Annotated in this window: 58 protein-coding genes and 2 pseudogenes (1 of these 60 running past the window's edge); 33 read left to right on the top strand and 27 right to left on the bottom strand. The window is 71.1% G+C overall.

Annotated features, from left to right (window positions below; genetic code table 11):
• The 3 genes in view from fdxA to DP939_RS18600 are tightly spaced (at most 34 nt apart) and all read left to right on the top strand, a layout consistent with a single transcriptional unit that may run on beyond the window.
• On the top strand, positions 1–51 hold the 3' end of the coding sequence (fdxA, locus tag DP939_RS18610) for a ferredoxin (RefSeq protein ID WP_113981992.1). Its footprint begins 273 nt before the window's first position; 51 of the gene's 324 nt are visible here — the last part of the coding sequence; its start codon lies beyond the left edge, outside the window; its stop codon occupies positions 49–51.
• Between the two features lie 34 nt (positions 52–85).
• The gene (gene dapC, locus DP939_RS18605) at positions 86–1,165 is read left to right on the top strand and encodes a succinyldiaminopimelate transaminase (RefSeq protein ID WP_113981991.1); all 1,080 of its coding nucleotides are present in this window, start codon (positions 86–88) and stop codon (positions 1,163–1,165) included.
• Between the two features lie 11 nt (positions 1,166–1,176).
• Positions 1,177–1,857 carry a DUF4178 domain-containing protein gene (locus DP939_RS18600; protein WP_113981990.1) on the top strand — a complete coding sequence of 227 codons (681 nt, stop codon included), beginning with the start codon at positions 1,177–1,179 and terminating at the stop codon, positions 1,855–1,857.
• A gap of 22 nt (positions 1,858–1,879) precedes the next feature.
• Here the strand turns inward: DP939_RS18600 and DP939_RS18595 are convergent, their stop codons facing one another.
• Complete coding sequence (locus tag DP939_RS18595) at positions 1,880–2,695, bottom strand: hypothetical protein (RefSeq protein ID WP_225878343.1); 816 nt, start codon at positions 2,693–2,695, stop codon at positions 1,880–1,882.
• Between the two features lie 139 nt (positions 2,696–2,834).
• On the opposite strand from DP939_RS18595, the gene DP939_RS18590 reads away from it, so the two are divergent.
• From DP939_RS18590 to DP939_RS18565, 6 genes are all read left to right on the top strand, one after another.
• Positions 2,835–3,671 carry a 2,3,4,5-tetrahydropyridine-2,6-dicarboxylate N-succinyltransferase gene (locus tag DP939_RS18590; protein ID WP_113981988.1) on the top strand — a complete coding sequence of 279 codons (837 nt, stop codon included), beginning with the start codon at positions 2,835–2,837 and terminating at the stop codon, positions 3,669–3,671.
• A 17-nt stretch (positions 3,672–3,688) separates the two neighbouring features.
• Positions 3,689–4,747, top strand: coding sequence for a succinyl-diaminopimelate desuccinylase (dapE, locus tag DP939_RS18585; RefSeq protein ID WP_113981987.1), 1,059 nt, complete (start codon positions 3,689–3,691; stop codon positions 4,745–4,747).
• A 241-nt stretch (positions 4,748–4,988) separates the two neighbouring features.
• Positions 4,989–5,783 (top strand): LOG family protein, encoded by a 795-nt coding sequence (locus DP939_RS18580; RefSeq protein ID WP_113981986.1) that lies wholly within the window; start codon positions 4,989–4,991, stop codon positions 5,781–5,783.
• Positions 5,784–5,802: 19 nt separating this feature from the next.
• Positions 5,803–6,390: an LOG family protein gene (locus DP939_RS18575; RefSeq protein ID WP_113981985.1), complete on the top strand. Its 588-nt coding sequence runs from the start codon at positions 5,803–5,805 to the stop codon at positions 6,388–6,390.
• A 48-nt stretch (positions 6,391–6,438) separates the two neighbouring features.
• Positions 6,439–6,948 (top strand): hypothetical protein, encoded by a 510-nt coding sequence (locus DP939_RS18570; RefSeq protein WP_113981984.1) that lies wholly within the window; start codon positions 6,439–6,441, stop codon positions 6,946–6,948.
• Entirely contained in the window at positions 6,945–7,508 is a 564-nt protein-coding gene (locus DP939_RS18565; protein WP_113981983.1) for a DNA-3-methyladenine glycosylase I, read from the top strand. Before DP939_RS18570 ends, DP939_RS18565 begins: the two co-directional genes overlap by 4 nt.
• A 7-nt stretch (positions 7,509–7,515) precedes the next feature.
• On the opposite strand, the gene DP939_RS18560 is transcribed toward DP939_RS18565, so the two are convergent.
• Both DP939_RS18560 and DP939_RS18555 read right to left on the bottom strand, forming a co-directional pair.
• Positions 7,516–8,295: an enoyl-CoA hydratase-related protein gene (locus tag DP939_RS18560; protein ID WP_113981982.1), complete on the bottom strand. Its 780-nt coding sequence runs from the start codon at positions 8,293–8,295 to the stop codon at positions 7,516–7,518.
• A complete protein-coding gene (locus tag DP939_RS18555; protein ID WP_113981981.1) occupies positions 8,292–9,086 on the bottom strand; it encodes a PaaX family transcriptional regulator in 795 nt (264 codons plus the stop codon). The genes DP939_RS18560 and DP939_RS18555 overlap by 4 nt, the downstream gene beginning before the upstream one ends.
• Positions 9,087–9,266: 180 nt before the next feature.
• Here DP939_RS18555 and DP939_RS18550 point away from each other — a divergent pair, with 180 nt between their 5' ends.
• Together DP939_RS18550 and DP939_RS18545 are read left to right on the top strand one after the other, a co-directional pair.
• On the top strand, positions 9,267–9,434 hold the full coding sequence (locus DP939_RS18550) for a DUF3117 domain-containing protein (protein ID WP_083502187.1): 168 nt from the start codon (positions 9,267–9,269) through the stop codon (positions 9,432–9,434).
• 165 nt (positions 9,435–9,599) lie between these two features.
• Positions 9,600–11,033, top strand: coding sequence for a leucyl aminopeptidase (locus DP939_RS18545; protein ID WP_113981980.1), 1,434 nt, complete (start codon positions 9,600–9,602; stop codon positions 11,031–11,033).
• Between the two features lie 19 nt (positions 11,034–11,052).
• Here the strand turns inward: DP939_RS18545 and DP939_RS18540 are convergent, their stop codons facing one another.
• A complete protein-coding gene (locus DP939_RS18540; protein ID WP_113981979.1) occupies positions 11,053–11,703 on the bottom strand; it encodes an O-methyltransferase in 651 nt (216 codons plus the stop codon).
• Between the two features lie 170 nt (positions 11,704–11,873).
• On the opposite strand from DP939_RS18540, the gene sigE reads away from it, so the two are divergent.
• The 5 genes from sigE (at position 11,874) to DP939_RS18515 (ending at position 16,513) form a co-directional block, all read left to right on the top strand.
• Positions 11,874–12,503, top strand: coding sequence for an RNA polymerase sigma factor SigE (gene sigE / locus DP939_RS18535; RefSeq protein WP_113981978.1), 630 nt, complete (start codon positions 11,874–11,876; stop codon positions 12,501–12,503).
• Positions 12,500–13,111: an anti-sigma factor family protein gene (locus DP939_RS18530; RefSeq protein WP_113981977.1), complete on the top strand. Its 612-nt coding sequence runs from the start codon at positions 12,500–12,502 to the stop codon at positions 13,109–13,111. Before sigE ends, DP939_RS18530 begins: the two co-directional genes overlap by 4 nt.
• A complete protein-coding gene (locus DP939_RS18525) occupies positions 13,108–14,172 on the top strand; it encodes a hypothetical protein (RefSeq protein ID WP_113981976.1) in 1,065 nt (354 codons plus the stop codon). The genes DP939_RS18530 and DP939_RS18525 overlap by 4 nt, the downstream gene beginning before the upstream one ends.
• Positions 14,173–14,300: 128 nt before the next feature.
• Positions 14,301–16,061, top strand: coding sequence for a S1C family serine protease (locus DP939_RS48720; protein WP_113981975.1), 1,761 nt, complete (start codon positions 14,301–14,303; stop codon positions 16,059–16,061).
• An 86-nt stretch (positions 16,062–16,147) separates the two neighbouring features.
• A complete protein-coding gene (locus tag DP939_RS18515; protein ID WP_113981974.1) occupies positions 16,148–16,513 on the top strand; it encodes a sec-independent translocase in 366 nt (121 codons plus the stop codon).
• Between the two features lie 196 nt (positions 16,514–16,709).
• Here DP939_RS18515 and DP939_RS18510 read toward each other — a convergent pair whose 3' ends face one another.
• Positions 16,710–17,213: a GNAT family N-acetyltransferase gene (locus tag DP939_RS18510; protein ID WP_113981973.1), complete on the bottom strand. Its 504-nt coding sequence runs from the start codon at positions 17,211–17,213 to the stop codon at positions 16,710–16,712.
• Positions 17,214–17,219: 6 nt separating this feature from the next.
• The gene (locus tag DP939_RS18505) at positions 17,220–18,353 is read right to left on the bottom strand and encodes an Mrp/NBP35 family ATP-binding protein (protein ID WP_113981972.1); all 1,134 of its coding nucleotides are present in this window, start codon (positions 18,351–18,353) and stop codon (positions 17,220–17,222) included.
• An 80-nt stretch (positions 18,354–18,433) separates the two neighbouring features.
• Between DP939_RS18505 and DP939_RS18500 the strand changes: the two genes are divergently transcribed.
• Positions 18,434–18,913, top strand: a complete 480-nt coding sequence (locus DP939_RS18500; RefSeq protein WP_225878341.1) for a MarR family winged helix-turn-helix transcriptional regulator — start codon at positions 18,434–18,436, stop codon at positions 18,911–18,913.
• Positions 18,914–18,926: 13 nt separating this feature from the next.
• Here the strand turns inward: DP939_RS18500 and DP939_RS18495 are convergent, their stop codons facing one another.
• Positions 18,927–19,442 (bottom strand): DUF1003 domain-containing protein, encoded by a 516-nt coding sequence (locus DP939_RS18495; RefSeq protein WP_113981970.1) that lies wholly within the window; start codon positions 19,440–19,442, stop codon positions 18,927–18,929.
• Entirely contained in the window at positions 19,432–20,679 is a 1,248-nt protein-coding gene (locus DP939_RS18490) for a magnesium transporter MgtE N-terminal domain-containing protein (RefSeq protein ID WP_225878340.1), read from the bottom strand. The genes DP939_RS18495 and DP939_RS18490 overlap by 11 nt, the downstream gene beginning before the upstream one ends.
• A 108-nt stretch (positions 20,680–20,787) precedes the next feature.
• Between DP939_RS18490 and DP939_RS18485 the strand changes: the two genes are divergently transcribed.
• Complete coding sequence (locus DP939_RS18485; protein WP_225878339.1) at positions 20,788–21,666, top strand: RNA polymerase sigma-70 factor; 879 nt, start codon at positions 20,788–20,790, stop codon at positions 21,664–21,666.
• A 76-nt stretch (positions 21,667–21,742) separates the two neighbouring features.
• Positions 21,743–22,687, top strand: a complete 945-nt coding sequence (locus tag DP939_RS18480; protein ID WP_113981969.1) for an EamA family transporter — start codon at positions 21,743–21,745, stop codon at positions 22,685–22,687.
• Here the strand turns inward: DP939_RS18480 and DP939_RS18475 are convergent.
• The 3 genes from DP939_RS18475 to DP939_RS18465 form a co-directional block, all read right to left on the bottom strand.
• Complete coding sequence (locus DP939_RS18475; protein ID WP_113981968.1) at positions 22,684–23,091, bottom strand: hypothetical protein; 408 nt, start codon at positions 23,089–23,091, stop codon at positions 22,684–22,686. The two genes, DP939_RS18480 and DP939_RS18475, sit on opposite strands and share 4 nt — an antisense overlap.
• The gene (locus DP939_RS18470; protein ID WP_113981967.1) at positions 23,088–23,459 is read right to left on the bottom strand and encodes a response regulator; all 372 of its coding nucleotides are present in this window, start codon (positions 23,457–23,459) and stop codon (positions 23,088–23,090) included. The genes DP939_RS18475 and DP939_RS18470 overlap by 4 nt, the downstream gene beginning before the upstream one ends.
• A gap of 185 nt (positions 23,460–23,644) precedes the next feature.
• Positions 23,645–24,229, bottom strand: coding sequence for a biotin transporter BioY (locus tag DP939_RS18465; RefSeq protein ID WP_113981966.1), 585 nt, complete (start codon positions 24,227–24,229; stop codon positions 23,645–23,647).
• Positions 24,230–24,361: 132 nt separating this feature from the next.
• Between DP939_RS18465 and DP939_RS18460 the strand changes: the two genes are divergently transcribed.
• Positions 24,362–25,303, top strand: a complete 942-nt coding sequence (locus DP939_RS18460) for an HpcH/HpaI aldolase/citrate lyase family protein (protein ID WP_113981965.1) — start codon at positions 24,362–24,364, stop codon at positions 25,301–25,303.
• Here the strand turns inward: DP939_RS18460 and DP939_RS18455 are convergent.
• Positions 25,298–25,891, bottom strand: coding sequence for a DUF6529 family protein (locus DP939_RS18455; RefSeq protein WP_225878338.1), 594 nt, complete (start codon positions 25,889–25,891; stop codon positions 25,298–25,300). The genes DP939_RS18460 and DP939_RS18455 overlap by 6 nt on opposite strands.
• Positions 25,888–26,553: a hypothetical protein gene (locus DP939_RS18450; RefSeq protein WP_147268038.1), complete on the bottom strand. Its 666-nt coding sequence runs from the start codon at positions 26,551–26,553 to the stop codon at positions 25,888–25,890. Before DP939_RS18450 ends, DP939_RS18455 begins: the two co-directional genes overlap by 4 nt.
• Before the next feature lie 368 nt (positions 26,554–26,921).
• Here DP939_RS18450 and DP939_RS18445 point away from each other — a divergent pair, with 368 nt between their 5' ends.
• Together DP939_RS18445 and DP939_RS18440 are read left to right on the top strand one after the other, a co-directional pair.
• Complete coding sequence (locus DP939_RS18445; protein WP_113981963.1) at positions 26,922–27,836, top strand: CPBP family intramembrane glutamic endopeptidase; 915 nt, start codon at positions 26,922–26,924, stop codon at positions 27,834–27,836.
• A 1,495-nt stretch (positions 27,837–29,331) separates the two neighbouring features.
• Positions 29,332–31,689: a hypothetical protein gene (locus tag DP939_RS18440; protein WP_113981962.1), complete on the top strand. Its 2,358-nt coding sequence runs from the start codon at positions 29,332–29,334 to the stop codon at positions 31,687–31,689.
• On the opposite strand, the gene DP939_RS18435 is transcribed toward DP939_RS18440, so the two are convergent.
• The gene (locus DP939_RS18435; protein WP_113981961.1) at positions 31,658–32,077 is read right to left on the bottom strand and encodes an NUDIX hydrolase; all 420 of its coding nucleotides are present in this window, start codon (positions 32,075–32,077) and stop codon (positions 31,658–31,660) included. The two genes, DP939_RS18440 and DP939_RS18435, sit on opposite strands and share 32 nt — an antisense overlap.
• A 74-nt stretch (positions 32,078–32,151) precedes the next feature.
• On the opposite strand from DP939_RS18435, the gene DP939_RS18430 reads away from it, so the two are divergent.
• Positions 32,152–32,796 (top strand): DUF6758 family protein, encoded by a 645-nt coding sequence (locus tag DP939_RS18430; RefSeq protein ID WP_113981960.1) that lies wholly within the window; start codon positions 32,152–32,154, stop codon positions 32,794–32,796.
• A gap of 80 nt (positions 32,797–32,876) precedes the next feature.
• Positions 32,877–33,593, top strand: a complete 717-nt coding sequence (locus DP939_RS18425) for an MBL fold metallo-hydrolase (RefSeq protein ID WP_113981959.1) — start codon at positions 32,877–32,879, stop codon at positions 33,591–33,593.
• A gap of 20 nt (positions 33,594–33,613) precedes the next feature.
• On the opposite strand, the gene DP939_RS18420 is transcribed toward DP939_RS18425, so the two are convergent.
• Positions 33,614–33,787 carry a type 2 periplasmic-binding domain-containing protein gene (locus DP939_RS18420; RefSeq protein WP_199565251.1) on the bottom strand — a complete coding sequence of 58 codons (174 nt, stop codon included), beginning with the start codon at positions 33,785–33,787 and terminating at the stop codon, positions 33,614–33,616.
• Here DP939_RS18420 and DP939_RS18415 point away from each other — a divergent pair.
• On the top strand, positions 33,717–34,124 hold the full coding sequence (locus DP939_RS18415) for a cytochrome d ubiquinol oxidase subunit II (protein WP_113981958.1): 408 nt from the start codon (positions 33,717–33,719) through the stop codon (positions 34,122–34,124). The genes DP939_RS18420 and DP939_RS18415 overlap by 71 nt on opposite strands.
• A gap of 6 nt (positions 34,125–34,130) precedes the next feature.
• Here DP939_RS18415 and DP939_RS18410 read toward each other — a convergent pair whose 3' ends face one another.
• Positions 34,131–34,688, bottom strand: a complete 558-nt coding sequence (locus tag DP939_RS18410; protein ID WP_199565250.1) for a redoxin domain-containing protein — start codon at positions 34,686–34,688, stop codon at positions 34,131–34,133.
• Between the two features lie 360 nt (positions 34,689–35,048).
• Here DP939_RS18410 and DP939_RS18405 point away from each other — a divergent pair, with 360 nt between their 5' ends.
• On the top strand, positions 35,049–36,515 hold the full coding sequence (locus DP939_RS18405) for a catalase (protein ID WP_113982194.1): 1,467 nt from the start codon (positions 35,049–35,051) through the stop codon (positions 36,513–36,515).
• A gap of 68 nt (positions 36,516–36,583) precedes the next feature.
• Here DP939_RS18405 and DP939_RS18400 read toward each other — a convergent pair whose 3' ends face one another.
• Entirely contained in the window at positions 36,584–37,207 is a 624-nt protein-coding gene (locus DP939_RS18400) for a MarR family winged helix-turn-helix transcriptional regulator (RefSeq protein WP_113981957.1), read from the bottom strand.
• Positions 37,208–37,394: 187 nt separating this feature from the next.
• Here DP939_RS18400 and DP939_RS18395 point away from each other — a divergent pair, with 187 nt between their 5' ends.
• From DP939_RS18395 to DP939_RS47870, 3 genes and pseudogenes are all read left to right on the top strand, one after another.
• Positions 37,395–38,297 carry a RecB family exonuclease gene (locus DP939_RS18395; protein WP_318656291.1) on the top strand — a complete coding sequence of 301 codons (903 nt, stop codon included), beginning with the start codon at positions 37,395–37,397 and terminating at the stop codon, positions 38,295–38,297.
• 925 nt (positions 38,298–39,222) lie between these two features.
• The gene (locus DP939_RS45465) at positions 39,223–40,299 is read left to right on the top strand and encodes a hypothetical protein (RefSeq protein ID WP_147268037.1); all 1,077 of its coding nucleotides are present in this window, start codon (positions 39,223–39,225) and stop codon (positions 40,297–40,299) included.
• Between the two features lie 936 nt (positions 40,300–41,235).
• Positions 41,236–41,886: pseudogene (locus DP939_RS47870) on the top strand (recombinase family protein).
• Positions 41,887–42,403: 517 nt separating this feature from the next.
• Here the strand turns inward: DP939_RS47870 and DP939_RS18385 are convergent.
• Positions 42,404–43,663, bottom strand: coding sequence for an MFS transporter (locus DP939_RS18385; protein ID WP_113981956.1), 1,260 nt, complete (start codon positions 43,661–43,663; stop codon positions 42,404–42,406).
• A gap of 78 nt (positions 43,664–43,741) precedes the next feature.
• Here DP939_RS18385 and DP939_RS18380 point away from each other — a divergent pair, with 78 nt between their 5' ends.
• Entirely contained in the window at positions 43,742–44,113 is a 372-nt protein-coding gene (locus tag DP939_RS18380) for a MerR family transcriptional regulator (RefSeq protein ID WP_113981955.1), read from the top strand.
• Here DP939_RS18380 and DP939_RS49305 read toward each other — a convergent pair.
• Entirely contained in the window at positions 44,067–44,207 is a 141-nt protein-coding gene (locus tag DP939_RS49305; RefSeq protein WP_404828598.1) for an NUDIX hydrolase, read from the bottom strand. The genes DP939_RS18380 and DP939_RS49305 overlap by 47 nt on opposite strands.
• Here DP939_RS49305 and DP939_RS18375 point away from each other — a divergent pair.
• Positions 44,191–44,415 (top strand): hypothetical protein, encoded by a 225-nt coding sequence (locus tag DP939_RS18375; protein ID WP_147268036.1) that lies wholly within the window; start codon positions 44,191–44,193, stop codon positions 44,413–44,415. The two genes, DP939_RS49305 and DP939_RS18375, sit on opposite strands and share 17 nt — an antisense overlap.
• A 38-nt stretch (positions 44,416–44,453) precedes the next feature.
• On the opposite strand, the pseudogene DP939_RS18365 reads toward DP939_RS18375, so the two are convergent.
• The 3 genes and pseudogenes from DP939_RS18365 to DP939_RS18355 form a co-directional block, all read right to left on the bottom strand.
• A pseudogene (locus tag DP939_RS18365) lies at positions 44,454–45,643 on the bottom strand (Tn3 family transposase).
• Between the two features lie 98 nt (positions 45,644–45,741).
• Complete coding sequence (locus tag DP939_RS18360) at positions 45,742–46,764, bottom strand: DUF4158 domain-containing protein (protein ID WP_113981951.1); 1,023 nt, start codon at positions 46,762–46,764, stop codon at positions 45,742–45,744.
• Between the two features lie 86 nt (positions 46,765–46,850).
• On the bottom strand, positions 46,851–47,801 hold the full coding sequence (locus DP939_RS18355) for an AraC family transcriptional regulator (protein WP_113981950.1): 951 nt from the start codon (positions 47,799–47,801) through the stop codon (positions 46,851–46,853).
• A 149-nt stretch (positions 47,802–47,950) separates the two neighbouring features.
• Here DP939_RS18355 and DP939_RS18350 point away from each other — a divergent pair, with 149 nt between their 5' ends.
• The gene (locus tag DP939_RS18350; protein WP_113981949.1) at positions 47,951–48,811 is read left to right on the top strand and encodes an enoyl-CoA hydratase/isomerase family protein; all 861 of its coding nucleotides are present in this window, start codon (positions 47,951–47,953) and stop codon (positions 48,809–48,811) included.
• 23 nt (positions 48,812–48,834) lie between these two features.
• Here DP939_RS18350 and DP939_RS18345 read toward each other — a convergent pair whose 3' ends face one another.
• From DP939_RS18345 to DP939_RS18335, 3 genes are all read right to left on the bottom strand, one after another.
• Complete coding sequence (locus tag DP939_RS18345) at positions 48,835–49,668, bottom strand: oxygenase MpaB family protein (protein ID WP_113981948.1); 834 nt, start codon at positions 49,666–49,668, stop codon at positions 48,835–48,837.
• A 118-nt stretch (positions 49,669–49,786) separates the two neighbouring features.
• Positions 49,787–50,665, bottom strand: coding sequence for an alpha/beta fold hydrolase (locus DP939_RS18340; protein WP_113981947.1), 879 nt, complete (start codon positions 50,663–50,665; stop codon positions 49,787–49,789).
• Between the two features lie 196 nt (positions 50,666–50,861).
• Positions 50,862–52,739 carry a DEAD/DEAH box helicase gene (locus DP939_RS18335; RefSeq protein ID WP_199565246.1) on the bottom strand — a complete coding sequence of 626 codons (1,878 nt, stop codon included), beginning with the start codon at positions 52,737–52,739 and terminating at the stop codon, positions 50,862–50,864.
• 371 nt (positions 52,740–53,110) lie between these two features.
• Here DP939_RS18335 and DP939_RS18330 point away from each other — a divergent pair, with 371 nt between their 5' ends.
• Entirely contained in the window at positions 53,111–53,785 is a 675-nt protein-coding gene (locus DP939_RS18330; protein ID WP_113981945.1) for a ferritin-like fold-containing protein, read from the top strand.
• Between the two features lie 50 nt (positions 53,786–53,835).
• On the opposite strand, the gene DP939_RS18325 is transcribed toward DP939_RS18330, so the two are convergent.
• Positions 53,836–54,066 carry a DUF3107 domain-containing protein gene (locus DP939_RS18325; RefSeq protein ID WP_113981944.1) on the bottom strand — a complete coding sequence of 77 codons (231 nt, stop codon included), beginning with the start codon at positions 54,064–54,066 and terminating at the stop codon, positions 53,836–53,838.
• 106 nt (positions 54,067–54,172) lie between these two features.
• The gene (locus tag DP939_RS18320; RefSeq protein ID WP_113981943.1) at positions 54,173–54,793 is read right to left on the bottom strand and encodes a TetR/AcrR family transcriptional regulator; all 621 of its coding nucleotides are present in this window, start codon (positions 54,791–54,793) and stop codon (positions 54,173–54,175) included.
• Positions 54,794–54,883: the final 90 nt, after the last annotated feature.

Here is a 54,883-nt window from a genome sequence, read left to right as displayed (position 1 = left end):
GATAAGGACCACCCCATCGTGGCCGCCCTTCCGCCGCAGGCCGAGGACTGACCACCTGCGGTAGAGAGCTTTGGGGGAACACGCTGTGAAGGCGCTGCCGGACTTCCCGTGGGATCGTCTCGCACCGTACAAAGAGCGCGCTTCGGCGCACCCCGGCGGGATCGCGGACCTCTCGGTGGGCACGCCCGTCGATCCGGTTCCCGAGTCGGTACGGCAGGCGCTCGCCGCCGCCTCTGACAGTCCGGGCTATCCGCTGACCTATGGGACCGCCCGGCTCCGCGAGGCGGCGGCGAACTGGCTGCGGCGCAACCACGGCGTCGCCGCCGATCCCGCAGCCGTGCTGCCGGCGATCGGTTCCAAGGAACTGGTCGCCTGGCTGCCCACCCTGCTCGGGGTGCGCCCCGGGCAGCGCGTGATCTTCCCTGAGCTGGCCTATCCGACCTACGACGTCGGGGCCAGGCTGGCGGGGGCCGAGCCGTACGCCACGGACGGCCTGCTCGCGCTCGGACCCGAGCCGGTGCCGCTGGTCTGGGTCAACTCCCCGTCCAACCCCACCGGCCGGGTGCTGCCCGCCGAGCACCTGCGCAAGGTCGTCTCGTGGGCGCGTGAGCGCGGCGCGGTGGTCGCCTCCGACGAGTGCTACATCGACCTGGGCTGGGAAGAGTCGCCGATCTCCATCCTGCACCCCGACGTCTGCGGCGGCTCGCACGAGGGGCTGCTGGCGGTCCACTCGCTGTCCAAGCGATCCAACCTGGCCGGCTACCGGGCGGCGTTCGTGGCGGGCGATCCGGCGCTGATCAAGGCGCTGCTGGAGGTGCGCAAGCACGCCGGGATGATCGTGCCCGCGCCGATCCAGGCCGCCATGACCGCGGCCTTGGACGACGACGCCCATGTGGCCGTGCAGCGCGAGCGGTACGCGGCCCGGCGGGCGGCGCTGCGCCCGGCGCTGAACGCGGCGGGCTGGGAGATCGAGCACTCCGAGGCGGGGCTGTACCTCTGGGCGTCCAACGGCGCCGACTGCTGGGACCAGGTGGGCGAACTCGCGGCGAAGGGGATTTTGGTGGCGCCGGGTGACATCTACGGACCTAGCGGTAGCCGTCACATCCGTGTTGCCATCACCGCCTCGGATGAGCGTATCGATGCGGCGGTGAGCCGCCTCCAGTAAGATCCCGCGGCATGACCTCTGCGGTCGTACTCGGATTGAGCATCGCCATGCTCGCCCTTCTGCTTGTCGCGTACCTCGCCACGACGCGGCAGGACAAAAAGGGCAAGTCCATGCGTTCCGCCGGGTCACCCCCCCAGCCGCAGCCCGCTCCCGTCCAGGAGCCGGCCGCGCTGCCGATCGTGTCCGGTACCGGCCGCGCTGGCAGCGACTACCCTGACCCCCGCACCATCAGGGTTGGCGACACCGTCGGATACCAGGGCGTGCGGGCCCGTGTGCACGGTGCGCTGTACCTGTCTTCGCAGGGCAAGGAATGGACGCACTACCTGCTCGACGACGGCACCCGCCGCACCCAGTGGCTCTCGGTGGTGGAACAGAGCGGTACGCCCGGCGGCGATCCCGGCCACCTTGAGGTCGAGCTGTGGACGAGCGTGCCGACCCAGGGCATGGTCCCGGCCAAGAGCATGCTGATCATGGAGGGCGTCGAGTTCTTCCCGATCGAGCGCGGCACGGCCGCCTTCCGCTCGGAGGGCGAGACCGGGCGTCCGGAGCGCGGGCTGCTCGACTTCGCCGGCTACCGGGCGGACGACGGGCGGCTGCTGGCCTTCGAGCGGGTCCAGGGGCAGGCGTGGACCGCCTCCTACGCCAGCCCGCTGCCGCCGGGGTCCATCGAGATCGATCGCCAGAGGACCTGACCCTCAAGGCCGGGCCGGGCCCTCAGGTCAGCTCGACGTGGCGGGCGGGGGCCTTGGTGTCGTCCCGCCAGCCGTTCTGGCCGTCGTCGGCCGACCAGGCCAGCCGGTCGTACCTGATCTTGCGCAGGCCGTACCGCTGGGCGTGCGCGACCGACCAGGCGGCGATCAGCCAGCCGCGCCGCGTGCTGGGCGCGCTGATCCGGGTGCCCTGCGCGTCGAGCGTGGCCGAGGCCGCCGCCGTGCCCAGCGCCCTGACCAGTTCCTTGCGCGCGGCGTCGGGCTTGGCCTTCGGCTCGGGGCCCTTGGTGGGCTTGGGGAACCAGCAGTTCAGTGCCTTGGGGACGCGTCCGGTGAAGGCGGCGGCGAGGATCTTGGCGTCCTCCTCGTGCTGGGCGTAGGCGGTGCCGTCGGCCGAGCGCTGCACCTCCTGGGCCGCCTCGTACAGCGGCTTCTTGCGGTAGTCGCGCACCTTGACCAGCGCCGAGAAGAACCGCGCCGCGGCGTAGACCGGGTCCTGGAGCTGGGCGGCGGTGCCCCAGCCCTGCGAGGGGCGCTGCTGGAAGACGCCGACGGAGTCGCGGTCGCCGAAGGGCAGGTTGTACAGCTTGGACTCCTGCAGGCCGGTCGCGTACGCGATCACCACGGCCCGCTCGGGCAGCCTGCGCCGCGCGGCCACCGCCGCGATCGTGGAGGCCACCGACGCCTGCTCGATGTCCAGGTCGAGCTGGCCACGCGGTGTGGTGATGTGGCATCGCTCGGTGAGCACCAGCGGTTCGGTGCGGTTGAGCATCCAGAGCACGCCGCCGGTGATCGCGACGGCGAGCACGACGACGATCACGCCGATCGCGATAACCCCATGAGAGAAGCCTTTCCGCACGTTAAGAACCTATACGGAGCGGGGTGCAGACGGTGCGCGGTCGCGCACGGTCGGAGCGTATTCACAGTGTCGGCGAGGCGACCCACTAAGCTCCCCTCTCATGACGCAGAGCTTTTCCAGTCCGCTGCCGCCCGCCGTAGACGAGCTGTGGGAGCGCAGGGCGGAACTGAGCCCCGACGACGCCGAGGCGCGCGGCATCGTCGTCGGCGCCGTTGACCTCCTCGACACCGGCAAGGCCCGGGTCGCCTTCGTGGACGACGCGAGCGGCGAGGTCGTGGTGGACGAGCGCGCCAAGCGCGCGATCCTGCTGAGTTTCCGGGTGCTCGGCATGTCGCGCTCGCAGGTGGGTGACTTCCAGCACAATGACCGCATCCCGCTGAAGACCACTTTCGACGGTGTCCGTGTGGTGCCCGGCGGGATCGCCCGGTGGGGGGCGTTCCTGGCGCCCGGCGTGGTGATGATGCCGTCGTTCGTCAACATCGGCGCGTACGTCGACGCCGGCACGATGGTCGACACGTGGGCCACGGTCGGTTCCTGCGCCCAGATCGGCGCGAACGTCCACCTGTCCGGCGGCGTGGGCATCGGCGGCGTCCTTGAGCCGCCCAACGCCGTCCCGGTGATCGTCGAGGACGAGGCGTTCATCGGCTCGCGCTGCATGGTCGTGGACGGCGCGCGGGTGCGCAGGGGCGCCAAGCTGGGCGCGGGCACCGTGCTCACCGCCACCACCCGCGTGTACGACGTGGAGACCGGCGAGGAGCTGCCCCAGGGCGAGGCCCCCGCCTGGTCCGTCTGCGTCGAGGGCACCCGAGTCAAGAGCTTCCCCGGCGGCGACTTCGGCATGCGCTGCATGCTGGTGCTCAAGCGCCTGGCCGAGGGCGAGCAGCACGACAAGCTCAAGCTCAACGAGATCCTGCGCGAGCACGGCGCCAACGCCTGAGCGGCCGGAGCCCCGACATGCGTTTGGACCTCACCCAGGAGGCGTGGCGGCTCGCCGCGCGGATCGTGGACATCGAGTCGGTCAGCGGCGGCGAGCGCGCCCTCGCCGACGCCATCGAACAGGCCCTGCTGCCGCTGCCGCACCTCACGGTGCTGCGCGACGGCAACGCCGTGGTGGCCCGCACCGACCTCGGACGCGCCGAGCGGGTCGTCATCGCCGGGCACATCGACACCGTGCCGGTCGCCGACAACCTGCCGAGCAAGGTAGACGGCGACCGCCTGTACGGCTGCGGCACCTCCGACATGAAGAGCTCGGTGGCGGTGGCGCTGCGGATGGCCGCGCTGCTCACCCGCCCCAACCGGGACATCACCTACATCTTCTACGACTGCGAGGAGATCGAGGCCGAGCGCAACGGCCTGCGCCGGCTCAGCCTGGCCCACCCCGACTGGCTCACCGCCGACTTCGCCGTGCTCATGGAGCCGACCGACGGGCTGATCGAGGGCGGCTGCCAGGGCACCCTGCGCGCGGAGGTGGTGGCCCGGGGCACCCGGGCGCACAGCGCGCGGTCGTGGTTCGGGGTCAACGCCATCCACGGCATCCTGCCGATCCTCACCACCCTGGACTCCTACGAGGCCAGGCGGCCGGTGGTGGACGGGCTGGAGTACCACGAAGGGCTCAACGCGGTCCGTGTGCGCGGCGGCGTGGCGGGCAACGTGATCCCGGACGAGTGCGTGGTCACGGTCAACTACCGCTTCGCCCCCGACCTGGACCTCGCGCGGGCCAGGGAGCACGTCACGGACGTCTTCGCCGGGTTCGACGTGCTGTTCACCGACGGCGCCCCGGGCGCGCGGCCGGGGCTCACGCATCCGGCGGCGGCGGCGTTCGCCTCGGCGGTGGGCGGCGCCCCGCGGGCCAAGCTGGGCTGGACGGACGTCGCGCTGTTCTCCACGCTGGGCGTGCCCGCGGTCAACTACGGGCCGGGCGATCCGAATCTGGCGCACCAGCGCGAGGAGTGGGTGTCGCTGCCGAAGATCGAGGAGTGCGAGCAGGCGATGCTCGCGTGGTTGTCGGACTAAGGGGCCCGAGAGGCGGCCTGCGGCGTGATCGCCGCGGCGGGCGGAACCTGCCCGTACATATGAAAGTGGCTTTCCTCGCCGGCCATTTGACGGGGAAAGCCACTTTCGGTCCCGAGCAGCACCCTCGACTGTTAGACGCGCCCTCGGCGAATTCCGGTTCCGCCCTTCCGCGGACTTTTTTCAAGATTCTTTTCGACCCGCAGGGGACGCGCGCGCGAGTGGTTGCGGCTAGCGTGACCGCATGAGACAGCAGCGTCCGGAACGCCGGCACGGGGCCTCGCTCGTGCGTGGCGCCCTCGTCCCCGACTCCACCCACGACCAGCGGCTCCTCGACCGGAGGGGCCCGGCGGAATGGCTGCACATGGACCCGTGGCGGGTGATGCGCATCCAGGCGGAGTTCGTCGAGGGCTTCGGGCAGCTCGCCGAGCTGCCGCCCGCGGTGACCGTCTTCGGTTCGGCCCGCACTCCGGAAGACTCCCCCGAATACCAGATGAGCGTGCAGCTGGGCCGCGCGCTCGCCGAGGCGGGTTACGCCGTGATCACCGGCGGCGGCCCCGGATGCATGGAAGGCGCCAACCGCGGGGCCAGGGAGGCCGGCGGCATCTCGGTGGGCCTCGGCATCGAACTTCCCTTCGAGCAGCGGATGAACGACTATGTGGACCTCGGCATCGAGTTCCGCTATTTCTTCGTCCGCAAGACCATGTTCGTCAAGTACGCCAACGGCTTCATCACGCTGCCCGGCGGCTTCGGCACCCTGGACGAGCTGTTCGAGGCGCTGACCCTCGTCCAGACCGGCAAGGTCACCTCGTTCCCGGTGATCCTGCTGGGCAGCCGCTACTGGGGCGGGCTGATCGACTGGATCCGCGGCACGCTGGAGTCCACCGGCAAGATCTCCCCCAAGGACCTCGACCTGGTGCAGGTCACCGACGACGTGGACGAGGCGGTGGCGGCCATCGCCGAGTCGGACGAGCGGCGGCTGGCCCGGCTGCGCGAGGAGCGCGAGGCGGTGGAGAGCAACGTCGCGGCGGGCGAGTGAGGGCCGTTAAGGTCGTCGGGTGTTCGTCTGTGTGTACTGCGCGTCCAGCCAGAAGATAGCCCAGCGCTATGTGGATCTCGCCCACGACGTCGGCGTACGACTGGCCGAACGCGGGCACACGCTGGTCAGCGGAGGGGCCACGGTCTCCTGTATGGGCGCGGTGGCACGCGGTCACCGCGCCGCCGGGGGCCGGACGATCGGGGTCATCCCGCAGGTCCTGGTGGACATCGAGATCGCCGACGAGGAGTCCGACGAGCTGGTCGTCACCCCCGGCATGCGCGAGCGCAAGGCGGTCATGGACGAGCGCTCCGACGCCTTCCTGGTGCTGCCCGGCGGCATCGGCACCATGGAGGAGCTGTTCGAGATCTGGACCGCGCGGGTGATCGGGATCCACGACCGCCCGCTGGTCGTGCTCGACCCCTGGGGCCTGTACGACCCGCTGCGCGCCCTGGTCGGCGGCATGTACGAACAGGGCTTCACCCGCCCCGACGTGTTCGACGCGATCTCCTTCACGACCACCGTGGACGAGGCGATGCAGCGGATCGAGGCCCGCACCCAGCCGATCACCCCCACCGCGGGCGAACTCGCCGAGGCCAACGAGGAGTGATCAGGCGGAGAGATGAGGCGGGCGTGACAAGGCCCGACCATCGGGGAATTGTGGCACGATTCGTATGTGCTGGTCGTACTCGCCCTCGCCGCCCTGGCGATCCTGGGCGGCGTGGTAATGGTCGCCACGGGCCGCGGCGGTGAGATGCAGGACTTCCCGCCCGACGTCCCGCCGCTGGACCTGCCCGCCGCCGGACAGCTCGCCGCCGTCGATTTCGTCGCCCTGCAGCTCCCGGTCAGCCTGGTGGGTTATCACACCCAGACCGTCGATGAGACGCTGCACCGCGCGGCCGGGGCCATCAGCGCGAGGGACACCCGGATCGCGGTCCTGGAGCAGCGGGTCACCGAGCTGCTGGCGCACCGGCTGCACGCCCGCCAGGAGGCCCAGGCGGGCCGCGCGGGAGGCGAGCCGCACCCGCGCGTCGAGCACCGGCCCGAGGGCCCCGAGGTGCCGCCCGAGCTGCCCCGGGAAGAGAACGCGGTAGAGCCGCCCCACGAGGAGCCCCGGAAGGAGCCCCAGGACTCCCGCGAAGGCGAGCAGGTGGAGGAGGCCAAGTGACGGCGTCCCCCGCCGATCCGGTCCGCTGCGGGTGGGCCACCTCCGCCCCCGACTACATCGCCTACCACGACCAGGAGTGGGGCCGCCCGGTCCGCGGCGATGACAAGGTCTTCGAGCGGGTGACCCTGGAGGCGTTCCAGTCGGGGCTGTCCTGGCTGCTCATCCTGCGCAAGCGGGAGGGCTTCCGGGAGGCGTTCGCCGGGTTCTCCATCCCGCGGGTCGCGGCGTTCACCGAGAGCGACGTGGAGCGGCTGCTCGGCGACGCGCGCATCGTGCGCAACCGGGCCAAGATCGAGGCCGCGGTGGCCAACGCCCGCGCCGCCCTCGACGTGCCGGGCGGCCTGTCCGACCTGGTGTGGCGGTACGCCGACCCCGACTCGCCCGCCCCGAAGACCGCCGCCGACGTGCCCGCCCAGACCCCCGGCTCCAAGGCCCTGGCCAAGGAGCTGAGGGCCCATGGGTTCAGGTTCGTCGGGCCGACCACCGCGTACGCGCTGATGCAGGCGATCGGCCTGGTCAACGACCACCTGACCGACTGCTGGGCGCGAGACCAGACCTGAGCCGCGCTCAGCGCCCGTGGAAGACCGGGCGTTCCTTGGCGACGAACGCCGTGGTGGCGGCCTGGTGGTCGGCGGTCGCGGCGCAGGCGTCCTGGAGGTCGGCCTCCAGGTCCAGCGTCTGCGACAGGGTGTGCGCGGCGCCGAAGGCCAGGGCGCGCTTGGTGGCCGCGTACGCCCGGGTCGGGCCCTCCGCCAGGCGTACGGCCAGCTCGCGGGCCGCCGCGGCCAGCTCCTCTGCGGGCACCACGCGCGAGACCAGCCCCAGCTCCCTGGCCCGCTCGGCGGACACCGCCTCGCCGAGCATCAGCAGCTCGGCGGCGGCCGCGGGACCGACCAGCCGCGGCAGCGTCCACGACGCGCCGGAGTCGGGGGCCAGGCCGATGGCCGAGAACGCCATCGCGAACTTCGCGTTCTCCGACGCGATCCGCAGGTCGCAGGCGAAGGCCAGGGACGCGCCCGCGCCCGCCGCCACGCCGTTGACCGCGGCGATGACCGGCTTGTCCATCTCGGTGATGGTCCGCACGATCGGGTTGTAGTGCCGCCGCACGGTGCCCGCCAGGCCCTTGCCCGCCGCCAGGTTGCCGGCGTGCTCGCGGAGGTCCTGGCCGGCGCTGAACGCCTTGCCCGCGCCGGTCACCAGCACCGCGCGGACCGCGTCGTCCTCCGCGGCCTTGGTCAGCGCGGCGAGCAGATCGGCCTTCATCGAGGCGATCAGGGCGTTGAGCGCTTCGGGGCGGTCGAGGGTGACGGTGGCGACGCCGGACCCGACGTCGTAGCGGATGGTCACTGGTTCTCCTGCGGATCGGCGAGGTTGCGGTCGACGAAGGCGGCGGCGGCCGGGAGCAGCCGGGCCGCCTCCTGCTCGAAGAAGCTACGGGCCTTCTCCCCGGGCCAGGCGGGCGGGAGCAGCTCGGCGGGCAGGCCGGGGTCGCGGAACAGGAAGTTGCGCCAGCCGTGGACCAGCTTGCTGCGCACCGCGAAGACCAGGTCGTCGGGGGCCTCGCCGGGGACCGCGCCGACCAGCTCGGCGGCCCCGGACAGCCACAGCTCGTACGCGCCCGCGATGCTCGCCAGGTCCCACGCGCGGGCGACCAGCTCGCGCGGGTCGCCGTCCAGCGCGGCCTCGAACAGGTCGGCGTGGACCTGCTCGGCGGTCAGCAGCGTGGCCAGCTCGGGGGAGGGACGGGGACCGATCCAGGTGGTCTCCGACAGCGGAGCGTAACCGAGAAAGGCGAGGTCGGCCCGCAGGCGTTCGCGTTTGGGCCGGTCGCGCACCTGCTCGACCACCACGACGTGCCACTTTCCCGGCCAGGAGATCGTTCCGGGCCGGTAAATTCTGAGTGCGGCTTCGTCCAGGCGGCGCACGCACTTGGGGGTCACCGCGTAGCCGGGCCCCTGGGGCACCCGCATCGGCGCCAGCCACCCCTGGCGCACCATGCGCGAGATGGCCGTCCGCACGGCGGGAGCGGCGATCTCAAGCGGCGCGAGCAGGCGTACCAGAGCGGCGACCGAGGCACGGCCGCCCCGGGAACGCAGGTGGTCCCCGTACAGATCGAATAGCGCGGCGCGGGCGTTCACGAGGACCAGTTTGGTCCTCCGGAGGGGGCCCGACAACGCATTCTGGGAGGAGATCGTTACCCGGTAGCCACCGAGAGGCGGGATAATAGGACATCCAGAAGACGTGAATGCGCCGGCCGTCCCTATCGGGAAGACCGGATATCGCGACCGCGGAGTCCAAAGGCAGGAAGGGATGCACGCATGGCGGCGATGAAGCCGCGGACCGGCGATGGTCCGCTGGAGGTCACCAAGGAAGGGCGGGGCATTGTCATGCGGGTCCCTCTGGAGGGTGGCGGCCGGCTGGTCGTCGAACTCTCCGCGGACGAGGCCAGCGCACTAGGCGACGCGCTGAAGAACGTCGTCGGCTGACACCGGCACCCAGACCTGATCGACGGCCCTGGCCGCAGGACCATCCCCGCCGCTCGGGTGGTCGGCGCCGGGGCCGTTGATGTTGGGGCGGGCCCTCCCTTCCGGCCCGCCCGCCGCACCTCCGCGACGCACGCCGCCGCCCACGACCGTAGGAGTAGAGGCAAGGTGCCCATCCAGACCACGATCTCCATCGCCGGCCGCCCGGCGGCGGACGCGCCCCTGCTGGCCGTCCCCTACACCGCGGATCTCGACCCTGACGTGCCCGGCCTCCCGGTGCCCGCGCGCGATCTGCTCGCCCACCACAAGGCCAAGGGGGAGCCGGGGGAGATCGTGGAGGCCCCGGTGGCGCGCGGTGACGGGGTGGGCCGCGTCCTGCTGTACGGCACGGGCGACGCCGGTCCCGACGCCCTGCGCAAGGCGGGCGCGACCGTGGTCCGCCGGGCCAAGGGCCATGAGTCGGTGAGCGTGACGCTGCCCGCGGCCGGGCCGGTGTCGGCGTTCACGGAGGGCGCGCTGCTCGGCGCGTACACCTTCCGGATCGGCGAGCAGCGCGGCAAGGCCGTCGGGCGGGTCGAGTTCGTCGCCGCCGAGCCCGGTGCGGTGGCCGACGACGTACGCGCGGGCGAGCTGGTCGCGCGGTCCGTCGCCATCGCCAGAGACCTGGCCAACACCCCCGCCTCGGTCAAGACGCCCGCCTGGCTCGCTGAGAGGGCCGTGGAGCACACGGCCGACCAAGGGGTCACCGTGCGCGTGTGGAGCCCGCAGGAGCTGCGTGAGGGCGGTTTCGGGGGCATTCTGGCGGTGGGGCAGGGTTCGGCGAGCCCGCCGCGGCTGATCGAGCTGTCCTACCGCCCCGAGGGCGGCGACGACGGCCGCCACGTGGTGCTGGTCGGCAAGGGCATCACCTTCGACAGCGGCGGCCTGTCCCTCAAGCCGACCGCGAACATGAAGTCCCAGAAGACCGACATGGCGGGCGGCGCGGCGGTGATCGCGGTGCTGTCGGCGCTGCGCCGCCGCGGCGTGCGGGCCCGGGTGACCGGCCTGGTCGCCGCCGCCGAGAACATGCCGTCCGGCACCGCCCAGCGGCCCAGCGACGTCATCACCCAGTACGGCGGGCGCACCGTCGAGGTGCTCAACACCGACGCCGAGGGCCGCCTGGTGCTGGCCGACGCCCTCGCGTACGCCGACGCCGTGCTCGAGCCCGACGCCGTCATCGACGTCGCGACCCTCACCGGGGCCATCAACGTGGCCCTCGGCCCGAGCCACGCCGGTCTCTACGCCTCCGACGAGGAGCTGGCGCGCTCGCTGACCGCGGCGGGCGAGGAGAGCGGCGACCGGATGTGGCGGATGCCACTGATCGACGACTACCGGCCCGCCCTGGAGTCCCCGATCGCCGACCTGGCCAACGTGGAGTCCGGCACGACGTACGGCGCGGGGTCGGTCACCGCGGCGCTGTTCCTGCGGGAGTTCACCGGCGGGCGGCCCTGGGCGCACCTGGACATCGCGGGCACCGGCCGCAGCGTCGTGGACGACGGCCTGTTCACCAAGGGCGCGACCGGCTTCGGGGTCCGCGCGCTGCTGCGCTGGCTCGACTCCTGAGCCCGGCCCTCGAAGCCCTCTAGCCGGCGATCTTCACCGCGGCCAGAAGGCCGTCGCCGAGCGGGATGAGCAGCGGGCGCAGCCGGTCGTCGCCGCGCACCAGCTTGCCCAGCTCGCGGATCACGACCGTGTCCGGGTCGCGCTGGGCGGGGTCGGCCACCCGGTCCTGCCACAGCGCGTGGTCGAAGACCACGATGCCGCCCACGCGCAGGACGCGGACCGACTCGGCCAGGTAGTCGGGGTATTCGTGCCTGGCGGCGTCGGCGAACACCATGTCGTACCCGCCGTCGGCCAGCCTGGGCAGCACGTCGAGCGCCCGCCCGGCGATCAGCCGGGTGCGCCCCCCGGCGAACCCCGCCTGCGAGAACGCCTCACGGGCCAGCCGCTGGTGCTCCGGCTCGACGTCCACGCTGGTCAGCGTGCCGTCCGGACGCATGCCGCGAAGCAGCCAGAGCCCGGACACCCCGCAGCCGGTGCCGATCTCCACGACGGCCTTGGCGTTGATCGCGGAGGCCAGGAAGCACAGCGCGGCCCCGCCGCCCGGCATGATCGGCGCCGCCCCCACCTCCTCGCCGCGGCGGCGTGCGGCACGCAGGATGTCGTCCTCGGGATGGAACTCCTGGGCATAGGCCAGAGTGGCCTCCACCGGACTTTTCGGCGTCCCGCCCATTGGCCTCTCCTCCCTGCTTTCGCCGTACGCACTGTTTGGTGGCTGGTCGCAGCCTAGGGGAGGGAAGCGCGAACGGGAACTCATGTGACCCCCGGTGCGTTGCACGGTTTAAGCGGCCTTTGCCGGTCGGCAAGGCATTCAGTGCGCATGAAGGGACGAAACCAGGCACTATGGCGATAGCGGTGGTCCCGGAGAGAGGAGTGCCGGTGGACGACGCCCACCAGGCGGAGACTCCCGTGTCGGGATGGACTCCCCCGACCTGGGAGGAGGTCGTCCGGACGCACTCGGCGCGGGTGTACCGGCTCGCCTACCGGCTGACCGGCAACGTGCACGACGCCGAAGACCTCACTCAGGAGGTCTTCGTCAGGGTCTTCCGGTCCCTGTCGAGCTACACCCCCGGCACGTTCGAGGGGTGGCTGCACCGGATCACGACCAACCTGTTCCTCGACATGGCGCGGCGCAGGCAGCGCATCAGGTTCGAGGGCCTGGGCGACGACGCCGCCGAGCGGCTGACCGGGCGCGAGCCCTCGCCCGCGCAGGCCTACCACGACGCCCACCTGGAGCCCGACATCCAGGCGGCGCTCGACGCGCTGGCCCCCGAGTTCCGCGCGGCCGTCGTGCTGTGCGACATCGAAGGGCTGTCCTACGAGGAGATCGCGGCCACGCTCGGCGTCAAGCTGGGCACGGTCCGCAGCAGGATTCACCGGGGCCGCTCACAGTTGCGCGAGGCGCTGGAGCACCGCGCCCCGCGCGCCGAACAAGTCCCCCCGACCGCCACCTCTGGGGAGGATTTGGCATGAGCCACTTGGGAGAACGCGTCTCCGCGCTGGTGGACGGCGAGCTCGGGCACAGCGAGCGCGACCGCGCCCTCGCCCATCTCACCTTCTGCGCCGACTGCCGCGCCGAGGTCGAGGCGCTGCGCGCGCTGAAGTCCAGGCTGCGCGCGCTCGACGGGCCCGCCATGCCGGCGGACCTCACCATGTCGCTGCTGCGCATGTCCGAGCCGGGAGGGCCGCTGCCGCCGCGCATCCGGCCCTTCCCCGACGCCTCGCACACCTTCGGCGGCGTGCCGATCCCCGGCATGCACTCCATCTCGCCGCCCGACAACCGCCCGCGGGGCCGCGGCCGGGCCAGACCCGACAACCGCGCCGACAGCACGGCCAGGGGCGGCCGGGCCAGGCGCGCCGGATACGTCGCGGTCGGCATGGCCTCGGCCGCCGTCGCCTTCGGCACGATGTTCGTGGTCGGCGGGCTCGGCTCGGCGCCGCCGGTGGTCCCGCAGATGGAGCGGTTCGCCAACCAGCACAAGACCACCGCGCCCTACGTCCAGCCGGGCTTCTCCGAGCCCGTGCACCCGACTCCGCACGCCACCCCCACACCGACCCGGACACCACGGCCCGTCAAGTGAGGCGCCTGCCCGCCGCCGTGGTCGTGGCGGCCGTGGTGCTGCTCGTCCTGGTGGCGGCGCACCCGGTCGGCGGCCCGGTGAGCGGGCCGCCGCGCGAGGCGGCGGAGGGCGACGACACCGGCATCGGGCTGTTGCGCGACGCGGCGTACGCGGGCCGGGCCCGGTCCTACGCCGGCACCCGCCTGATCACGACCTGGGGCGCGAGCGGGCCTTCTTCGGCGCTCACGCACGTCAGGAACGTTCCAGGGGAGGGCCTGACGGTCCGCGCCGAGACCGGCACGCTCGCGGCCGAGGTCGATCCCGGCTCCCCGGCGGCGGGGCTGGTGTCGCCGTTCGACGGCATGCTCGACGTGCTGGCCCGCAACTACCGGGTGGAGACCGTCGGCACCGGCACCGCCTGCGGGCGTACCGGCCGCGTGGTGCAGGCCACCCGCGCCGACGGCTCGCCCGCGGCCCGCTACCTGGTGGACGAGGCCAGCGGCGTGCTGCTGCGCCGCGAGGTCTTCGACGGCCGGGGCACGCTGACCAGGGCCGACGCCTTCATCGAGCTGAGCGTGCCGCAGGAGCGGCCGGCGCCGTGGATGTCCGGCCGCGCGTGGTACGGCGGGTCGCTCACCGACGGCGGGCCCTCTCCCGGCCAGGTCGGATATCTCCGGCAACGCGGCTGGGACGTGCCGCCCGCGTTGCCCGGCCGCCTGGAACTGTTCACCGCGGGCGAGACCGCCGAAGGTTACCTTCATCTCGGCTACTCTGATGGGCTGTCGGTAGTGTCCATATTCGTCCAGCGTGGAACCCTGGACGAGTCCCGCCTCGCGGGTTGGCGTGCGCGATCGCGCGGCGGGCATACGATCTGGATCCGTGGCCTCGCGGGTTTCGAGGCCGCGGCACAGCAAGTGGTCTGGGCGAGTGGGGAGCATGTTTACACGGTCGTCGCTGACGCCCCGGCGGACCTGGTCGACGCCGCCGTGGGGGCGCTGCCGCACGAGGAGGGCATCGGCGCCTGGGAGCAGGTCTGCCGTGGCGCCGACCGCCTGCTCTCCTGGATCAGCCCGTTCGCCTGAGGACCAGCCGGGCAAAAGGCCTCTTCCGGGGCGCATCCCGGCAGGTCCCTTTTACGTCTCCCGTATGCGGCCGTGGGAACAATTGCGCCAAGAGCCGAGGAGTAGTGAGGCGGAGTAGTGAGGCATCGATGACCGACGAGCAGCGGAACGAGGCCGCCGCCCGCGAAGGTGAGGGCCGCGCGCCGTCGGACCAGCAGCCGGACCATCTGGAGCAGGGCCCCGGGGAGGCGCCGGCCGATGTGACCGATCACACACCGGAACGCGCCCGGCCGGACTTCCTGCCCGCCGGAGCCTCCGGTCCCGGGCCCTCCGGCTCTGCGGGGCCCGGCTCTGCGGGTCCGGGCCCTGGCTCTGGGGGGTACGACGACGGGCCGCCTTCGCCGGGCTGGGGGGACCTGGGGGCGGCGGGCCTCGGCACGCCCGGGGCGGGCGCGCCCGACTTCGCCGCGCCGGGGTCCGCGCCGGAGGGCGTACGCGAGCACCGCGACACCGACACCGGCAGCGGCACCGGCTCCTGGGGCAACCCCTCCGGCGACACCTCGGCGTTCCCGAACATCGCACCGATGACCGGGCCCACGCCGTACCCAGGCCGCGAGCCCGGCCCGGCGCAGGGCCAGGGCTACGATTCCGGCCGCTACGGCGGCCGGCCGCAGCCACCGCCGCCCACCCGGGCCTTCGGCATGGGGCCGGGCTGGGCCCCGCCGCCCCCGCCGCCGGGACCGCCCGGCGGCCCTCCGGGCGGCGGCCCCGCCCCCGGCAGGCGTACGCCAGGCGTGGCCGCGCTGGCCGCCATCGCCGTGGTGATCGCCCTGGTCGCCGGGGCCGCGGGCAGCATCGGCACCTACCTGGTCACCCGTGGCGGGAGCGACGGCACCGACCCCGACTACAGCCTCGGGGCCTCGCCGACCGGCCGGGTCGAGCGCGCCCCCGAGTCGGTCGCCGGAGTGGCCTCCCGGGTGCTGCCGAGCGTCGTCTCCATCGAGATCAGCGGCGGCGCGGAGGGCGGCACCAGCGGCTCGGGCTTCCTGGTCAAGGGCGGCTACGTCGTCACCAACAACCACGTCGCCGCCCCGGCCTCGCAGGGCGCGACCATCACCCTGCAGTTCAGCAACCGCAAGACCACCTCGGGGCGGATCGTGGGCCGCGACCCCGGCTCCGACCTCGCGGTGCTCAAGCCGGACCAGACCTTCGGCCTGGCCGAGGTCGCGCTGGGCGACTCCGACAGCATGGTGGTGGGCGACGAGGTGATCGCGATCGGCTCGCCGCTCGGCCTGTCCGGCACGGTCACGCTGGGCATCGTCAGCTCGCTCAACCGCCCGGTGGTCGCCGGTGGCGAGAGCGGCGTGATGGACACCAGCTACATCAACGCCATCCAGACCGACGCCGCGATCAACCCCGGCAACTCCGGTGGCCCGCTGGTCAACGGCAAGGGCGAGGTGATCGGGGTCAACTCCGCCATCGCCACGCTCGGCCGTTCGCCGACCAGCGGCCAGGGCGGCAGCATCGGCCTCGGCTTCGCGATCCCGATGAACCACGCCCGCCGGGTCATCGAGGACCTGGTCACCACCGGCACCGCCAAGACCTCCCGGATCGGGATCAGCATCGACACCTCGTACCAGGGGCAGGGCGTGCGCATCGCGTCCCAGGCCGACCGCGGCCAGCTCCCGGTGGAGAAGGGCGGCCCCGCCGACAAGGCCGGGCTGCGCCCCGGTGACGTGATCACCGAGCTGGACGGCAGCCCGGTGCAGAACGCCGAGGAGCTGATGGTGCAGATCCGCAGCAAGGCCCCGGGAGAGAAGATCACGGTCAAATTCCAGCGCGGCGGTAAGGAGCAGAGCACCACGGTCACCGTGGCCGCAGGGGCTGTGCCCTCGCCACAGCCGTCCTGACCGTACCGCGCATCAAGCCGGGCCATTACTCTGGAGAACGGGGCCGGGTCAAACCCGGTCCCGTCGGCTGGCGGTAGGAGATCGCGATGTTCGGACTCGGCCCTTTCGAGGTCGTGGTGCTCGTGGTGATCGCGTTGCTAGTCTTCGGCCCGGAGAAGCTGCCGCAGGCCGCCTCCCAGGCCGGGCGCACGCTGCGTAACCTGCGGCGGATGGCCAACAACGCCAAGCACGACATCAGGTCGGGGCTGGGCCCCGAGTTCGCCGACTTCGACCCGACCGACCTCAATCCCAGAAACTTCGTCAGGAAGCACCTGTTCGAAGACGACGACGACTGGTCCCGCAAGCCCGGCGACACGCCGGTCGACGTCCTCGACCCGGTCGGCGCCTCCAACGGCGCGCTCGACGAGCTGGGCTACGGCGAGATCCCGCCCTACGACCACGAGGCGACCTGAGACCTCACACGAAGTGACCGGCCACCAGCAGGCCGCCCAACGCCGACCACGGTGGCGTCCGGCCTGCCCCTGAGGCGCTGTAGGCGAGTCGGCCGCACTCGAACTTCCAGGCCCGGGTGGCGGAGGTCGTACAGGCCCAGTGGCCGTACGGCGGCCCCGCATGTCGTGGCGGACCGGCCGCTGCCCACGTAGGGCCTCAGGCCGGGGGCGCCTGCTGGCCGTACAGGTGGACGCGCCGCCCCCGGTAGGTCAGGTCGCGCAGGTGCCGGTGGCCGATGCGCTCGGCGACGGCGACGGAACGCCGGTTGCCCGGCAGGATCACCGAGACGACCTCGCTCGCCCCCAGCACCGTGAAACAGTGCCGTACGGCCGCGCGGGCCGCCTCGGTCGCGTAGCCCTTGCCCCAGTGCGGACGGGCCAGGCACCAGCCGACGCCGAGGCCGGGGAAGCCGTGCGGCTGCCACGGCCCCGCCCGGCCGACGAACCGGCCGGTGGACTTCTCGATCAGCGCCCAGTGCGAGAAGCCCCGGATCTGCCGGTGGCCGATGAACATCGCCAGGCTGCGCCAGGCGTCGGCGGGTGAACCGCCGACGCTCTCGGCGAGCCCTCCGGCGACCTCGGGATCGGCCAGCATGGCGGCGTAGTCGGCGAAGTCGTCTCCGGTCAGCGGGCGCAGGATGAGACGCTCGGTCTCCGGCATCGCCGATCAGGCGGGGGACAGGTTGAGCTGGCGTCCCTTCAGGCTGGAGCCCTTGCGGCTGAGGCCCGTGGCGATGCGCCGCAGCTCGGCCGCGGCCGGGGAGTCGGGGTCGGTGAGCACCAGCGGCTTGCCCTCGTCGCCGCCCTCGCGCAGCCGCAGGTCGATCGGGACCTGGCCGAGCAGCGGCACGCGCGCGCCCAGCGTGCGGGTGAGCCCGTCGGCCACCGCCTGGCCGCCGCCCTCGCCGAACACCGCGATCCGCTCGTCGCAGTGCGGGCAGGGCAGCCACGCCATGTTCTCGATGACGCCGGCGATCTGCTGGTGGGTCTGGCTCGCGATGGACCCGGCCCGCTCGGCCACCTCGGCGGCGGCCTGCTGCGGGGTGGTGACCACCAGGATCTCCGCGGACGGCAGGCGCTGCGCGACCGAGATGGCGATGTCGCCGGTGCCCGGCGGCAGGTCCATCAGCAGGACGTCGAGGTCGCCCCAGTAGACGTCGGAAAGGAACTGGTAGAGGGCGCGGTCGAGCATCGGGCCACGCCACACGACGGGGGTGTTGCCCGGCGGCTTGAACATGCCGACCGAGATCACCTTGATGTCGTGCGCGACCGGCGGCATGATCATGTCTTCGACCTTGGTCGGCCGCTCGCTCACGCCGAGCATGCGGGGGACCGAGTGGCCGTAGATGTCGGCGTCCACGACGCCGACCTTGAGGCCGCTCGCGGCCATGGACGCGGCCAGGTTGACCGTCACCGAGGACTTGCCGACGCCGCCCTTGCCGCTCGCCACCGCGAAGACCCGCGTCAGCGAGCCCGCCTTGGCGAACGGGATCTCCTTCTCCGGGCCACGGTCGCCCCGGAGTTTGGTCTGGAGCGACTTGCGTTGCTCGGTGCTCATCACGTCGAGCTCCACCGTCACCCCGCGGACGCCTTCGATCCTGCCGACGGCCGCGGTGACGTCGCGGGTGATCGTGTCCTTCATGGGACAGCCGGCGACGGTGAGGTAGACGCCGACGCGGACCGCGCCCTCGGGGGAGATGTCAACGCTCTTGACCATGTCGAGCTCGGTGATCGGTCGCCGGATCTCTGGGTCGTTGACCGTGGCCAGCGCGGCTGTCACCTGCTCCGGGGTTGGTGCCATGAGTCCATGGTATGCGACCTCATGCCGCGGGAATTCGTCCACATCCGCCTGGAAGGGGGGGAACGTCCTAGGATTGACGGGTGACTGTGACGGCAGAAGACGCACAGCCGGGGGAAGGCGCGGCCTCCCCTGAGGATCTGGCGGTCTGGCGCATGCTCCAGCGTGTCCAGGTGCGAGTCACCCGGCTCCTGGAGATCGATCTCATGGTGGCCCACGATCTTCCGCTGGCCTCCTACGACGTCCTCAACCAGCTCGCGGAGACCGCCGAGCGGCGGCTGAGGATGAACGACCTCGCCGACCGGGTGCTGCTGTCCCGCAGCGGCCTGACCCGGCTGATCGACCGGCTGCAGCGCGAGGGCCTGGTCGAGCGCGAGGCGTGCGCGAGCGACGCCAGGGGCCTGTACGCCGTGCTGACCGACGCGGGCGAGGCCCGGCTGGCCGAGGCCGCGCCCACGTACCTGCGCGGCATCCGGACCCGCTTCCTGGACGTGCTGGAACCGCAGGAACTGCGGCAGTGCGCCTCGCTGCTGGGCAAGCTGCTGCCCGCAGAGGTCTGCTGAGCGCTCCCCGTCCTCACCGGGGTCTGGCCCGTACGTCCTCCACCAGGCGCTGTAGTTCGGCGCGCAGGAAGTCGCGCGTGGCGACGTCGGCCAGCGCGACGCGCAGCCCGGCCAGCTCGCGGGTCAGGTACTCGGTGTCGGCCTGGTTCCGCTCGGCGACCATGCGGTCCTGCTCGTACTGCACACGGTCGCGGTCGTCCTGGCGGTTCTGGGCCAGCAGGATCAGCGGCGCGGCGTAGGACGCCTGGAGCGACAGGATCAGAGTCAGGAAGATGAACGGGTACTCGTCGAACCGCCATGTGTCCGGGGCGAGCGTGTTCCACAGCACCCACACGACGATGAACCCGGTCATGTAGACCAGGAACCGCGCCGTGCCGAGGAACCGCGCGATGCGCTCCGACAGCTTGCCGAAGGTCTCGGGGTCGTAGTGCAGGCGCACCGTACGCCGCAGCGCGCGCGGCTGGTCCAGCCGGTCGGCGTGCCGGATCCGCTCGGCGCGGTCGGGCCGGTCGGGCCGGTCAGTCGTCATGGACCGGCTCCTGACGCTCCCGCCAGTCCTCCGGCAGCAGGTGGTCCAGTACGTCGTCCACCGTGACCGCGCCCACCAGGCGGCCCAGCTCGTCCACCACGGGGGCCGCCACGAGGTTGTAGGTCGCCAGGTAGGAGGTCACCTCGGGCACGCTCAGCTCGGGCTTGATGGGGTCCAGCGAGCCGTCCAGCACGCCGCCCAGCAGCGTGCCCGGAGGGTCGCGGAGCATCCGCTGGAAGTGGGCCACGCCCAGGTACCGGCCGGTGGGCGTCTCGGTGGGCGGGCGGGTCACAAAGACCTGGGCGGCCACGGCGGGGCTCAGGTCGCTCTGGCGGATGTGGGCCAGCGCCTCGGCGACGGTGGCGGTGGGCGGCAGCACGATCGGCTCGCTGGTCATCAGGCCGCCCGCGGTGTCCTCGGCGTACGTGAGCAGCCTGCGCACCGGCTCGGCCTCGCCCGGCTCCATCATCGACAGCAGTACCTCGGCCTGCTCCGGCGGGAGGTCCTGCAGCAGGTCCGTGGCGTCGTCGGGGTTCATCGCCTCCAGTACGTCGGCGGCGCGCTCGGTGTCCAGCCGCCCCAGGATGCCCACCTGGTCCGGGCCGGGCAGCTCTTCGAGCACGTCGGCGAGCCGGTCGTCGTCCAGGGCGGTGGCCACCTCGATCCGCCGCTTGCCGGGAAGTTCCTGCAGGGCGTGGGCGAGGTCGGCGGCGCGCAGCGACTCGAAGGCCGCGATCAGGTTGGCCGCGCCTTGGTCCCGCTGGACCGCCCCGAACCCCTGGACCTCCTCCCAGTCCACGACCGACGTCACCCCGCGCCTGCGCAGGCCGAGCCCGCCCGCGCTGCGCAGTCCGGCGGTCAGCACCGCGACCTTCGTGATCATCCACTCCGACCCGCGGGACTCCTCCATCGCGACGTCCAGCACGGTGACCCGCTCGCCCTTGACGGTCACCGTGAGGTCGAGCAGTTCGCCGATCACCAGCGTCTCGGCGGCGCGCTTGGCGAACCTGCGGGTGTTGATCCGCCCGCTGAAGATCACCGAGCCGGGCTCGATGCTTCTGACCCGCGTGATCGGCAGGAAGACCCGCCGTCGGGGCTGCATCTCGATCACCATGCCGTGCACGCGCGGCGGGGCGGCGGCGCGCAGCCCGGCGACCACGTCGCGCACCCGCCCGATCTGATCTCCGGCCGGGTCGAAGACCGCTGTCCCCGCCAGCCTGGCGATGAAGACCCGCACATCGGCAGCCTAGAAGCCGGGGCGGTTCACGCGCTGGACCGCGGGCTCAAAGGATTCTTTGCCCGCCCCGGCCGGGTGTCCCCGGGGGCGTGTCGTAGCCTCGCGAAGGTGACGGACAGGCTCGGGGTCTTCGAGGAGCACCGCCCGATGCTCCTCGGCATCGCCTACCGGATGCTGGGCAGCGTCGCCGACGCGGAGGACATCGTTCAGGACGCGTGGCTGCGCTGGAACGAGGTGACCGGCCCGGTCGGCGACCCACGGGCCTACCTGGCCAGGACCGTGACCAATCTCTCGATCAACCGGCTGGGCTCTGCGGCGGTGCGGCGGGAGTCCTACGTCGGTTCGTGGCTGCCGGAGCCGCTGCTGACCTCGCCGGACATCGCCGAGGACGTCGCGGCGGCCGAGTCGCTGGCCGACTCGCTGTCGATGGCCGTGCTGGTCCTGCTGGAGAGCCTGTCGCCGCTGGAGCGGGCGGTGTTCGTGCTGAGGGAGGCGTTCGGGTTCTCCTATCCGGACATCGCCGAGGCGCTGGAGCGCAGTGAGGCCGCGGTACGTCAGGTCGGCCACCGGGCGCGGGCCCACGTGCACGCGCGGCGTCCCAGGTTCGAGGCGTCGGAGGAGGTCGGCAAGCGGGTCACCGCGCGGTTCGTGGCCGCGAGCATGGGCGGCGACATCAACGCGGTGATGGAACTCCTGGCCCCGGACGTGACCATGTGGAGCGACGGCGGCGGCAAGGTGCGGGCCGCGCTGCGGCCGATCTCCGGCGCGGACAAGATCGCCAGGTTCCTGGTGAGCGTGCGGGACGTGGTCGGCCGGCTCGATGTGCGGTACGAGCACGTCAACGGCAGCCCTGCGGTGGTCATGTCCAGGGAGGGCGTGCCCGACTCTGTGACCGTTCTGGACATCGCGGACGGGCGGATCACCGCGATCTGGCTGATCCGAAACCCGGACAAAATCCGGGGATTGCCGCAGGTTGACCTCGTGTGACAGTATCAAACAGCTAGTTCACTGGTTACCGGTCCGTCGTCGCGCGGCCGCCGGGGGAGCATGGGGTGCGCGGCTGATGAAGAAGGTGAGCCTGGGCATAGCGGTCTTAGCGTCCTGCTGCTTCGGCTTCTCCGGTCCGATGTCGAAGTTCCTGGGCGCGGTGGGGCTGACGCCGACCGAGGCGGTCTGGGTGCGGATGGCGGGCGCGGGAGTGGTGATGCTCGCCGTGCTGGCGATCGTCCGCCCGCGCGCGTTGCGCATCCCGCTGGGCAGGCTGCCGATGGTGGCCACGTACGCGATCGTCGCGGTCGCGGGCGCGCAGGCGTTCTACTTCCAGGCCATCACCCGCCTGCCGGTGGGAGTGGCGCTGCTCATGGAGTTCACCGCGCCGGTACTGGTCGCCCTGTGGGTCCGCTTCGTGCGCCGGGTACGGCTGCCGCGGACCGCGTACGTCGGGGCCGTGGTCGCGTTCGGCGGGCTGTGCGTCGTGGTCGAGGTGTGGCAGGGCATGCGCCTGGACGGCGTCGGCCTGCTGCTCGGCGCCGGGGCGGCGGCCTGTGCCGCCGGATACTTCCTGCTCAGCGACAGCATGGGCGACGACGTGGACCCGCTCGGCGTGATCGCCTGGGGTCTCGCGGGCGCGGCCGTCGCACTCGTCCCGCTGGCCCGTCCGTGGGGCATCGACTGGACCGCCTTCGGTCGCGCGGCCACCGTCGGCGGCCACACGCTGCCCGCCCTCGCGGCGGCGGCCTGGATGGTCGTGGTGGCCACGGTGTTCGCCTACATCGCGAGCGTGACGGCGGTCCGGCGGCTGTCGGCCGCGGTCGGCTCCACGGTGTCCACACTGGAGGTCATCGCGGGGGCCGTGGTCGCCTGGCTGCTGATCGGCGAGGCCCTGGGGCCGTTCCAGATCATCGGCGGCCTGATCGTGATCGGCGGCGCCCTGCTGGCCCAGTCGGTCACCGCCGCGGCGCCCGTGGCGCCTGCGGCCGAGCCCGCGGTGGCCCGTCAGTACGGCTAGGCGGCCTCAGGAACGAGCCGGACGACCTGCGACTCGGCGGCCCAGCGGGCGGTCATCGCGGGCCCGTCAGGGGCGTTGAGGCGCTCCTTGGCGAGGGCCGCGACGGCGGGCGCGGCGTCGGCCGCCGACTGGTCCACGACCTCCACGGCGGCCTCGAAGACGGCCAGCTCGCCGCCCTTGTCCTTGCTGCGCAGGGTGACCCGCACCCGGCCGGACTCGGCCAGGCCGGGCAGCGACTGCTCCGCGCCGCCGGTGACCACGTAGATCGCGCCGTCGTGCCAGGCGTGCCAGGCCAGCCTCGGCCGGTCGTCCAGCGTGATCCACAGCACACCGGACTTCTTGGCCCCCTCCTCGATCAGCGCGAGCGGCGGGGGCTGCGGGGGGAGATCGGGTGAAGTGCTCACGTCGCGACTTTATGCCCTCCGGCCACGCCGAGGGCGAGCACCTGCGTGAGCAGTTCGGGATAGGTGTACGGCTTGGACAGGCGCGCGTCGGCGCGGACCGGGGACTGGTGACACCCGGCGGCCTCGATGAGCAGGATCCGCGCCGGCGACTCGGCCAGCAGGTCGCGCGTACGGCTCGCGGCGAGCGCGGGCGCGTCGCGCTCGATGATCAGCACGTCGTACTCGCGCACCGTCTTGAGCAGTAGATCCGCGTCGTCGCTCGCCCCGTGGGCGACGTCGGCGGCCATGCCCTCCTCCCTCAGCCCCTCGGCGACCATGTCGGCCAGTTCGGTCTCCGTGTCGGTGATGGGCACGATGAGGACGCGCATAGTCGGCTCCCCCCGTTGTGCGCGAAGCGGGATCTCCCGCCCCCTAGAACTATGCCAGCACATCTGTTAAGCGCCGGTAAGAAGTGCTTTGCAGCTACTTTAGGGGCTTTGGAGCGATGCATCGGGTCGCGCGGAACGGCGCTCCCAGGTGGGAGCGCCGTTCGGTGGTACTCGGCGGGGGCGGCTCAGTCGCGCTCGCCGCGGACCTTCCCCACCAGCTTCCACGCGCCCGGCAGCAGACCGGCCGCGGCCACCACCTTCAGCGCGTCGCCCAGCAGGAACGGCACCACGCCGGCCGCGAGCGCCTTCGGCAGGTCCATCCCGGTGGCGACCATCAGCCACGGCACGCCCACCATGTAGATCAGCAGCGTGCCGGCGGTGATCGTGCCCACCGTGCGCACCGGCGTACGGTCGCCGCCGCGCCGCGCCAGCGCGCCCGTCACCGCCGCGGCCAGCACGAAACCGGCCACATAGCCCAGCGTCGCGTTGCCGCCGTCGGGGGCGAACCACGGCACGCCCACCTGACCGAGGACCAGGTACAGCGCCATCCCGAGCGCGGCCCGCACCGGCCCAAGCGCGGCGGCCGACAGCAGCACGGCGAACGTCTGCAGCGTCGCCGGGACCGGGGTGCCTGGCAGCGGGAAGCTCACCTGGGCGGCGACGCCGGTCAGCAGCGCCGCGCCGACGACCAGCGCGCCGTCACGCACCCGCGCCCCGGGGAGGAGATCCGTGAGTACGGCGGGCCGCTGTACGCCCGAGAGGACAGCCATGTGTTAACTCCTCTAGATCGGTGGTTGACCTCCAATATCGGACATAACGCTTGAAGCTCGGTAGAGCGGGGTGGCCAAGAAAGCCGACCCGGCTTTGTGGCAAGCCCACTGCCGCCCGTTACGGTTGTCCGCATGCGATCGCGACGTTCTTGCCTGTCCGTACCTGGAAGCAATCCAAGGTTCCTGGAGAAGGCCCAGGGCCTCGATGTGGACGAGGCCATGCTGGACCTTGAGGACTCGGTGGCGCCCGCCGCCAAGGACGCCGCCCGGCGCAACATCGTGGCCGCGCTGCGCGAGGGCGACTGGTCGGGCAAGGTACGCGCGGTCCGGGTCAACGACCTGGCCACGCCGTGGACGTACCGCGACGTGATCGACGTCGTGGAGGGCGCGGGCGACTCGGTGGACGCCCTGATCCTGCCCAAGGTCCAAGACCCCTCGCAGGTGCGCTGGCTGGACACCCTGCTCACCCAGATCGAGCTGGCCAACGGCCTTGAGACGGGCCGGATCGGCATCGAGGCGCAGATCGAGGACGCCAGGGCGCTGGTCAACGTCAACGCCATCGCGGGCGCCTCGCCCCGGCTGGAGGCGCTGGTGTTCGGCCCGGCCGACTTCATGGCGTCCATCAACATGCGGACCCTCGTGGTCGGCGAGCAGCCGCCCGGGTACACCGAGGGCGACGCCTATCACTACACGCTGATGCGGATCCTGATGGCCGCCAGGACGTACGACCTCCAGGCCATCGACGGCCCCTACCTCCAGATCAAGGACGTGGACGGCTTCCGCCGCGTCGCGGGCCGGGCCGCCGCGCTCGGGTTCGACGGCAAGTGGGTGCTGCACCCCGCGCAGGTGGACGCGGCCAACGAGGTCTTCGCGCCCACCCAGGAGGACTACGACCACGCCGAGCTGATCCTGGACGCCTACGAGCACGCCACGACCGTCGACCGGCGGGGCGCGATCATGCTCGGCGACGAGATGGTGGACGAGGCGTCGCGCAAGATGGCCCTGGTGGTGGCCGCCAAGGGCCGCGCGGCCGGACTGCGGCGGACCTCCACCTTCACGCCGCCCTCCTCATAGGCGTACGCCGATCGCGGTGAAGAACCACAGCGACGACGTCAGCCAGAGCCCCACCAGCGCGGTGAACGCCAGGCCGCCCAGCACGGGCAGGCCCCAGGCGGGCAGGCCGCGCCGGGGCAGGGCGAGCATCTTGGCCACGAACACGCCGTAGAAGAAGCAGCCGAGGAGTGAGTGGACCAGGACGCGGGCGACGTCGTACTGGAGGCCGAGGGCGTACAGGCAGTGGAAGGCCACGGGGATGGTGAGCAGGAACGCCGCCCTGCCCGACCACCGGTGCAGGCCGCCGATCCAGGCGGGCGGGCGGGGGACGGGGATCCTGCCGTACATCACCAGCGCGGACCCCACCTGCACGAACGCCAGCAGGAACGCCCCGGTGGTCAGCCACGCCTTCATCGCCAGCGGCCCGGAGAACCCGGCGGGGCCCACCGCGAACCCGGTCGGCGTGTGCACCCGCCCGTAGACCCCGAGCGCGACCGCCACCAGCCCTCCGGCCAGCAGCGGGACCATCAGCTTGCCCAGGCTCGGCGGGCGGGTGAGGAGGACGGTGTGCGGGCTGGTCGGCTCTTCGGGACGGTGGCCGGTGGTCATGGCATCTCTCCGATGAACTCGTCCACGTCCTTGGCGTCCACCCGGGTGCCGTCGATCGTGGGGTCGGTGCCGGGGGCGAGGACCGGTACGGCGACCGGGCGTTCGTCGCGCTTGGCGAAGCCGGTCTGGGTGCCGTCGGCGAGTACGATCCAGCCCGCCTTGATGCGGGCACCGCGCACGATCGCGCTAGCCCGGTAGAGGCCGGAGGGCTTCTTGGCGGTGGGCGCGGTGAAGTCCCAGCTCTCGCGGCCGATGTTCAGGTCGCCCACGGCCCGCTTCCCGTCCAGCCGGGCGGTCACCGAGGAGCCGCCGAAGCCCTTCAGCCTCACCTGGCCGTCCTTGGCCCTGCCCGCGAACCACGCCTCCGTCCGGCCGTCGCAGAAGTAGCCGATCGCCTTGCCGTTCCTTACGGAGATCGCGATCAGCCCCCCTTGCCCCTTGACCCGCCCGGCGTAGTCGGCGCGCACCGGCGCCGGCCTGGCGGTTTTGACCGCCGCGGGCGGGGGAGGGCTCACCTGAGTGGTGGCCGCGGCGCCGGCCTGTGCCGCGCCTCCGGCCTCGGTCAGGTTCGCCGAGGACGCGGCGGAGACGCTGAGGACGCCGAGCGCGACGGTGACGATCCCCCCGGCCGCCAGCGTCAATGCTGGTCCCAGCCTTGCCATGACTCTTCTCCCCGAGGAGTTGTGGATGTTCCGGCTACGAGGGTCGGCGTTTTCCACAGGCGCGTCTATGAAGAAATGCGCACAGCGACCGGCGAGGAAGAATGGAAGACATGCGCGAAGAAGATCGTCCCGACGCTCGCCACCCCGCCTCGCCCCCTGAGCCCCCGGACGCCCCTTCGCCTTCCGCGCCTGGCTCCGGCTCACCGGCGGAGGGGGGAGACCGGCCCTCGCCGGGGGCGGGGGTCTATCCGGGGGCGGGGCCGTACGGGCCTCCTGGCGGGCCGTACGCGGGGTATGAGGGTCCGCCGGCCTACCCGTATGGGGCGCCACCGGTGCCACAGGCGTGGACGCGGGGGCCTGAGCCCGGTGTGACCTACGACCGGATGGCGCGCACCTCCATGCACCGGTGGTGGCGGCCGGTGCTCGGCACCGTCGTGCTGGCGGCCGGTTATCTCCTGGTCAGTCTCATCGTGCTGCTCGGAGGCATGCTCTTCGCCGTCCTGGCGGGCGTGGAGATCGTGATGACCGGCGCCATCCCGTTCGCCGACCCGGTGCTCGGCCTCACGGTGATGCTGCTGTCCATCGCCGCGGCCCTGCCCCTGGTGTTCGGTACGGCCTGGCTGATCCAGCGGCGCCCGCCGGGCACGCTGTCCTCGGTGCTGGGCCGGTTGCGCTGGCGCTGGATGCTGCTGTGCGTGCCCGTCGCGCTCGGGGCCGGTGTGCTCGGGCACCTCACCGCGTCCCTTGTCTTCGGCCTGACCGGCGGGGAGATGTCCGCGGGCATCGGCTGGGCCGGGTGGGAGACCTTCATCTCCGGGCTGGCCGTGACGCTGCTCCTGGTGCCGATCCAGGCCGCCAGCGAGGAATACCTGTTCCGCGGGTGGGTGATCCAGGCGTTCGGCGCCTTCCTGCGCACCCCCTGGCCGGGCATCCTGCTCGGTTCGGCCGGGTTCGCGGCGCTGCACAACTACACCGGCTGGGGCATCATCGACGTCTTCGCCTTCGGGGCCGTCGCGGGGTGGCTGGCCGTGCGCACGGGCGGGCTGGAGGCCCCCATCGCGCTGCACGTGGTCAACAACGTGCTCGGGCTGGGGCTCAGTGCCGCCTCCGGCGACCTGGAGGAGGCGCTGAAGCAGGGGGCGGTGGCCTGGCAGGCGCTCGCGTCCAGCGCGGTGCAGCTCACCGTCTTCGCCGTCGTGGTGCTGATCCTCGCGCGCCGGCGGGGGATCGAGACGACGACCCCGGCCCGGGAGGTGTCCCCGCCGCTGCCGATTAATACCTGACAAAGAACTACAAACCACATTAAAAGCCACGGTCCATAAAAAAATCTGACTAGAGAGGTCTCGCCAGAGCGGGCCTGTCGTGTTGCCCTGGTGTGTGCGAGGCACCGCGTACGGCGGGCCGGGACCGGGAGGTGATCGTCAAGGCGGACCGTGGTTCAGCCGAGGGCGCCGGACACCCCGTGCCGCCCGAGATTTCGGGAGCGGACCGGTGGAACGGTCCGTGTGTGATACTCCGGCCTGGGAAGGGATTGGCGACGTCGCCAGGTTTGGGAGAGACGAACGTGCGAGCCCCGACGAGGAGGTGCTGAGCGTGGCTTCGGGCCCCCACGACCCGCGCTCACCGAAGGACGACGACGGCGCGCCGGAAGAGGCGATTCCGGGCCGCCCGGATCCCGGGCCGCACCCGCCGCCCGCCCTCCGGCACTCGCCTCCGGGGCCGCCCGAAGAGAAGTCCACGGGCGTGCCGCTCGCCTCGCCGTGGGTGATGCCACCCTTCTCCGCGCCGACCCCCGAGGACTCCCCGTCCATCGAGCCCCGGCCGCCCCGCCGCCGCCCTTACGCGCCGCCGTACGGCCGCCGCCCCCGCCATGCGAGCGGAGACGCCCCGGACGCCCCCCAGAACGCCCCTGCGGGAGCGGAAGAGCCCTCCCCGCCACCAAGCCACGACGCGCCCCCTCAGAGCCCCCACGGCCCCGCAGAGCCCCCCGCCCCCACCGGCTTACCCCACCGCCCAGATCCCCCCGACCTCCTTCAGCGCCTGGATGCCGGCGGGCTTGGTGCGGAGCCCGGCGGTGTCCCACGTCCCCCGTGGAGCGAGAGCCCCTTCGGACCGGACGACAGGTCCGGTGGACTGCGGCCGGCGTGGGGTGAGTCGGATGGGCCGCGGCGGCTGGACGCCGAGCGGCCGGAGGACGGTGGCGGTTCGTCCTCGGCCGACGCCGAGGCGCCTCCTTGGGGGGCCGGTGCGGAGGAAGGGCCGCCGAGGCGGGAGGTCAGGCCGGACAAACTGGTTGCGACCGGGCCGCCGCGTAAGCCGTCCAAGCGGCCTGAGAAGGATCCTTCCGCCCGGCCGCACGCGGGTCGTTCGCCGTACGGGCCTGCTCCGTCCGCCGACACCGGCGGGCGTCCACAGGAGAGCGCGGACACGAAGCCGTACCCGCGACCGGCGGGATTGCCCCTGACGTCCAGGCATGAGCCGAACGAAACCGAGCAGCCGCCCCTGAGCCGGGGCGAACCCCCGCCCGCCCTGACGCCTCCGGCAGCGGCGGCGGAACAGAGCGACCCGCAGTCCCCGCCCACGGATCCGGACGAGACGGTGCACCACCTGGGGGGTCCTCCGGGCGGCAGACCGGCGCGCCCCGACCGTCTGGTGGCCCGTGGTCCTGCCCGCGAGCAGACCCCGAGCCCCGCCCAGCAGCCCCCGCGCCCCGCCGAGGAAGTACAGAAGCCCCGCTCTCCTGACCCGGAAGGCGGCCGAGGGTTGGCGCCCGCGGCGATGCGGCGGTCGACTCCCGTACGGCGGCGGCGTGGTGGGCGGCTGCTGGCGCCCCTGCTGGTGGTCGTCGTGCTGGTGGCCGCCGCGGGCGGTGGCCTGGTGGTGTGGCGGTGGGCGACGAGCCCGATGGGCGGCGGGCTGTTGCTCGCCGACGGAGACGGCGGGCCGGGTGACGACGCGTTCGCCGTACCCGCCGGAGGGACCGGCGCCAGTCAGGTGCTCAACGCCGTGACCTCGGTCGGCGACATCATCGTGGCGGCGGGCAGCGACACCACCAGCCCCGTGCCGCGCCCCCTGTTCCTGATGTCCCGCGACGGCGGCAAGAGCTGGCAGCTCGGCAACGTCACCGGCCAGGGCGGCAAGGAGGCCGGTCCGACGACCGTGGGCAGTGTGGCGGGCGGCGAGGGGCTGTGGCTGGCGGTCGGCGACACGCAGGGCTACCCGGCGGGCGGCGGCGACGCGACCGGCAGGGGTGTGTGGACCAGCACCGACGGCTACTCCTGGGAGGCGGTGGAGGCGGCGGGGCTGGCCGAGTTCCGGGGCGGTGACCGGATCGCCGACATCGCGCGTACCGGCTCCGGGTTCGTGGCGGTCGGCTCGGCCGTGCTCGACGACGGCACGGCGGGCCCGGCCGCCTGGCTGTCCGCCGATGGCCGGGCCTGGGACCGGGTGCCGGGCGGCGAGCTGGGCGGACCGAAGGACGTACGCGGCGTCAAGGCCGTGGTCGCCAGGGGCGACGACGTCGTGGCGCTGGCCGACGCGCCCTCCGGAGGCACGAGTTCCGTGGTACTGCGCTCCGCGGACGGCGGGCGCACCTGGCAGCGCGCCGGATCGGCGCTGTCCGGGGTGACCCCGCGCCCGGGGGCGCTCGCGGCGGTCGGCGACGGGTTCGTGGCGGTGCCCACCAGGCATGTGGACGACGACGGCGACGTACGGGTCCACTGCTCCGCCGACGGCGCGAGCTGGGAGCGCTGCGGGTCCATCGGCGGCCTGCCCCGCGACAGCACCGGCGTGACCGGCCTGGCCGCCTCTGCGGCGGGCGTGGCGGCGGTCGCGCAGGCGGGCTGGGACCGCTACGCCGTCTACACCAGCAAGGACGGCCGGAGCTGGGCCAAGGGCACCGACCTCGGCGAGGTGCCGGGCACGCTGCGGGCGCTCAGCATCTCCGACGCGGGCACGCTGGTGGTCGGCGGCGACCGGCGCACCCCGGCCGACGTGGGCAACCAGCTCGTGCTGATGACCGCCGCCAAGGGCCAGGCGGCCCAGCCGGTCGCGCTCGGCGACATCGCGGGCCTGACCCGCGTGGCCAGGGAGACCAGCGGCATGGCCGCCGCCAAGGGCGTGTTCGTGACGGTCGGCGCGGCGGCGGGCGACGCCGCCATCTGGACCAGCGGCGACGGCCGGGCCTGGACCCGCGCGGGCCCGCCGGAGATCCTGGGCGGGGCGCAGCGCCAGGCGCTGAGCGACGTGGCGTACGGCCGCAAGGGCTGGATCGCGGTCGGCCGCGCGATGAGCGACGCGTCCTCCACCGAGCCGCTGGTGGTGACCTCGGCCGACGGAGGTTCCTGGCGCAGGGTCCCGATGACCGAAGGGCTCACGCCCGCCCAGGGCCACTACTTCACCGCCCCGCACGCCGTCGCCGCCTCATCGGCCACGTCGGGCAAGGGCGCGGGATACGTCCTGGCGGGGGAGGATCGCGGCCCCGCGGGCGTGACGCCCGTGCTGTGGTTCAGTTCCGACCTGCGCGGGTACACCCGTTCGGCCAAACTGCCCGCGGGCGGCGCGGGCGTGCGCATCCACGACGTCGCGGCCACGGCCGAGGGCTACGTGGCGGTGGGCGGCGCGGGCGTGGCGCGGCACGAGAGCGGCGTCGTGTGGGTGTCCTCCGACGGACTCAACTGGACCGCGCTCAAGCGGCTGACCCCGCCGGAGGCGTCTTCGGCCGGGCTGCGGCACGTGGTGGTGGCGGGCGGGCGGATCGTGGCCGTCGGCGAGGCCAGGGTGAACGGCTCGCCCCGCGTGTTCGCCGCCGTTTCGGCCGACAACGGCTCGTCCTGGGAGTACGGCTGGCTGCCCGCCGACCAGGCCGCCGCCGTGACGGACCTCGCCGAGACCGACGGCGGCATCGTCGCGGTCGGCAGCCACGGGCCTTCGGCGGAGAGCGACAGCGCCGCCTGGACCTCCCAGAACGGCCTGACCTGGCAGCGCCAGACCCTCACCCAGGAGGGCCTGGGCGGGTCGGGCGCGCAGTGGCTGACGGCGGTGGCGGTCTCGGGCGGCGACGTGGTCGCGGTCGGCCGTTCGACCACCTACAGCGCCGACCACCTCAGCCTGTGGCGGACGAACGTCCACCAATGAGCCCCCATTCGCGCAGCGCGTCCAGGACGCCGGGCGACATGGGGAGCCGGTCGAGTTCGGGGACGGGCACCCAGCGGGCGTCGGCCGCGTCGTCACCCGCCGTGAGGGCGGTGTCACCGTCAGGGGTGGCGAGGTAGTCGCGGATCACGTAGACGACGCCGGGGGCGCCGCCGGGGCGTTCGACCGCGCCCGCGAGCCGTACGACGGAGACGCGCAGCCCGGTCTCCTCCAGGAGTTCGCGGGCCAGCGCCTGATGGTCGGACTCCCCGGGCTCGACCCGGCCGCCCGGCAGGGACCACAGGCCCTCGCCCGGCGGATGGCCGCGCCGGATGAGGAGCAGCCGCCCGCTGTCGTCGAAGACGACGGCCCCCACGCAGTTCACCCGCATATGTGCAAGGTTACGGCCGGATCATTGACCTGGCCCTTGACTAATGGGGCACAAAGCGCGCAGCGTGAGAAAACGTGAGAACCGCTCCGATATGTCCACGTTGTCATGGAAGCCTGCGGGCGCCGAGCGCGTGGTCCAGCGCGTGGCGGTGCCCCGAACACGGGGACGTGCTGCCGCTGCGACCTCCCCGGCATCCCGCCCCCGCCGCCCTGGAGGCGGTGCGCAAGATCGCCAGGGTGCCCGTGTGGCTGCCCTGGCCGCTGCCCCCCGGCTGGCTGGTGACCGGGTTCGCGGAGGCGGGCGACGAGCGTACCGGCACCCGGGCGAGCGTGACCGCGCTGTCCGGTCCGTCGGTCACCCAGGGCCCGGCCGACCTGCTGGTCGTGGCCGAGGAACCGGGCGCGGGAGTGGGGGCCGGGTTCGCCGGGCTGGACGGTCCGGACCCGGGGGAGGGCTTCGACGCGGGACCGCCGCACGCCAAGATCGACATCCGGGGGCACCCCGCCTCGCTGTGGTGCGTGCGGGCCGCCCCCGACCGGGCCGTCTACGCCGGGGAGGCGCTGGGGAACTGGCTGTGGACGATCTCCTGGCCCGCGGAGTCCGGGTGCCTGATCGCGCTCGCCGAGCTGAGCCTGCGCGACCTGCGGGAGAACGACCAGGACCTGGATCTGCCCTACGGGGCCCTTTCGCCGAGGCTGCCGGACGGCGACGCGAGCTGATTTCGCGAACTGCTCGCGAATTCCCTGCGAGCCCTCGCGAACGCTGTGTTCTCTCATCCGGACGGGATAGGGTCTCCCCCGTGACAGCGCGTATCGAGAAAGTGGTGACCGAAGGCGTCGTCGACGTCGATGGTGTCGAGCACAAGGTGGCGAACAACACCTACATCCTGGGTGACGACGACGAGGTCATCGTCATCGATCCCGCGCGCGACGCGGAGAAGATCATGGAGCAGGTGGGCGAGCGCGACGTGCTCGCCGTCGTGTGCACCCACGGGCTCGCCGACCACGTCGGCGCGGCCATCGAGGTGGCGTCCCGCGACGAGGCGGTGGTCGCCCTGCATCCGAAGGACCGCAGGCTGTGGCGGGAGACCTGGACGGAGACCTGGCCCGACATCGACATGGAGGACGAGGGCCTGTTCGGCGTGGCCGACGTCCGCCTGGAGGTCATCGCCACTCCGGGCATCACCCAGGGCGGCGTGTCGCTGCTGTGCGAGGAACTGGGCGCGGTCTTCACCGGCAAGACCCTCCAGGCCGACGGGCCGGGCAGGCTGGGCGGTGAATACCCGGCGCTGGCCGACCAGCTCACCGCGATCGGCGAGCGGCTGTTCACCCTGCCGCACGCCACGCGGGTCCTGCCGGCGCACGGCGAGGAGACCACGATCGGCGACCAGGAGCGTCACTTCGACGACTGGATCTCCGGCTCGCTGACCGCCCAGGACGCCCCACCGGCCGCCGAGTCGCCGCTGCCCGACGGCACGTCCGTCTCCGGCATCCGCCTCAACCTCGGCGACGACTGACCGGGTCCTGATCCGGAAGGTCAGTCCGCGCTCGCGAAAGTGCGGAAGTGGTCCGCGGCGAAGTCGCGAAAGCGACCGGCCGCCGCGGACAGATAGGCGTCGCGCCGCCACACCATGCGAAGCATGCGCCGGGCCTCGGGCGTGTCCAGGCGCACCCAGGCGACCGGCGCGTGCGGAGCGGCCCGCAGCGACACCGCCGGGACCAGCCCGACCCCCAGGCCCGCCGTACCGGCCATTGGCAGGGGCAGGACCGGTACGGCCTTCGCGGCGACCGCGACGGCCGCCGCGCTGCCGGTCCTCGTGCTCGCCGCCGCCCCGCACCCCTACGTGCTGACCTCCACGGTGGACCCGCGACACGGCATGACCATGGCCCAGGCGGTGGCGGACGAGGCGACGCTGTGGCCGCTGACCGCGTTCGCCGTCGTGGTGGTCCCGCTCATGCTCGCGTACCAGATCTGGACCTGGCGGTCCTACCGCGGCCGGGTGGACGCGAACGACGCGCCCGTACCGCTCACGCTCGAAGGGCGCTGACGGCCCTCACCCGCACTCGCCGTCCGCCGGGCAGGCGGAGGACGGCACGGACACCGGCCGGGACTCCGTCTCCCGGTCGTCCGCGTCGAGCAGCCGGGTGACCGCCGCGGCCAGGGTCATGTCGTCCACCACGCCGAACTGGTGCCCACGCAGGTTGCCCTCGCGGTCGATGAGCACGGTGGACGGGGTGCCGCGCATCCGGTACCGGCCGAAGGTGACCGGCGTCGGGTCATCGGCGTTGTGCGCGTCGACCCCGACCGGGAAGCCGATCCGGTACTCGTACAGGAACGCCTTGAGGCTGGGCGGGGTCATGGCCTCGTGGTGCTCGAACACGCTGTGCAGGCCGATCACGGCGAGCTCGTCGCCGAAGGTCTGGTTCAGCCGGGCGACCTGGGGCAGGCCGTGGGCCACGCACCCCGGGCAGAGCATCTGGAACGCCTCCAGCACCACCACCCGGCCGCGCAGCGCGGCGAGGTCCAGCGGGTCGCTGTTGAACCATTGGGTTGTCGTCCACGGTGGCGCCGCGGTGACGGGGGTGGACGGAGGAGAGGCGACGATCGACACGGTTGCTCCTTAGCGCTTGTTGTGCCGTCTCCGGAGGACATGCCACACTATAGCTAGGAGTCCTACCTACTTTCGATAGTGCAACCATCGGCTCAGATGATCCGGAAATTCGAACCGCTTACCGAGGATGACCGCCTCATCGCGCGCCGTGGCCGCGCGATGGGTCACCGGCCTCGAATGCGCGCGCGGTTCAGGGGGCTGCATGCGGTCCGCGTGCTCGCCGGGCTACCGTAGCGACCAGGCCGATGTGACGTGCCGGAGGTTGCCCGGCACGGCACTCCGGCCCCGCGATCGCCGTCAGACCCGCAAGATCCAAAAGATCAACGAGATTCGACGAATTCGACGAGTGAAAGAGTGACGATGACGTTCGAGGACAATACCGAACCTCTGACCACGGCAGCAGGGGCTCCGGTCGCCGACAACCAGAACAGCCTGACCGCCGGGCCGCGCGGGCCGGTGCTGCTCCAGGACCTCTGGTTGCTGGAGAAGCTCGCCCACTTCGATCGCGAGGTCATCCCGGAACGGCGTATGCACGCCAAGGGCTCCGGCGCCTTCGGCCGCTTCACCGTGACCCACGACATCACCCACTACACCAGCGCCGCGCTGTTCGCCCAGGTCGGCAACACGTGCGAGACGTTCACGCGGTTCTCCACCGTGGCCGGTGAGCGTGGCGCCGCCGACGCCGAGCGCGACATCCGCGGCTTCGCCACCCGGTTCTATACCACCCAGGGCAACTGGGACCTGGTGGGCAACAACACGCCAGTCTTCTTTTTCCGCGACCCGCTGAAGTTCCCCGACCTGAACCGCGCCGTCAAGCGCGACCCCAGGACGAACATGCGCGACCCGGAGAACAACTGGGGCTTTTGGACCAACCTCCCGGAGACCCTGCTCCAGGTCACGATCATCATGAGCGACCGTGGCATTCCGAAGTCCTACCGTCACATGCACGGCTTCGGCTCGCACACCTTCAGCATGATCAACGCCGCGGGCGAGCGTAACTGGGTGAAGTTCCACTGGCGCACCCAGCAGGGCATCGAGAACCTCACCGACGCCGAGGCCGGCGCGCTCATCGGCGACGACCGCGAGTCGCACCAGCGCGACCTGTACGAGGCCATCGAGGGCGGCGACTTCCCCAAGTGGAAGCTGTACATCCAGGTCATGCCGGAGGCCGACGCCGCGACGTACCGGTTCCACCCCTTCGACCTCACCAAGGTCTGGAGCAAGGCCGACTACCCGCTCATCGAGGTCGGCGAGCTGGAGCTGAACCGCAACCCGGAGAACTACTTCGCCGACGTCGAGCAGGCGGCGTTCACCCCGGCCAACGTCGTTCCCGGCATCTCCTTCAGCCCCGACCGGATGCTGCAGGGCCGGTTGTTCTCCTACGGTGACGCCGCCCGCTACCGGGTCGGTGTCAACCACCACCAGATCCCGGTGAACTACCCGCGGGCCGCGGGCCTGGTCAACACCTACCACCGCGACGGCACCATGCGCGTGGACGGCAACCAGGGCAGCGTCCCCGGCATCGAGCCGAACAACTTCGGCCGGTGGCGCGAGCAGCCCGCCTACGCCGAGCCGGCGCAGGCCCTGGCCGGAGCCGCCGACCGGTACGACTTCCGGGCCGACGACGACAACTACTTCCAGCAGCCCGGTGACCTGTTCCGGCTGATGAACGGCGACCAGCGTCAGGCGCTGTTCGACAACACCGCGCGGGCCATCAAGGGCGCCCGCAAGGAGACCGTCGAGCGGCACATCGCCAACTGCACCCAGGCCGACCCCGAGTACGGGGCGGGCGTGCGCAAGGCGTGCGAGGCGCTCGGCGCGATCTGATCGACGGCGACCCCGGCGGCCCGGTTTCAACCGTGCTGTCGGGGTCGTTTGCTTTTGAGGGGGAACGCTCAGGCGCTTGCGGTTGCCGGGCGGTGCTCGGGGCAGTCGGTCTGCAGGTCGGTCAGCGCCAGCGGCGCCTTGAGCAGATGACAGTGATGCGGCGCGGCCGGGTCGGTGTGCTCGTCACGGCCGAAGAAACGGCAGGTGGTGCACATCCGCGCGACGCTCACCACGCCCCGGCGCTGAAGGTCGCCGATCACGTGCAGCAGGGTGTGCAGCGCCGCCGCGCGATCGCCGACCGGCAGCGCGGCCAGCGCGGCCAGCAGCGGCCCGTCCCAAGGCGCCAGCTCGCCCGCGACCGCCTCGCCCTCCTCGGTCAGGCTCAGCACCCGGCGGCGGCCGTCGAGCCCCGGTGAACGCGACACCAGCCCCTTGCGCTCCAGCGCCGTGACGGCGTCGGACATCGTCGGCGTCGTGACATCGAACTCCGCGGCGAGCGCGGCCACCTCCTTGCGCGCCCCGGACGGCCGGGACAGCGCGAGCACCGCCTGCTGCTGGAGCGGGGTCAGCCCGTGTGCGCGGGCGCTGCGCTGGGCGAGCGAACGCATGCCGTGTCCGAGCCGCTCAAGGGCGTCGGCCAGCCGCCGGTCCAGGTCGGCCGTGCCGCCGGGGTCGGCCACGTGCTCCGTCATGCAACCCGCCTCGAAAGCGTAGGACTCCTAATCAGAACTATGTTACGCGTCATCCCGGGATGTGCCCACCCGGTCATGCTCCGCCGGGGTCGTGTTCGGGCCGATCCTGTCGGTGGCGGCCGGTAACGTGTGGCGGGTAATGATCAGGTCGGGCGGTTCTGGCGGTTCTGGCGGGGGAAGGCGGTCCGTGGTGGAGCAACTGGGGCTCGACGGGATGCCGCGCCGGCTCTACTCCTGCACTCCCTCGCGGCTCAACAGCTGGCTCGACTGCCGGCGTCGCTACCGGTTCACCTACCTCGACCGGCCGTCGCCGCAGAAGGGGCCGCCCTGGGCGCACAACAGCGTGGGGGCCAGCGTCCACAACGCGCTGGCCGCCTGGTGGCGTGAGCCGTACGACCGGCGCACCCCCGCGATGGCCGGGGTGCTGCTGGGCAACGCCTGGATCACCGAGGGGTTCCGCGACCAGGAGCAGTCCACCGCCTGGCGCGACCGCGCCCGGCACATGGTGACCGGCTACACCGCGACCCTCGACCCCGGCCACGACCCGATCGGCGTCGAGCGCACCGTCGCCACCCGCACCGCCGCGATGGCCCTGTCCGGCCGGGTCGACCGCATCGACCAGCGCGGCGACGAGCTGGTCATCGTCGACTACAAGACCGGCCGCCGCCCACTCGACACCGACGACGCGCGTTCCTCACTCGCGCTGGCCGTCTACGCCGTGGCCGCCGCCCGGGTCATGCGCCGCCCGTGCCACCGGGTCGAGCTGCACCACCTGCCGACCGCCTCGATCGTGGAGTGGGAGCACACCGACGAGTCCCTGGCCCGGCACATCGGCCGCGCCGACGAGATCGCCATCGAGGCGTCGGCGGCCGACGAACGCTACCGCGCCTGGGCCGCCACCAAGCCCCGGCCCCGCACCCGGGGCGACGACGCACCCCGCACCCCACCAGAGGTCCCCGCCGAGATCGCCGACCTGTTCCCGGCCACCCCGGGCCCACTGTGCGCCTGGTGCGACTTCCGCCGCCACTGCCCCGAGGGCCAAACCGCCTCCACCCCCCGCCAACCCTGGGACGGCCTGGCCGACGACTGACCCGGCCCCGGCCCTCCACGGCGTCCAGGGGAAGTGACACGGAGATGTGGCTTGCCACCCATGGCCTTCGCTTCGCTCAGCCGCGTACCCCATGGCCATGGCCTTCGCTTCGCTCAGCCGCTTTCCTGCGTGTCGGGCTTCGCCCGACCCCGGTGCCGCGCCGTTCGCCTGCTGATCTTTGAGGGTTGGCGGGGTGAACGGTACGGCACGCCGTGGTGTCCGCCGCTGCGCCGTACGGGGCCGGTCCCTGTGTCCGGTGTTTCGCGTGCGTCGTGGCCGGTCGCCGTTCCCAGCACCGGCCCGAACGCCCCCAGGTTGTCCGATGCTCGCCCGCCATCCCCCTCAGAACCGCGCTCCGCATGGCCTTCGCTTCGCTCAGCCGCTTTCCCGCCTGTCGGGCTTCGCCCGACCTCGCTACCGCGCCGTTCGCCCGCTGGCCTGCGGGAAGGGCTGGACATGGGGGCGATGGGAGCACGGCTTGTTCTCGGCTGTGTGTCATGGGCACGGCGTGCCGTGGTGTTCGCCGCTGCGCCGTACGTGGCTGGTCCCTGTGTCCGGCGTTTCGCGTGCGTCGTGGCCGGTCGTCGTTCTCAGTCGCCATCGCCGCCCATGCGGTGACCACGCATGCCACAGCGAGCGGAGCCATCCCATTGGACGCTGCGATATGGGCTGGCAAGCTGAAGCCCCCGGTCGAGCGTCGCGGATTCCGGCGGGCGCAAGCGGGTTGCAGCAGTTGCCGTCGCCGCTGGGGTGCGGGTGAGGAGGTGATGGTGGGTGGTGTTCGGCTCGCCGGCCAGTATCACTTATCCCATCAACGATGAAGCTGTTCGTCAAACCTCTGCCGTGAAGGGTTGACATCACACAGAGGAAGACGTAACGCTGAAATTGTGCTCATTGAAACGCTTATGGAGGGGGAGTGAGACAGATGCCCACCACGGCAGATCTAAACACATTGGTCGAATCCCTGCGGATCGAGCCCGTAGGATCTACCGTGCTTTATCCCGGCCAGAATCTGCAAGTGAAACTCGCCCCGGATCCGGCGACTCTCAGCGTTTCTGATCTATCTGGCGCTATCCCCGTGGAGGTGCCAGTCAAGCTCAAAGAGATCACTTGGCAGATATTTTTGGACGCCGCATCCGCAAGTGAACTCATTATAGACAAAGACTACGCCGCTCCTTTCGGAGTGAACGCGCCCCATCCCACCTTTGCCTTCGACCCCGATCTATTCTCCCCTTCACTGGACGATCCACCTCCTTCGCCAAAGTCGCCTGCAATAGGGGCAGTGGTGAAGCTGTCCACCCTCCCAGGGGTACTTCCAAATGTGATCGAAAGCGACAAGGTTCGCCTGCCCGTTCGGCTACCGATCCAGGTAATGCCGCTACCGTTCCCAGCCGTGCTTGCCCTCTTCCTCCATACGAACTTCGACCGTGGCGCCGTCCTTCTCGTGGTGCCCGGAGACTCTAGAATCGTCACGGTCGAAAAGCTTACCGATTCTCTCGAAGAGCTGCGGTCCACCCTTTCCGCGCTCAACTCCATCGGCCTCACCAAGTTCTCAGGAATTCTCGGGCCTGTACAGACGGTGCTGACAAAGATCGAATCTCAGCCTCATATCCACATAAGGGTCACGAACCAGATAAGGAATCTCAACCACATTACGCTTATCGATAAATTTTGGGATCTCTTCGGCTGGAGGTCGATCGAGGCGGATGACGAACTCAGCTCTCTTGCGCTGCTGGGAGCCTCACAGAAAGTTGAATTGTTCGAGCTCAAAGGGTGGGCAACCGAGGTAAGCATACCTTGGTTTGTGCCCTTTACGGTTAGGGGTGGAGAATTTACACTGGAAACCAATGCAGACAAGCCGTACTCACTGGTACGCGATCTCAGATCCAAAAATCCGGCCTCCGATCCCAGCGACACTCTCAAGGTGACCGCGCCCCCAAGCGGCGACTTCAACGACTCGCTGTCCTCTCTTAGATTCGTGCCGACCGGCCCGCTATCGTGACTCTCCATCTGTCCCATGTTCTCTTCTGCGGGTCGACGACAGCGTCTCGATCACCGAGGCAGCCCGGACCTTGAGGATCGGCCGATCCACCGCTTACCAAGCCCCTGGCAGGCCGCGCCGCCATCCCCCGATCCGGTCGATTCACGCCCGGCGCCGTCCATCGAGGACGGCCTCGGCCAGCTGGTCGAGGCCGGTCAGCAGTAGCTCGCGCCGGCCGACTCCATCACCCTCGCCGCGAGGATGAGGGTGCCACGCGTTGTATGTCGGGTCGGCCACGTTCGATGCCCAAGACGTCATCGCCCGCGCGGAAGACCCGGACGATGACGAGGACGGGCCATGACGAGAGCGACGACGAGCACCGGCCCGAGCGCCCCCAGGTTGTCCGGTGCTCGCCCGCCGTCCCTTCGAACCGCGCTCCGCATGGCCTTCGCTTCGCTCAGCCGCCTTCCTGCCCGTCGGGCTTCGCCCGACGCCGGTACCGCGCCGTCCGTCCGTTGATCCTGGGGAGGGCTGGGCAAGGGGGCGATGGGAGCACGGCTTGTTCTCGGGTGCGTGTCATGGGTACGGCATGCCGTGGTGTTCGCCGCTGCGCCGTACGGGGCTGGTCCCTGTGTCCGGCGTTTCGCGTGCGTCGTGGCCGGTCGTCGTTCTCAGCACCGGCTCAAACGCCCCCAGGTTGTCCGTTGCGCGCCGCCCGCGTGTCGGCGGCCGAGTCTGGGGCCCTCCACTCGGGTCCGTGACACCACCCGAAAGTAGCTCTGTGTAGTTCCTTTGCTGTGGGTGATGGTTTGGGGAAGCGGGCGGATGCTTGGTCGTGTCGGTTAACGGTCGTCTGTCGACACTGCGGAGCGGGCCCGGCGCACCCGGCCTCTGAGCGTCGGCAACCCGTGTCGGGAAACTACGACGGAAAACCTGTCGGTCGGGCTATTTCGACAGATGTTGATCGGATACGCCCGTGTCTCGACCGCCGACCAGAATCCCGCTCATCAGACCAACGCGTTGATGCGCGCCGGAGTCGCCGAAGCCGACATTTCCACCGACACCGCCAGCGGCGCGAAGGCCTCGCGTCCAGAGTTCGATCTCATTCTCAAGCTGCTCCGCGGCGGCGACACCCTCAAGATCACTCGGCTGGACCGGCTCAGCCGTTCGGTGCTGCACCTGGTCACCCTCGGCGCCGAGCTGCGTGAGCGCGGGGTCGGCCCGCACGTCATCGAGTAGGGCATCGACACCACCACCGTGGAAGGCCGCGCGATGTTCGGGATGCTGTCGGTCCTGGCCGAGCTGCAGCGCGAGCTCATCGTCGCCAACACCCGTGACGGCCTGCCGCCGCGCACGCCCGTGGCCGTAAAGGCGGCCGGCGCCCACGACTGTCCGGTGAGCAGATCGCCCTCGCCCAGGAGCTGTACGACTCCGGCGACAAGACCCGTCCAGAAGGACGACAAGACCGTCCAGAAGATCGCCGACATCTTCGGCGTGCCTCGCACCACCGTGTACGGCCATCTGGACAAGACGACGGTCGGCGCTCGCCCCCGGGCCCGCAAGCCCAGGAACACGAGGACCGCGGCCTCGAAAGAGGGCACCGCGTGATCGCCGTACCCGCGTCATGGCGTGTCAGTGGGTGAACGGGAGGCCGGTGCTTTCGGTGAGGAGGGCGCGTATCTCGCGTTCGGTCTTCTTGAACGCCGTGACGCACGTCCCGGAGCACTCCATCAGTGAACCTTTTTCAACCGGTCGCTTGGACCAGGTCAGGGGCGTCTCCATCAGGCTCGGGCCGGGCCTGATGCCGCGGCAGGACGCCTGGTCAAGCGGATACGGCATCTCGCATACCGCCTCTGACCTGGGAACCTGAGGTTGAAAAAGGTTCAGTCTCCACATGATCGATAGCCCGCTTTTGAACTCGTAATGAATAGGTCGTCGGTTCGATTCCGACAGGCGGCTCCACCTCAAAGCCCCCTTCCGATCATGGAAGGGGGCTTTTGCTAACGGGCTTGCTAAAGGCAGGCTGGACGCCGGCATGACCTCATCCAACAAACCGTGGGACACCGCCGCCGGTCAGCGTTGCAGCTCGCCACAAGGCGGCGGATGCAAGAGGCGACGCCACCGATCACGCCAGCGCGTCGTTTTCGGCTGTCTGGTGTCCCGTGTCCGGTTCAGAGGCGGTCTCGCGTTGGAATGAGCGGCTGGTGAATCCGTGTCGACGTGCGCCGGCGACGATAGCGAGCGCCGGGAGCAGGAGCGCGAGCGTGATCCAGCTCAAGGAGGGGGGTCCCAGCACGTTGAGGGTGATACCACCGATGATCCCGCCTGTGGCGATCGCGATGTTCCAGCATGTGGTGAGGAGTGCTTGTGCGACGTCGCCCGCTGCGCCTGCGGCGTCAGCGATCGCGGTTTGCAGCAGGGTTGAAGCACCGCCGAACGCGAGTCCCCACAGGGCTGCACTGGCGTACACGAGGGCGGGGTTGCCAGAGAAGACGCTCAGGATGAGAGCGGCTGTGGCCAGGAGCGCGCAGGCCAAAATCATGAGCTTGCGCAGGTGCCGGTCGATGAGTGCGCCGGTGAGCCAGATGCTCACGAGCGAGATCAGGCCGAAGGTGAGCAGCACCGAATCGACCTGACCCGCCATGCCGAGCGGAGCCAGGAACGGGGCGATGTAGGTGAAGAGGATGTTGTGTGCGAACACGAACATCAACGTCACGACGAGGATCGGGGCGACTCCGGGCAGACGGAACGTGTGGGCCAGCGGCAGTCGTGCGCCCTTGGATTGGCCGGGGAAGTTCGGAACGGTGGCGATCACCCATACGATCAGTGCGAGAGTGACCAGCGTGATGATCCCGAACGCGAATCGCCATTCGACGGCCTTGGCCAGGAACGCGGCTGCGGGGACCCCGACGGACAGTGCCACGGTCCCGCCCGCCATCGCGATGGCCATGGCCTTGCCGCGCTGGTGTGCGGGAACCATCCTCCGGGCGTAACCGGCAAGGAGCGCCCAGAGCATGCCGCCGACGATGCCGCCGAGGAACCGCGCGGCCAGGGTGAGCGCGAAACTGTCGGAAAAGGCCGTGACCGTGTTGGCGACCGCGAACCCGGAGATCGCGAACAGCAGCAGGTTCTTGCGTCGCCAGCCGATCGTGGCTCTCGTGAGAGGGACCGCCGCGAGAATCGCCCCGATCGCGAAGACCGTGACGCTCTGCCCCGCAGCCGCCTCGCTCACTCCCAGGTCGCGGCTCATCTGCGACAGCATCCCAGCGGGCATCGTCTCCGTCAGGAGCGTGATGAACCCCGTGGCAGCCAGAGCCAGCAGACCCGCGAGCGGGAACCGTGCGTCAACGGCGGAGAGGGGTGGTGATGTATCCGTTCGTGTCATACCCTGATCATCAATGTATGACATTGATGTGAGGGTCAAGTCCGGCTGCATCGGAGCCCGGACACGAAGGGTGTGGGGATGAAGATCGGCGAGCTCTCCCGGCGCACGGACACGCCGGTGCGGATGCTCCGCTACTACGAGGAACAGGGGCTGATCCACTCCGAACGGCTCCCCAACGGGTACCGGAGCTACGAGGACTACGTTGTCGACCGGGTGCGGCAGGTGCGGGGCCTCCTCGAAGTAGGCCTGCCCACCCGGATCATCAAGCAGATCCTTCCCTGCCTGGACGGCTCAAGGGCGATATACCTGCCCTACGTCACCCCAGACATGATTGCGACACTCGAACGCGAACGCGACCGCATGGCAGAGAAGATCGAATGCTTCACGAAAAACCACCGAGCTATCAACGACTACCTCGACGCCGTGAGCCACGAAATCCGAGCTTCCTGATGAGACGCCCCAGTGCGTCTTGAGCCGCCCCGGGCTCGTTGGAGACTCTGATCGCGCATTGCGACGGTGTCTCGCCGATGTCCATCTTTCCCATGGGCAGCGCCCACTGGCAGGCCGCCGGAGAGCATGCCGTCGTCATGGTCAGGTCCGATGGGCGTCAGCCCGCCGAGCAGGCGCTGGAGTTCGCCGGGCGGTTGACCGCGAACGAGCTGTTGAACACCGCGCTGACGAACGCGATCGCCCGTGCGTGGATGGCCGGTTACCGGCAAGGGCGCAGCGACGCCGCCGACCGCCGCAGGTGAGGACTTTCTACCGCGCGGCGGCGCGACGAGGCCGAGATCTACGCCGTGGCGGTGGTCGTCTGCTGCGCGGCCAGGCCGAGGGCCAGGTGCCTGTTCATGTCCAGTTCCAGCCGTCCGTACAGGTTGAGATGGGTCCAGAACAGCGCCGACAAGCCACGCAGATCCTCGGGTGTGAGCCGTGCGCGCAGTTTCGGGTCGTCGTGCAGGATGATTTGGATCAGGTGGGTATTGAGGTAGCCGATCGTGGCCTGGACCAGGTGGAGGGCGAGCGCGGAGACCTCGACGTGCTCACGGTCGTCGCCGGTCAGGTCACCGGCCTTGCCGTAGAAGATGTCCTTGTTCGCCGAGTTCCAGTTCTCCACCACGTTCAGCCCTCGTGAATCTCCCGTCTGAGCTCTTCGTCGGCGAGATGGTCGCAGATGAAGATCGTGCGGATCACGCGCCCCAGCTCCTCGATGGCCTGGTAGGTGGGGTGCTTGGGTCCGCCGCGGGTGAAACGCCGCAGCATCTGGTGCGCCTCGGCGGTCTTCAGGGGCAGCGCGGTGGCGTACTTGACCATCTGGTCGTAGTTGCGGGTGATCAGGTCCCGGTCGATGGCCTTGTTAGACAGCACCTCGTCGAGATGCGGCCAGGTCTCGTCTTCGCCGACGCCCGGCCGGTACAGCCGCGCCGACCCGATGTTCTTGAGCCGGCGCAGCAGGTTGAAGTTCAGCAGGTGCGCGAACGCGAACCCCACGATTGAAGCACCGTGGGCATCTGTGTACTGGCGATCGATCTCCGCGCTGGTCAGGTGCCGGAGCAGGCCCTCGATCATCGAGGCCATCTTGGACGCCGTCGTGCTTGTGACCTGCGAATATATGCAGGCCGATCTCCGTTCGACGTGCCAGTACACCATGATCCCGGGCCCGCCGTATCGCTGGTGCCACTCGGTCATGAAGTTCGCCGGCCAGGATCCGAACGTGCGCGAGTCCGACGCGCACGAGGTGCCCGGCCCCCACAGGCCGGTGCGGCGATTCGATTGGAACCAGGGGCGGCCGTCCCAGGCGAGCTTCGCTGGATTCGCCCTCGTGAGCGCGTTCTCCTTGCGACTGCCGTTCGGGGCGTCATAGTTGCCGGGGAAGACCTTGGCCGAGCCGTCAGGGTTGGCCGGTACGGTGTCGTTCGGCTTGGTGAAGGCCTTGTGGATGTGCCTGGCCACGTCGCCTCGTTCAGCATCAGCCGTCTCCATGACGTAGATCCTTTCCGCCTGATAGAGGACGCAGGCGCCTTTCATCCGCGGGCTGTCCTGGAGGGGAATGTTCGGCAGCCGGCCTCCTGGGCCGAAGGTCAGGCTGTCGCAGCGGATCTTAGGGCCGGGTAGATCACCTCACGGGCCAGCTCCTCGGGCAGGTCCAGGGCGGCCTGCGCGATGCGGACCAGGATGCCGTTCTTGCCGTGCACCCGGCGGAACTCCTCGCCGATCTCCCGCTCGACCTTCCGCTCGGCCCGCAGACTGATCTTGTGGACGAGCTGGATCAGCAGCTCCACCAGCCCATCGATCATCTCGGCCCTGCGGACATGACACAGCGCCGCCAGCAGCGTCAGACGGATCGGCTTCGGGCAGGCCTCAAGATCCGACGGGTACATCTTCATCGCCCGCGCCCGCCACCCGGCCACGACCTTCTCGGAGATGTCGGCGAGGCTGAACAGGTCGTCCGGCAGTCCGATCGCCTTCACCCGCTCCAGCTTGACGATCTCGGTCGGCAGCGTGTCCAGCGTCAGCGGCCCCGGATCCTCCTTCAGCTCCTGCAGGAAGCTACGCCCGCCGCCGGCGGCGACCGAATCAGGGTCGGAGACCTTCAGCAGGTCCTTCAGCTTGGCGACCGTGCCTGGCGGCGACCGGGACACGGTCCCGGCGGTGAACTGCCGCTCGATCCGGCCCGGCGTCGGCGGCTCGATCTTCTCCTGGTGGCGGCGTGCCAACAACGCCGCCCGCAGTCGGTCCCGCGGCATCTCCGCCGGACAGATGTCGGAGGCCAGCCACACGATCAGCTTGTCCTCGTCCCCGACCGCCGGCTCACAGAACCCGTAGAACTCCCGGATCTGCTTGCGGTGATCGGTCACCTGACGCGCGGTGAAGTCGTACCCGGTGAACCGCTCCGGATCGACCTTGACCTGCCCGGCCATGAACTCCACCGCGGGCCTGGGCACGTCCTCCCGGCGCGGGAACCGCGCCTCCAGCTCGAAGTGCTTCAGCATCAGGCTGAAGCCCAGCCTCGTCGCCCCGGTCTTGTTGCCCACCAGGGCGAACTCATCCTCATCCAGCGTCCAGCACGCGATGAGGTCCTCCAGCTCCCACTCCCGCCGCATAGCCCAGGGGCCCCTTTCTTCGTAACCGATCAGCTACGGAGCAACCTTTCGGGTGGTGACACGGACCCGAGTGGAGGGGCTCTGGGTCAGTCCTCTGTACTGGGGGTGGGGTGGCGGATGGTGTGGCGGAAGCGGGCCGGAGGCTGGGCGCGGAGGCGACGGAAGGCGCGGTTGAAGGCGTGGACCGAGGCGTAGCCGACGGAGCGGGCGATGGTCTCCACGCTGTCGTCGGAGTCGCGCAGTCTGCGGGCCGCGAGGTCCATTCGCCACTGGGTCAGGTAGGCGCCGGGGGTCTGGCCCGTGACGTCCTGGAAGCGGCGGGTCAGGGTGGAGCGGGAGACCGCGAGGTCGCGGGCCAGGGTGTCGGTGGTCCACGGGCGGTCGGGCCGTTGGTGCATGCGGGTCATGGCGTCGGTGACCAGCGGGTCGGCGAGGGCGCCGAGCCAGCAGCCGCGGGTGAGGTCGGGGTGGGTGCGCAGCCAGTGGCGGAGCAGCTGCACGAGGATGACGTCGATCAGCCGGTCGAGCACCACCGTGGTGGCGATCTGCGGGTCGCCGGTCTCGCGGGCGAGCATGCGTACGGTGTCGTCAAGGCCGCTGTTCGCCCGGCCGCCGCGGATGTGGACGACCGGCGGGAGCAGGTCGAACACCCGCAGCGAGACCGCGCGGTCGTGCCGGTAGGAGGCGCCGAGCAGGTGGGTGCGCGGCTCGCCGGACCCCAGACGTACCGGGGCGCCCGAGTGGGCCGACTCCTCGGCCAGCGTCAGGTCGCAGGCCAGCGGAGTGCGGTGCGCGGCGTCGGCGATGCTGTGCGCAGCGCCGGTGGGCAGCAGCACCACGTCGCCGGGCAGCAGCTCTATCGGGCCCCCGCCGCCCGGGAGGTCGGGGGTCAGCCAGGCGGTGCCGGTGGCCATCGCGTACAGCACCGCGTCGGCGTTGCGCGCCCAGGTCACCCCCCAGTCGTCGCCGCCGTCGATGCGGATCGCCACGGTGCCGCGCACCCCTGCCGCCGACAGCGCGTCGGCCAGTACGTCCATGGCCGTTACCATAACACCGTACGAGTCGCCAAACCGGGCCTCGTGCCACAAACGGGCAAAGCAACGCGTCAAACAGACATCGCCTGAGCCATCACCCCCTCCATATGGTGATTTCAAGCAAGCCGCAGGATCACCGAAGGAGTTCTCCGATGGCTCTCGCCGAAACCGGCTACACCGCCGTGCGCCTCACCCGCGAAGGCGCCGTGGTCACCCTCACCCTGGACAACCCGCCGATCAACACCCTGGACAAGGCGCTGGCCACCGACCTGTTCCGGTTCGTGCGCTCGGTCAGGGACGACGAATCGGTCCGCGTGATCGTCGTGGAGAGCGCGGACGCCGAGTTCTTCTCCGCGCACGCCGACCTCAAGTGGATGTTCGAGCCTGAGGAGCTGACCACCCTGGCCGACCCCGGCGGCGACCCGAACCTCAACCCGCTCCAGCAGTTGCACGAGCGGTTCCGCACCCTGCCGCAGGTCACCATCGCCAAGCTGCGCGGCCGGGCGCGGGCCGGCGGCGTCGAGCTGGCCATGGCCGCCGACATGCGCTTCGCCGCGGCCGGTGCGACCTGGCTGGCCCAGCCGGAGACCCGGATGGGCATCTTCCCCGGCGGCGGCGGCACGCAGTACCTCACCCGGCTGGTCGGGCGGGCCCGCGCGCTGGAGATCGTCCTCGGGGCCGAGCTGTTCGGCACCGACCTGGCCGAACGCTACGGCTGGATCAACCGCGCGATCGACCCGGCGGGCCTGGACGCCTTCGTCACCGCGCTCGCGCACCGGATCGCCGCCCTGCCGCCCGGCGTCGCCGAGGCCGCCAAGCAGGCCATCGACGCGGCCGAGGCCGGCGGCCCGGTACCGGACCTGCGCGAGGAGGGCCGGGCGCACGCCAAGGTCTACCCGGCCCCGCAGGTCGTCGTTGACCGGATGCGCCGCGCGGTCGAGGCCGGCGCGCAGACCCGGGACGCCGAACTGGACCTGGAGGGCCTGTTCGACGCCCTCGACGCGACCGGCTGATCAGCGACCGGCTCATCGCAAGATCAGGGGCGGGCCGGCCAGCGGCGGGGGTCGCCGAGGCCGCGCAGGCCCTTGGCGGTGTCGTAGCCGGCCGCCGCGAAGCGTTCCCGGGAGGCCGCCAGCATGGCCCGCGTGCTCGGCATGAACGCCTTGTGGTGGACGCGTTCGGGGACCTGGTTCATGGTGAACCGGAAGGCGGCCAGCGCCGCCGTCACGAGCGGCGCGGGGACCTCGGGCAGCACCCCGTACATCCGCCTGGCCCAGGCGGGCAGCGTGTAGTAGCACAGCGCGCCGAACGGGAAGTACACCGGCTTTCCGGGGCTGAGGTGCCGCAGGTCCTCCGGCAGCCGCGGCCACAGCAGGAAGCGCACGGCCGAGGCCGCTTCAGGGGTGAGCCTCAGGGAGGGGCGGATCGCCGCGAAGTACGCGCGCATCTCGGCCAGCGACCCGGGCACGTCCTCCGGGTGCAGGCCCACGTAGGCGGCGCTGCGGCGCTGTTCGGCCAGGTAGCGGTCCGCCTGCCGGTCGGTCAGCCGCAGCCCGCCGCGCCTGGCCGTCTCCAGGTAGGAGCTGACCTCCGCGCAGTGCACCCACAGCAGCAGTTCGGGGTCGTCCACCCGGTGCAGCCCGCCGGTGTCCGGGTCCTTGATCCGCAGCGAGCGGTGGATGCCGCGCACCCGCCTGCCGATCTCCTCGGCGTCCTGCGGGCTGCCGTAGGTGACGCGCCCGACGAAGTCCGCGGTGCGGCGGAGCCGGCCGAACGGGTCCTCCTGGAAGTCGGAGTTCTGCCAGACGCCGCGGATGGCGAGCGGGTGCAGGGCCTGGAGCATCAGCCCGCGTACTCCGCCGACCCACATGGCGCGGTCGATGTGGACCCGCCAGGTGACCGTGTGCGGGGGGCTGGACCACGATTTCCGTCTCGTTCCCCATATAGGGGTAATAATCTCGCGAGCCCCCGGCGATCCGGCAAGCGGGTCAGAACGGGCCGTGGTATCCGGTCTCGGCCAGGTTCCAGAACCTGATCAGCGCGGCGGCCGTGGTCTCCGGCGCCTCCACCGCGGGGGAGTGGGCCGCGCCGGGCACCACCACGCAGTCGGCGTCGAGCCGCCCGGCCATATCGGCCTGCGACTCGGGCGGCCAGCCGTCGTCGTGCTCCCCGAACAGGACCAGGGTGGGCACCTCGATCTCGGCCAGCTCGTCGGTGCGGTCGCGCGCGGTCAGCACCTCGTGGGCCATGGTGGCCAGGCCGGTCACCGAGTTGGCCAGCAGCCGCTTGTGCAGGAACGCCCTGATCTCGTCGGACACGCCCGCCGCGATGCACTCGGGCTCCAGGCGTTCGTTCCAGATGCGCTCCACGCCGCGCTCGGGCAGCTCGTCCATCATGACCCGGCCGAACCGCTCGCGCCGTCCGACGATCGCCGCGGGGCCGGTGCTCATCAGCGTGTAGGAGGCGAACTTCGTGCGGCCGTCGATCACCGCCTCACGGGTGACCAGCCCGCCGAAGGAGTGGCCGACCAGGTGCAGCGGTTCACCGCCGGAGATCTCCTGGCAGAGCGAGTCGATGTCGTCGCCCAGCGCCGGGCAGCGGTAGGCCCGCGGGTCTTCCGGGCCGGAGGTCTCGTACTGGCCGCGCATGTCGATCGCGATCACCCGGCGGCCGGACTGGGCCAGCGGCTGCATGATCGCCAGGAAGTCCTCTTTGCTGCCGGTGAGCCCGGGAACCAGGATCGCCGGCCAGCGCTCGGGGACCCCGCTGATCGGAAGCGCCTCCAAGACGGCGAAGGCCCCGGTGGCGGTCTCGATCCGGTCGGAGCGGACGCCTTCCGGCAGGGTCAGAAAACGCGGCGTACTCACGTGTGACCACAATACCCAGCGCCGACCCCTGCGACACCGCCGTAATGCTTACGCTGGTGCTAGCGGGGTGGTAGCGAAATTTCATGACCAATGGGTCGAAAGCGAGAAGGGCTGTCCGGAACGGTTGCGGACAGCCCGTTGCGCTTCGGCGCCCGCCCGGGCCTCGACGGCCGGGCGGGGGCCTCACCTGGGGTGGTCAGTTACGGCGGACGTTGTTCCCGCGAGGACGGCCACCGCCGCCACCGCCGGCCGGGCGGCGCCGGCGCTGGGTGCTGCGCTCGGTCGCGGCCGAGGGCGCGATGTCGTCGTCGTCCGTGGCCAGATCGGGCGACCGGAAGATCACCGTGAAGGGGCTCGCCGGGATGATCCGCTCGGCCTCGCGCCGCGTGGCGTTGGCGTGCTCCATGCCACTCACCTCCTGGGTGTGGAAACGATCGACGGGGAAGTCGCCATAGTCGCCGTGGTCATCGGCGTCGGCGTCGTCATAGTCGTCGTCGAAGTCGTCCTGGTCGTCGTCGTCTTGATCGTCATAGTCCTCGTCGTAGTCGTGGTCATAGGCGTCGCCACGGCCCTGCGTGCGCGGGGCCTCCGGCTCGATGGGCACGATCTCCACTGCTTCCGCCACTTCTGCCGTGTCTGTGGCCGTTGTGGCCTGTGCGGCTTCTGCGGCTTCCGCGGCGATGGTCGTGACCGGTCCGGCGGCGGCCTCCTCCATGGCCCGGCCGCCCCTGGTACGGCGGCGCTGGCGGGTGCGGGACGGACGTTCGCGGCGCTCCTCGCCGTCTCCGTCGCCGTCCCTGACCCGGTCCCGATCGCGGTCCCGAGTACGGTCGCGGTCCCGATCGCGGTCGCGGTCCCGGTCCCGGTCGCGTGGCCGGGAGTCGCGGCGACCCCCACGGCCGCGCGGCCTGCCGGTCTCGCCCAGGTCCTCGATCTCCTCGGCGTCCAGCCCGGCCCGGGAGCGCTTCTCCCGGGGCAGGGTGCCCTTGGTGCCCTCCGGGATGCCCAGCACCGCGTAGATGTGCGGCGAGGTGGAGTAGGTCTCCTCCGGCTCGGCGAAGTCGAGGCCCAGTGTGTTGTTGATCACCTTCCAGCGGGTGAGATCCTCCCACTCCACGAAGGTGACCGCCACGCCGGTGCGCCCGGCCCGGCCGGTGCGGCCGATCCGGTGGACGTACGCCTTGTCGTCCTGCGGGCAGTCGTAGTTGACGACGTGCGTGACGTCGTCGATGTCGATGCCCCGGGCGGCCACGTCGGTCGCCACCAGGACGTCGATCTTGCCGTTGCGGAAGGCGCGCAGCGCCTGCTCGCGCTGGCCCTGCCCGAGGTCGCCGTGCACGGCGGCGGCGGCGAACCCGCGCTCCTGCAACTGCTCCGAGACCATGTCGCAGGCCCGCTTGGTCTCGCAGAACAGCATGGTCAGCCCACGCCCGTCACACTGGAGGAGGCGGCCGACGATCTCGATCTTGTCCATCCGGTGCACCCGCCACACGTGCTGGGTGACCTGCGGCGCGGACTCCGGCTCGATGTCCTTGTTCTCCGCCCGCACATGGGTCGGCCGGTTGAGGTAACGGCGGGAGAGGGTGACGATCTCGCCCGGCATGGTGGCCGAGAAGAGCATCGTCTGCCGCTCCTCCGGCAACAGCTTGATGATCCGCTCGATGTCGGGCAGGAAGCCCAGGTCGAGCATCCGGTCGGCCTCGTCGAGCACCAGCATGGTGACCTGACCGAGGTCGAGGTGCTTCTGTTTCACCAGGTCGAGCAGCCGTCCGGGGGTGCCGACGATCACATCGACGCCCGCCTTGAGCGCCTCGACCTGGGGTTCGTAGGCCCGCCCGCCGTACACGGAGAGGATCCGTGAGCCGAGCTTGCCGGCGGCGGCGGTCAGGTCCTCGGTGACCTGGAGCGCCAGTTCTCTGGTAGGGACGACCACCAGCCCGCGCGGCTTCTTGCGGTTCTTCCGGGGCTTGCCGATGCGTTGCAGCATGGGGATGCCGAACGCGTAGGTCTTCCCGGTGCCGGTACGAGCCTGGCCGATGACGTCCTGGCCGCTGGCGGCCAGGGGGAGTGCCATCTCCTGAACAGGAAACGGCGTCGTGATGCCCTCGGTCTCAAGGGCATCGGCGATCTCTGGAATGACTCCGAGGTCTCGGAAAGTCGTCAGCGTGTGCCTGCCTAAGTCTCCGTGGAAGGCGGCCATGCCGGGACCACAGGCCGTAAGATTCCCCCGTACAGGGGTCCTCGCGGAAGGCCAGCCCTCATCAATTCATCAGCGACCGGCGCACCACTGACATGGGGGCATCCGGGGGCGTCGCCCTCGGATCTACTCAGCGCGGTCGCACTTTCACAGAGCAGTGTACTCGATAGCACAACAGAGAACAGATTTCTGGTTGTTCCCCACGTTTCGGTCTCGGGGTGAGCCCTACTTACTCGTACCCTGCATCCATGACTGAAACCCCTCCCGCGGCGGGTTCTTCCGGTGTCACCGACCTTTTGGGCGTACTCGCCTACGCGGAGCTGACCGCCTTCTGGCGGCTCGCCGAGGACGCTGCCCGGCTCGCCCCCTCGCTCACCGACCGCGCCGTGCTCAGCGACCTGGCGGCGACGGAGTACGGGCACTTCCGCCTGGTGCGCGACCGGCTCACCGAAATGGGCGCCGACCCTGAGGAGGCGATGGCCCCCTTCGTGGCGGCGCTGGACGACTGGCACGCCAAGACCAAGCCGGGCGACTGGCTGGAGGCGCTGGTGAAGGCGTACGTGGGCACCGGGATCGCCCAGGACTTCTACCGCGAGGCGGCCCGGCACGTGGACGCGCGGACCAGCGGGCTGGTGGACGAGGTGCTGGCCGACGAGGGGCGTTCGGAGTTCGCGGTGGACCGGGTGCGCGGCGCGCTGAGTCAGGACCCCAAGCGGACGGGACGACTGGCCCTGTGGGCCAGGCGCATGGTGGGAGAGGCGCTGAGCCAGGGCCAGCGGGTCGCGGCGGCCCGGCCGGACCTCGCGGCGCTGCTGGTGGGGCCGGCCGGGGAGGACCTCGCCGAGATCTCCCGGATGTTCGCCCGGCTCACCGAGGCCCACGGCAAACGCATGAGCGCCCTCGGCCTGACCCCCGGCCCCTGAGGCCATGGCACCAGGGCGGCGGGTGGGAGGCGCCCGCCCGTCGCCCTGTGTCAGAGAGTGCCGCCGAAACCGACCGGGCGGGACTCGTCTTCGCCGATCTCCACGAAACCGAGCGATTCGACCGGTACCACGATCCTGCGCCCCCGCACGTCGGAGATCGCGAACACGCCGCGCTCCGCGGCCAGCGCGTTGCGCAGCTCCTCCTCTACCCGCTCGGCGGTCCAGTCGGTCTCCACCACCAGCTCACGGTGCACCGACCGCACGCCGATCTTGATTTCCATCGGATTCCCTTTCGACGCGGGCTGCTCCTACCATGGTCGCCCCCACCCTCGCCGGATGTGAGGATTGATCGCGTCAAGCGAACAGAGGCCGAGGGGCGCCGACGGCTCAGGTGGTGAGCGGGAAGCCGCCGATGCCACGCCAGGCCAGGCGGGCCATGAGCTGCGTGGCCGCCTCCTTGGGAATGGAGTCTCCGCTGGTCAGCCAGTAGCGGGCGCTGACCTCGGCCATGCCGACCAGCCCCACGCCCAGCAAGTGGGCCTCCTCCTTGGAGCAGCCCGTGTCCTCCTGGATGACCTGGCTGATCATCGCGGCGCTCTCCCGCAGCGAACGCTCCATCCGCTCCCGCACCGGCGCGACGTTGCGCAGGTCGGACTCGAACACCAGCCGGAACGCCTCACCCTGGACCGACACGAAGTCGAAGAACGCCCCGATCGCCGCCTGCACCCGCTGCTTGTTGTCGGTCGTGGCGGCCAGGGCCTCGCGGCAGCGGCCGACCATGTCGTCGACGTGGGTGTCGAGCAGGGCCAGGTACAGCTCCAGCTTGCTGGGAAAGTGCTGGTAGAGCACGGGTTTGCTGACCCCGGCCCGCTCGGCGATCTCGTCCATCGCGGCGGCGTGGTAGCCGTTCTCGACGAAGACCTCCTGTGCCGCGCCGAGCAACTGGCGGCGGCGGGCCAGCCGGGGCAGCCGGGTGCCCCGGGGCTTCGCGTCCGGAGTTGCGGTCACGGCGGTCTCCTAGCTACGGCCTGGTACGGGCTCGCGGTCCTGGCTCGGTCGGGTCTCGCGACATCCTACGCATGAGCATTACCGCTGAGT

The sequence above is a fragment of the Spongiactinospora rosea genome (assembly GCF_003315795.1).
In the GTDB taxonomy this organism is placed as follows: Bacteria; Actinomycetota; Actinomycetes; order Streptosporangiales; family Streptosporangiaceae; genus Spongiactinospora; species Spongiactinospora rosea.
The sequence above is the reverse complement of the archived record's forward strand: the minus strand, read 5'-3'. Positions and strand labels throughout refer to the sequence as shown.

Coding starts and splice junctions, on each gene's coding strand:
- DP939_RS18600 (WP_113981990.1), top strand. CDS start 1,177: ATGACCTCTGCGGTCGTACTCGGATTGAGCATCGCCATGCTCGCCCTT.
- DP939_RS18590 (WP_113981988.1), top strand. CDS start 2,835: ATGACGCAGAGCTTTTCCAGTCCGCTGCCGCCCGCCGTAGACGAGCTG.
- dapE (WP_113981987.1), top strand. CDS start 3,689: ATGCGTTTGGACCTCACCCAGGAGGCGTGGCGGCTCGCCGCGCGGATC.
- DP939_RS18580 (WP_113981986.1), top strand. CDS start 4,989: ATGAGACAGCAGCGTCCGGAACGCCGGCACGGGGCCTCGCTCGTGCGT.
- DP939_RS18550 (WP_083502187.1), top strand. CDS start 9,267: ATGGCGGCGATGAAGCCGCGGACCGGCGATGGTCCGCTGGAGGTCACC.
- DP939_RS18540 (WP_113981979.1), bottom strand. CDS start 11,703: ATGGGCGGGACGCCGAAAAGTCCGGTGGAGGCCACTCTGGCCTATGCC.
- sigE (WP_113981978.1), top strand. CDS start 11,874: ATGGCGATAGCGGTGGTCCCGGAGAGAGGAGTGCCGGTGGACGACGCC.
- DP939_RS18530 (WP_113981977.1), top strand. CDS start 12,500: ATGAGCCACTTGGGAGAACGCGTCTCCGCGCTGGTGGACGGCGAGCTC.
- DP939_RS48720 (WP_113981975.1), top strand. CDS start 14,301: ATGACCGACGAGCAGCGGAACGAGGCCGCCGCCCGCGAAGGTGAGGGC.
- DP939_RS18515 (WP_113981974.1), top strand. CDS start 16,148: ATGTTCGGACTCGGCCCTTTCGAGGTCGTGGTGCTCGTGGTGATCGCG.
- DP939_RS18510 (WP_113981973.1), bottom strand. CDS start 17,213: ATGCCGGAGACCGAGCGTCTCATCCTGCGCCCGCTGACCGGAGACGAC.
- DP939_RS18505 (WP_113981972.1), bottom strand. CDS start 18,353: ATGGCACCAACCCCGGAGCAGGTGACAGCCGCGCTGGCCACGGTCAAC.
- DP939_RS18495 (WP_113981970.1), bottom strand. CDS start 19,442: ATGACGACTGACCGGCCCGACCGGCCCGACCGCGCCGAGCGGATCCGG.
- DP939_RS18480 (WP_113981969.1), top strand. CDS start 21,743: ATGAAGAAGGTGAGCCTGGGCATAGCGGTCTTAGCGTCCTGCTGCTTC.
- DP939_RS18470 (WP_113981967.1), bottom strand. CDS start 23,459: ATGCGCGTCCTCATCGTGCCCATCACCGACACGGAGACCGAACTGGCC.
- DP939_RS18465 (WP_113981966.1), bottom strand. CDS start 24,229: ATGGCTGTCCTCTCGGGCGTACAGCGGCCCGCCGTACTCACGGATCTC.
- DP939_RS18460 (WP_113981965.1), top strand. CDS start 24,362: ATGCGATCGCGACGTTCTTGCCTGTCCGTACCTGGAAGCAATCCAAGG.
- DP939_RS18455 (WP_225878338.1), bottom strand. CDS start 25,891: ATGACCACCGGCCACCGTCCCGAAGAGCCGACCAGCCCGCACACCGTC.
- DP939_RS18450 (WP_147268038.1), bottom strand. CDS start 26,553: ATGGCAAGGCTGGGACCAGCATTGACGCTGGCGGCCGGGGGGATCGTC.
- DP939_RS18440 (WP_113981962.1), top strand. CDS start 29,332: ATGCGGCGGTCGACTCCCGTACGGCGGCGGCGTGGTGGGCGGCTGCTG.
- DP939_RS18435 (WP_113981961.1), bottom strand. CDS start 32,077: ATGCGGGTGAACTGCGTGGGGGCCGTCGTCTTCGACGACAGCGGGCGG.
- DP939_RS18415 (WP_113981958.1), top strand. CDS start 33,717: ATGCGCCGGGCCTCGGGCGTGTCCAGGCGCACCCAGGCGACCGGCGCG.
- DP939_RS18405 (WP_113982194.1), top strand. CDS start 35,049: ATGACGTTCGAGGACAATACCGAACCTCTGACCACGGCAGCAGGGGCT.
- DP939_RS18400 (WP_113981957.1), bottom strand. CDS start 37,207: ATGACGGAGCACGTGGCCGACCCCGGCGGCACGGCCGACCTGGACCGG.
- DP939_RS45465 (WP_147268037.1), top strand. CDS start 39,223: ATGCCCACCACGGCAGATCTAAACACATTGGTCGAATCCCTGCGGATC.
- DP939_RS18385 (WP_113981956.1), bottom strand. CDS start 43,663: ATGACACGAACGGATACATCACCACCCCTCTCCGCCGTTGACGCACGG.
- DP939_RS18380 (WP_113981955.1), top strand. CDS start 43,742: ATGAAGATCGGCGAGCTCTCCCGGCGCACGGACACGCCGGTGCGGATG.
- DP939_RS18375 (WP_147268036.1), top strand. CDS start 44,191: ATGTCCATCTTTCCCATGGGCAGCGCCCACTGGCAGGCCGCCGGAGAG.
- DP939_RS49305 (WP_404828598.1), bottom strand. CDS start 44,207: ATGGGAAAGATGGACATCGGCGAGACACCGTCGCAATGCGCGATCAGA.
- DP939_RS18360 (WP_113981951.1), bottom strand. CDS start 46,764: ATGCGGCGGGAGTGGGAGCTGGAGGACCTCATCGCGTGCTGGACGCTG.
- DP939_RS18355 (WP_113981950.1), bottom strand. CDS start 47,801: ATGGACGTACTGGCCGACGCGCTGTCGGCGGCAGGGGTGCGCGGCACC.
- DP939_RS18350 (WP_113981949.1), top strand. CDS start 47,951: ATGGCTCTCGCCGAAACCGGCTACACCGCCGTGCGCCTCACCCGCGAA.
- DP939_RS18345 (WP_113981948.1), bottom strand. CDS start 49,668: ATGTGGGTCGGCGGAGTACGCGGGCTGATGCTCCAGGCCCTGCACCCG.
- DP939_RS18335 (WP_199565246.1), bottom strand. CDS start 52,739: ATGGCACTCCCCCTGGCCGCCAGCGGCCAGGACGTCATCGGCCAGGCT.
- DP939_RS18330 (WP_113981945.1), top strand. CDS start 53,111: ATGACTGAAACCCCTCCCGCGGCGGGTTCTTCCGGTGTCACCGACCTT.
- DP939_RS18325 (WP_113981944.1), bottom strand. CDS start 54,066: ATGGAAATCAAGATCGGCGTGCGGTCGGTGCACCGTGAGCTGGTGGTG.